Raw genomic sequence first — 53,322 nt, forward strand, 5'->3', positions numbered from 1 at the left:
TGACGCTGGAATTTACAAGAAACCTATCCGGGTTCGATGCCCAAAAGGCCTTGCTTCACATGAACAAGGTCATCTTCGACACGGGGCACTTCGACGAAGTCGACATCAAAAGCCGCGCAATTCCCATCGATTGCTTCGTGATCGGAACGTCGCCCGAAAACCGATGCTTCGTTCATGCGAAGCTGGCTGTCATGAACCACAGACCTCCAGAGGTCAGGCAGACCTTATCCACGATGCTGTTGCAGGAATTGAGCGGCCTCCTGCCCGAACGTCCAGGGCTCCATGTTCAGATTTGCGTCGAGATCCTGGAGATCGAGCGGGATACCTATTCCAAGGCTGTCCTGGACGCATCGTAGAGCAGGCTCCGGGCTCAAAGAGGGTGCCCTGAGCGCGCCGCTATCACCTCCGCCAATGCCAGAACGCGCGCCGCCATGTCGGCATGCAGCCGCTCGACCATGCGGCCGTTGAGGCTGATCGCCCCCTTGCCGGCATTCTCCGGCTGATCGAAGGCCGCCACGATGGCGCGGGCGCTGTCCACCTCCTCCAGCGACGGCGCGAAGATCTCGTTCGCCGTTGCGATCTGACCCGGGTGGATCAGGGTCTTGCCGTCGAAGCCGCAATCGCGGCCCTGTTCGCACTCGGCGCGAAAGCCCTGCGCGTCGGACAGGCTGTTGTAAACTCCGTCGAGAATGTCGATGCCGTGCGCCCGTGCGGCGGCGAGCGCCGCCATGAGCCAGGGGAGCATCGCGGCACGTCCCGGCAGCAGGCGCGCGCGGGTGTCCTTGGCGAGATCGTTCGTGCCCATGACGAGGCAATCGAGCCGCGTGTCGACATCGTGGGCCGCGCTTGCAATCGATTCCGCATTCAGGATCGCGAGCGGCGTCTCCATCATCGCCCAGACGCGGGTGCGCTCAGCAGCGCCCAACCGGCGCAGGCGCAACCCCACGGCCGCAAGCGTCTCCGCAGACGACACCTTCGGCACCAGGATCGCGTCGGGCGCTGCCGCAATGGCGGCCGCGAGGTCGGCCTCGCCCCAGGGCGTCTCAACGGCGTTGACGCGGATTACCAGTTCCCGCTTGCCGTAGCCGCCGGCCTGCACCGCCGCGCAGACCCGCTCGCGCGCCTCCGCCTTCACGTCCGGCGCCACCGCGTCCTCGAGGTCGAAGATCACTACGTCGGCGGCCAACGCCTTCGCCTTCTCGATGGCCCTGGCATTGGAGCCCGGCATGTAAAGCGCGGAACGGCGCGGGCGGATGGTGGTCATGGCGTCTTCCTCACGATGAGGATCGGTTTTAATCGTGGTCCTGCTTGAAGAACAGTGTCATTCCCGGCCGGAGCGCAGCGGAGGGGAAGGGAATCCATAGCGCCGCGTGTGTGAATGGATCCCCTTCCCGGCCTACGGCCGCCGGGGATGACAAGTAGAGCAGAAAGAATGTGGGTTGCAGGCGTCGACGGCTGCAGGGCCGGGTGGATTGCGGTGCTCATGCGGGTGGACGATCCGCAGGCCCACCGCATCGTGACGGTGCCGACGCTCGACGCCATCGCCGATGCCCTGGAGCAACCCGCCGTCATCGCCGTCGACATGCCCATCGGCCTGCCCGAGCGCACGGATGGTCCGGGGCGGCTGCCGGAGCAGCTGATCCGTCCGCTGCTTGGGCAAAGGCAATCCTCAGTCTTCGCCATCCCCTCGCGCCGTGCCGTGGAGGCTGAGGATTATGGGGAAGCCTGCGCGCTCGCGGCTGCCACGTCCGAGCCTCCGCGAAAAGTCTCGCGCCAGGGCTTTGGGATCTTTCCCAAGATCCGCGAGATCGACGCGCTGCTGCGGGCGCGGCCTGACCTGCTACCGCGCGTGTACGAAGTGCATCCGGAGCTTGCCTTCTGGGCTCTCAACGACCGCAAAGCTCTCGACCAGCCGAAGAAGGTCAAGGGCACGCCCTACGGGCCAGGCATGGCCCTGCGGCGAACCCTCCTGACCCGATCCGGCCTCCTGCCCGAAGGCCTGATCCACGCGACTCCCCCGCGCGGCGCAGCCCAGGACGACCTGCTCGATGCGCTCGCGGGGTTGACCGTGGCGCTGGATATCGCGAGAGGTGGAGGACAACCCTTTCCCGACCCGCCCGGCCGCGATGCCCACGGCCTGCCGGTCGCCATCTGGACGCTGCGCTCATGACCATCACCCGCGCCGAAATCGAAGCCGCCCATGCCCGCATCGCCCCGCATGTGCGCCGCACACCGGTCCTGAACCAGACGGGCGCCTTCGGCCATGACGGGCCGGTAAGCCTGAAGCTGGAGTTCCTGCAGCATGCGGGCTCGTTCAAGACGCGCGGCGCCTTCAACGCCCTCCTGTCGCAGGAGGTGCCGTCCGCCGGCGTCGCGGCGGCCTCCGGCGGCAATCACGGAGCGGCCGTGGCCTACGCGGCGAGCCAGCTTGGCGTGAAGGCCCGCATCTTCGTGCCGGAGATCTCGAGCCCTGCGAAGATCGCGGTCATCCGCTCGCACGGGGCCGAGGTGGTGATCGGCGGCGCGCGCTATGCGGATGCGCAGGAAGCCTGTGACCGATACGTGGCCGAATCCGGCGCCCTGCGCATCCACCCCTTCGCGGCCGAGAGCACCATGATCGGCCAGGGCACGGCGGCGCTGGAATGGGAGCAGGATGCTCCTGCCCTCGACACCGTTCTCGTGGCGGTCGGCGGCGGCGGCCTCATCAGCGGCGTGGCGAGCTGGTGGTCCGGCCGCGTGAAGGTGGTGGGCGTGGAGCCGGAGGGCTCGCGGGCGCTCCATGCGGCGCTTGAGGCCGGACGGCCGGTCGACGTGGAGGTCGATTCGGTGGCGGCCGATTCGCTCGGCGCCAAGAACACCGGCGATTTGGTCTACGAGGTCTGCCGCGAGAGCGTCGATCATGTGGCGCTCGTCACGGATCAGGCGATCCGCGATGCCCAACGGATGCTCTGGCGCGACTATCGCATCGCGTCCGAGCCCGGTGGCGCGGCGGCTCTGGCCGCGCTGATCTCCGGCGCCTATATGCCACGCTCAGGTGAAAGAATTGGCGTGCTCCTGTGCGGGGCCAATGTGGAACTCCAGAAGCTCGCCGAACTCGTGCATCCGTAATCGCAAGGACGACCCATGTTCCCGACCCGCCTGACCGAAGGATACCGCGCGTTTCTCGATGACCGCTTCCCGCGCGAGAAGAACCGCTTCGAGACGCTCGCCGAGAAGGGCCAGTCGCCGGAGGTGATGGTGATCGGCTGTTGCGACAGCCGTGTGTCGCCGGAAGTCATCTTCGATGCCAGCCCGGGCGAATTGTTCGTGGTGCGCAACGTGGCCAATCTTGTTCCACCCTATGAAACCGGCGGCGAGTTTCACGGCACGTCCGCGGCCCTCGAATTCGCCGTGCAGGCCCTGCGGGTGAAGCACATCGTGGTGCTGGGACACGCCCGCTGCGGTGGCGTGCGGGCCTTTGCGGATGACACCGCCCCTCTCTCGCCGGGCGATTTCATCGGCCGCTGGATGACCCTGATCAAGCCGGCCGGCGAACGGCTTGGGCCTCATGACGGCAACCTGGAGGAATACCTGCCGCGTCTCGAACTCGCCGCCATCGAGAACAGCCTCAAGAACCTGATGACGTTCCCCTGCGTGCGCATCCTGGTCGAGCGCGGGAAGCTGCAGCTCCACGGCGCCTATTTCGGGGTCGCAAACGGCGTGCTGCTGGTGCGCGATCCTGAGACGGGCGAGTTCAAGCAGGCCGTGGACGACATGCCCGAGCGCGTGTCGATGTTTGCCGCCCGCGAGGTGTAGGGATAGGATTCCTCGGCCGCCTCCACGATCCTTCGCCGTCCCGTCGGTTCACCGGAAACGCTCATGGCCACCATCCGCAATCCCATCCTGCCGGGCTTCAATCCGGATCCGGCTTTCTGCCGGGTCGGCGACGATTACTACATCGCGACCTCGACGTTCGAGTGGTATCCGGGCGTGCAGATCCACCACTCGCGCGATCTCGTGAACTGGCGGCTGGTGAGCCGTCCGCTTAACCGCAAGTCCCAGCTCGACATGCGGGGCAACCCCGACAGCTGCGGCGTCTGGGCGCCGGCGCTCACCTATGCGGACGGCCTGTTCTGGCTGATCTATACCGACGTGAAGCGCCGCCTCGGCAACTTCAAGGACACGCATAACTACCTCGTGACCGCGCCGTCCATCGAGGGCCCCTGGTCCGATCCCGTTTACATGAATTCCTCGGGCTTCGACCCGTCGCTCTTTCACGACGATGACGGCCGCAAGTGGTTCGTCAACATGGTCTGGGATCACCGTCGCCGCCGCTCTTCGTTCGACGGCATCCTGCTGCAGGAATACTCAACGACAGAGCAGCGCCTCGTCGGCCCCATCAAGAACATCTTCAAGGGCAGCCCGCTCGGCCTCGTCGAAGGGCCGCACCTGTGGAAGCGCAACGGCTGGTACTACCTGACCGTGGCCGAGGGCGGCACCGCCTACAACCATGCGGTCACGATGGCGCGTTCAAGAACCATTGATGGCCCCTACGAGCTTCATCCCAACATCCATCTCATCACCAGCAAGGACGCGCCCGACGCGCCGCTCCAGCGGGCAGGCCACGGCTTCTACGTGGAGACGTCCACGGGCGAGGTGTTCCACACCCATCTGTGCAGCCGCCCCCTGCCAGGAACGCGGCGCTCGCCGCTTGGCCGCGAAACGGCCATCCAGCGGGTGGTCTGGGGCGAGGATGGATGGCTCCACCTGGCTCATGGTGGGCAGGTACCAGCCCTTGAGGTAGAAGGTCCCAATCTTCTACCGCATCCCTTCCCGCCCGAGCCCGAGCGTCACGATTTCGATGAGGCCGAGCTGCCCTCCCCGTTCCAGTGGCTGCGGACGCCCGAGCCGGAGCGGATCTTCTCGCTCTCGGCGCGCCCGGGCTGTCTGCGCCTCTACGGGCGCGAGTCGATCGGCAGCTGGTTCGAACAGGCCCTGGTGGCCCGCCGCCAGACGGCCTGGATCTACTCAGCCGAAACATCGGTGGATGTCCAACCTGAGACCTATCAGCAGCTGGCCGGCCTGATCTGCTATTACGACCGCGCCCGTTTCCATTATCTCGCTGTCTCCGCCGGTGACGACGGACAGCGCGTACTGCAGGTCATCTCGTGCCTGGGCGATCACCCCGACGCGCTGATGAGCTATGCACTGGAGAGCGACCTGACCCTGCCGGACGGTCCGGTTCATCTTGGCGTCGACGTGCGTCTGGCTGAGCTTCAGTTCCGCTGGTCCACGGACGGCAAAACATGGATGCCGGTCGGCCCGGTTCTCGACGCCAGCATCCTGTCGGACGAGGCAGGTCCCGGCGCCCACGGCTCGTTCACCGGAGCCTTCGTCGGCATGGCTGCCCATGACATGACGGGCCGGGCGTTCCCGGCGGATTTCGATTTCTTCAGTTACCGCGAAGATTCGTCGGGTGCTTGATGCAAAAAGGCCGCCTCGAGGCGGCCTTTTTTATCTCGATGAGCGGTGCTGATTACGCCGCCTGCTTCTTCGCCTTCAGCAGGCCGCGATTGGCCATGGCTTCGGCGATCTGCACGGCGTTCAGCGCCGCGCCCTTGCGCAGGTTGTCGGAGACGCACCAGAACGACAGGCCGTTCTCCACCGTGATGTCCTCGCGGATGCGGGAGATGTAGGTGGCGTCCTCGCCGGCCGCCTCGTGCGGGGTGATGTAGCCGCCGGGCTCGCGCTTATCGATCACCATGATGCCGGGCGAGGAGCGCAGGATGTCGCGGGCCTCGTCGGCACTGATCGGGTTCTCGAACTCCACATTCACGGCTTCCGAATGGCCGATGAAGACCGGCACGCGCACGCAAGTCGCGGTGAGCCTGATCTTCGGGTCGAGCATCTTCTTGGTCTCGGCCACCATCTTCCACTCTTCCTTCGTGTACCCGTCCTCCATGAACACGTCGATCTGCGGGATCAGGTTGAAGGCGATGCGCTTGGGGAACTTCTTCTCCTGCACGTCCTGAAGCGAGTAGAGCGCCTTGGTCTGGCGGTCGAGCTCGTCCATGCCGTCCTTGCCGGCGCCGGAGACCGACTGGTAGGTGGCGACCACGACGCGCTTAATCGTAGCGCGGTCATGGAGCGGCTTGAGGGCCACGACGAGCTGCGCCGTGGAGCAGTTCGGGTTGGCCACGATGCCCTTCTTGATCTCGCGCAGGGCCTCGGCATTCACCTCGGGCACCACCAGCGGCACGTCGGCGTCGTAGCGCCAGGCGGAGGAGTTGTCGATCACCACCGCGCCTTGAGCGGCGATCTTGGGCGACCACTCCTTGGAGACCTCGCCACCGGCGGACATGAGGCAGATATCGACATCGGAGAAATCATAGGTGTCGAGGGTCTTCGTCTTCAGGATCTTGTCGCCGTAGGAGACTTCCGACCCCTGGCTGCGGCGGGAGGCCAGCGCCACCACCTCATCGGCCGGGAAGGCCCGCTCGGCGAGGATGCTCAGCATCTCGCGGCCAACATTGCCGGTTGCACCGACGACGGCGATCTTGAAACCCATGTGACTTCTCCTGTTGCGGCTCTCCCCGGAAAACTTGAAGACCCTGCTCGGGTGCTGCCTCTCGCCCCGTGGGAGAGAGGACCGGGGACGACGAGGCTTATTCGGCTGTTTTCACAGCCGTTGTGGCGGTTTTCGTTTTGCTCGTCGTCTGAGTGAGCAGCGCCATTGCCATCGTCCATCCAAAGCCTGGTTGCGGCTTTGATCGCGCCAGAAACACACCAAAGACACGCTTTCGTCAAGCGTTTCCTTGGGCTCCGTGCGTTCAATCGCCTGTCAGCACATCGGTCGAGAGATTGAAGCGGTAGAAGACCTTGTTCATCCGCTCGGCCCCGAGGCGCTCGTAGAACGCCTGAGCGCCCGTGTTGGTGCCATCCGTGGTGAGGTCGATGCGGGTCAGCCCCTGTGCCCGGGCATGGTCCGCCAGCCAGCGCATCAGCACTACTCCCACGGCCTGGCCCCTGGCCTGGCTCTCGACGAAGAGCTCCTTGATGAAGAGAAGCCCCGACAGCTTGAAGCCCGGCCGCAGGACGGCAAAGCAGGCAAGGCCGACCGGGCGACCGTCCCGATAGGCGAGGGCATAGCGGGTGCCCTCCTGTTCCCGCATCGAGCGCTCGACCATGGCCTGCGTGGGCTCGAGGGGCTGAGCCACCTCGGGGCCGCCATAATGCAGATCCAGGGCGCGGATCAGCGCCGCGATAGCGGCCGCGTCTTCAAGGGTGGCAAGGCGGACGACAGTCTCGGGCATTGGGGCTCGGCGCTTTAAGCTTTGGTTTACCTTGCTTAGCAAAACCTTTCGAACCCTGGCCAGTGTCACGGTAGAACATGGTGATGACGTGATCCATGGATTCGAGTGGTGGCGCGATGCCAAGGGCGGGATATGCCGAATGGGACGAGGAGGATCTCGCCGACTGGGTCGACGAGCGCCCGGCCCGTCGCCTGAAGCGCAGGCGGTCGTCCTGGCTGCGGGTGATCCTGATGTCCCTCTGCAGCATCGGGGGCCTTGCCTATCTCGCCCTGCAGCTGGAACCGGCGCGCCGCCCAACTGAGCGCGCCAAGGAGGTGCCCTCCTCCGTCCTGGTCGCGCCTGCACCGTCCTGGAAACCGGCCCCCGCCTCCCCGGCTCTTTATGCCCTTGCGGGGGCCTCAGGGCCCGTCGCCATGGAGGCGCGCCAGCACACGAACGGCGCGCGGGAAGATACGCTGATCCTCGGCCGCTTCGGCGACTTCCGCTATGCCCAGGTGTCGCTCGTGCAGGGGCAGCCTGAGAGTGCGGGCAGTTTCTACATCGACATCGTGCGCCGGGCCGCCCGCGCGGGCCTGGCCGTAGCGCATCAGGGCCAAGGCCGGACGGTGACGACGAAGTTCGGCACCCTGGAAGCTGCTCCCCTGACCCTGGCGGCCAAGGGCGAGCAGGCCTGTCAGGCCTTCCGCTTTTCCGATGGGGACGCCGATTTCAGCTTCCAGGGCTGGCTCTGCGGATCCTCCGCGCCCGACGACGCGCAGCTGGCCTGCTTCATCGACGGGATGAGTCTGGCCGGCGCCAGCAGCCCGTCGATGAAGGCCGTTTTTGCCCGCGCCGAGCGCGGCCGGACTGAAGCCTGCGGACCGGCTGCCCGCACGGCTTCCGTTGCCGTCAAGCCTCCGGCCCGACCGTAACCGCCACCCGGTGCATGACGTTGCAGCCATAGCCGTTCGGATTCCAGTTCGCGGCCCGGAAGGGCTGCGCCCGCCCTTTTGAGTCCGTGGCCCGGGCAAAGATCTCGTAGAAGCCGTCTCCGGACAGGGGCAGGGACATCTGCCAGCGCGTCCAGTCGTAGCGATTGCGCGGCGGCGTCATCGCGGCCTCGACCCAGGTCGCGCCACCATCGAGGGTCACCTCCACCCGCGCCACCGCGTCGTCTCCCGCCCAGGCCGCACCGCGAACGCTGAGCGCCCGCGTGCCCGCCGGATAGCGGACACCATCGGCCGGCGCCGTGACGATGCTGCGCACCGGCATCGTTTCGATGATGCGGGTCTCGACATTCTTGCTGTCCTCGCCCGGAGCCAGGGGGTGGACCGGCAGGCGATAGGACAGGCCCGTCATGCCCGGCCCGTCATGCTCCCGGTCGCGAACCCAGATGCGCTTGAGCCATTTCTGGCTGAGCGAACCGGGCCAGCCCGGCACGACGAGTCGCAGGGGACCGCCATGAATGAAGGGCAGCGTCTCGCCGTTCATGGCCCAGACCAGAAGCGTGTGCTCTTCCAGGGCCTTGGCAATCGGTACACCGCGGGACATGGCCTGATGCTCGAAGCTTCCGGTCTTGTCGGGATCGGCGCCGAAATGGCCGGTGAAGAGAGCGCTGCTCTTCAGGCCTGCCTCGCGCAGCACGTCGCCCAACGATACGCCCGTCCATTCCGCGCAGCCGACGCCGCCATGGGTCCAGGGATTGCCTTCGGCTTTCGGCTCAAAGAAGGAGCGGCCATTGCCGCCGCATTCGAGCACCATGCGGAAGGTCTTGTGTGGGAAGCGGCTTTTCAGGTCGGCAAGCGTCAGGTGCAGCGGGCGCTCGACCTCACCGTCGATGGAAAAGGTCCAGCCGTCCGCATCTGCCACGGGCTCCGGCAGCAGGCCGTTGTTGCGCACGAAGAAGCGCGCAACGGGCGTCGTCTCGTCGTCGAGAAACTCCTCGGGCGTCTCGGCCACGAGGGGCATATCGCCCAGAAGACTCAAGCCGTCCTTGCCTTCGAGGCCTTTTCGCCCCTCGCGCTTGTGCTGCATCGCACGTTGTCCTTCTCACCTTGCAGTGAACGCCATGACTGAACGGAACCATTTTAACGATGGTCGGCTTGTTCTGACAGTATTCAAGCGTAACAACGCCGGCGCGCCGATTGCAGAGATTGGAGCGCCCCTTCTGGAGGTTTACTCATGCGCCGCTTTGCCCTTCTGGGTCTGGCTTCCCTGGCTGCGCTCGCGACCATCCCGGTGGCGGACGCGCAGGCACAGGACCGTCCCCTCGTTCTTCGCGTGCAGCCCCGCAGCTTCCTCGATCCCGGCCCCGTAGTCGAGCCGGGCTCGCTCAACCGCTACGTCACGGCACCGATGATCTCCTCAGTGGCGAACCCGCCTTGGGGTTACCAGCGCGACCGCTTCGGCGAAGGCTCCCTGCCCGATCCGATCGGCGGGCCGTTCGTGGGCGCGCGCAACCCGTTCTCGGACATCGATTCGACCGGATCGATTCGCTGACCCCTGGCAAAAAGCCCCGGAGCGATCCGGGGCTTTTCATTATCAGGATTGAGCTTCGAGCTCCTTGACGATGGCATCGCCCACATCCTGCGTGCCCACCGCGTTCATGCCGGGGGCGGCGATGTCCTTGGTGCGGGTGCCGGAGGCCAGCACATTGGCGATGGCCCTGTCGAGACGATCCGCCTCGTCGAGAAGGCCGAAGGAATAGCGCAGCGCCATGCCGAAGGAGCCGATCATCGCGATCGGGTTGGCCAAGCCCCTGCCGGCGATGTCTGGCGCGGAGCCATGGACCGGCTCGTAGAGCGCCTTGCGCTGTCCGGTGGCCGGATCCTCGGCACCCAGCGATGCGGAGGGCAGCATGCCGAGCGAGCCTGTGAGCATGGCGGCGATATCCGACAGGATGTCGCCGAACAAATTGTCAGTGACGATCACGTCGAACTGCTTGGGATAGCGCACGAGCTGCATGGCGCAGTTGTCGGCCAGCACATGCTCGAGCTCGACGTCGGAGAACTCCGCCTTGTGGATGCGGGTGACCACCTGGCGCCAGAACACGCCGGTCTTCATCACGTTGAATTTTTCCGCCGACGAGACTTTGTTGCGGCGCTTCTTGGCGAGGTCGAAGGCGACCCGCGCGATGCGCTCGACTTCATGGGTATGATAGATCTGCGTGTCGACCGCTCGCTGGGAGCCGTCCTCCAGGGTGACGATCTCCTTCGGCTCGCCAAAATAGACGCCGCCGGTGAGCTCGCGCACGATCATGATGTCGAGGCCTTCCACCACCTCGCGCTTGAGCGAGGAGGCGTCAGCCAGTGCCGGGTAGCAGATCGCCGGGCGAAGATTCGCGAAGAGGCCGAGATCCTTGCGCAGGCGCAGGAGGCCCGCCTCAGGGCGCACCGCATAAGGCACGCTGTCCCATTTCGCGCCGCCGACCGCGCCGAAGAGCACCGCGTCGGCTCCTTGAGCCAGCTTCATGGCGTCTTCGGAAATCGACGCTCCGTGGGCGTCATAGGCCGAACCGCCGACGAGATCGGTTTCGGTCTCAAAGCCGAGGCCGCGCTTGCGGAACCAGCTCACAATCTTCTCGACCTCGCGCATGACCTCGGGGCCGATGCCGTCACCGGGGAGAAGGAGAAGCTTGTGCGTTGCCATGATCGGTATCCTTGCTCGATTTTCGCTTCGTCGTCCCCGGGCTTGTGCCGGGGATCCACGTCTTGATGGCTCTGCGTTTCAGAAGACGTGGATGGCCGGAACAAGTCCGGCCATGACGGGAGGGTTTAGGCGCGCGACCCTTGCCTTGGCAAGCATTCATCGCGTTGGTCGTTAGGCGGAGGCTTTCAAAGCCGTCACCTCGATCTCGATTTTCATCTCGGGCAGGAAAAGCGATTTGACGACCAGAAAGGATGTTGCCGGACGGATATCGCGAAGGACCTCCCCACAGATTGCAAGAATGGCCTCAGCATCGTCCGTCTCGGTCGCATAATAGGTCACGCGGACAAGATCCTTGAGGCTCGATCCCGCCTCATTGAGGAAACGCTCGATCGTCCGCCAGCAGTTGCGCGTCTGCTGCGCCACGTCGTCCGGGATCTGCATGGTGTCATAATCATAACCGGTCGTGCCGGCCATGAAGACCCAAGGATCCTGCACAACCGCGCGAGAATACCCGTAAGCCTTCTCCATGGGAGAACCGGAGGAAAGAAGCTGGCGCGTCATGAAAGATCTCCTGATGTCGTGGCAAGCGTAGCAATGGGCTTCCGTAGCCTGCAATCCTCTGCAGTCCACGCGGAAAGAAAGGCCGGTCAGCCGTTCTCTGCGCGTCTGTCCTTCGGCGTTCGCACCACCGTGACCGAGCAGGGTGCCTCCGCCACCACCTGCGATGAGACGCTGCCCAGGTAGCGCCTGAGCGCCGAGGAGGCCCGCGCGCCGATCACGATGTGGTCGACGTTGTTATGACGGGCGTAGTCGACGAGCGCTGCCGCCGGGTCGGGGGCCTCCAGCACGCTGTAGGAGATCCGCTCCGTCGGAACTCCCAGGGACGCGCCCCAGTGCTTGAGCTGGACGAGGCGCTGGACGTGGAGGCTGTTTCCCTCCGCATCCTCCAGGATGTCGACGGCGATGCGCGAGGTTTTCAGAATATTGACGCAGGCGATGCGCGCCTCGGTCTCGAGCGACAGGACACGCTGCACCATCAGGCGCAACGATTCCGCCAGATCCTCACTGCCCGGTGAGAGATCCACTGCGGCGAGCACGATGGGCGCGCGGGAGAGATGGCCGGTGATGTTGGGCATCTCCAGCGGCTGCGCCTTACGCGCCTTGAGCCAGCGCCGGAAGGTCTTCATTCCGCTGTCCCGGGCCAACCGCTCGGCGCGCTCGGTGAGCTTCACCTGGTCGGGGTTGTCCAGGTCCAGCGCCAGCTGGGCGGCCGTCGCGTAGCGGTCCTGCGGGTCGACCTCGAGGCAGCGCAGGATGATCTCCTGCAGCCAGGGCGGGCATCCGGGGGCGAGCGCCCGCGGCGGCACGGGATCGCGCCACAGGCGCTTGCGGATCTGGCCGCCGCGCGGAGTACCGAAGGGGCGCTCGCCCGTGACGAAGAAATACAGCATCACGCCGAGCGCGAAGAGGTCGCTGCGCGGGTCGGCCCGATCCTGAAGCACCTGCTCGGGCGCCATGTAGGGCGTGGTGCCGAAGGGCTCGCGGAACTCCTCGGCGAGAAGATCGGGCAATTGCTCGTGCCGGGCGAAGCCATAATCGATGAGCACGACCTCGCCGGTCTCGCGGATCATCACGTTGCTCGGCTTGATATCGAGATGGATGACCTTCTGCAGATGCAGGTCGTGCAGGGCATGGGCCACCTTCGCCCCCATAGTGACCACCTCCTCCCACGGCAACGGCACCTCGTCGAGGCGGCTTTTGAGGGACTCGCCCGGAATTCGCTCCATGACGATGTAGGGCATGGGATCGAGCGGCCCGGCAGTGACGAAGCGCGGCACATGCGGGCCGGTGAGGCGTGGCATGATCATCTGCTCGGTCTCGAAACAGACGATGGGCAGGGGATCGTCGCTGTCGAGGAGCAGCGGGAACTTCATGACCAGCGGCGTCGGATCGTCTTCTCGGGTCACGGTCCAGAGCAGCGCCATGCCGCCGGTGCTCACGTGCTCCTGCAAGGTGAAGCCATCGATCACCATGCCGGGCTCAAGACGCCAGCGCATGCGTCAGCGGCCCTGTTCGAGACGCAACGCGAGCTTTTCAGGCAAGCCTGCCTCCCGCACCTTTTGCGCAGCGGTGGCCGTGTCATAAGGCACGCGCAGGTAGCGCAGGGTCTGGCGCGCCGTGTCGAAGACGGCGTAATTCGCCGCCGCTACCCCGTCCCGCGGCTGCCCGACGGCCCCGATGACCGCAAGCCAAGTGCGGGTCGGCAGAAGCGGAATGTCGTTGTTCGCCACCGGCGAGAAGGTGCCCACCTTCGCGGTGGTGCTCATGTGATAGAGCATGGGCACATGCACATGGCCGCAGAAGGTGACGTGCGCCTCAACCCGGGAAAAATGGCGGATCGCCTCCATGGGCCCGTCCATGTAGTCCCAGTTGCGCGGGGCATAGCCGTTGGCATGAACGTAGAGGACGTTTCCTTCCTCATGGATCAGCGGAAGATCGGCCAGGAACCGGCACTGCTCGGGTCCGAGCTGGCCGCGCGTCCAGCGGATCGCCTCGCGGGCCGTGCTGTTCATATCCTCGTCGGATCCGTCGATGGCCGCATCGTGATTGCCCAGCAGCGCGATGGCGCCCTGGTCCACCAGCGTCCTGATCGTGTCGACCACCCAGGCCGGATCGGCACCATAGCCCACATAATCGCCGAGGAAGACGAAGCGGTCGACCTTGAGCAGGCGCGCATGAGCGAGGCAGGCGGAGAGCGCCTCGCGGTTGCCGTGGATGTCGGTGAGGATGGCGATGAGCATGGGAGCAGTTCAACTCCAAATGCCCCAGGGCCGCAACTGGCGAATGGCTGGCAGGCGATGAAGCGGACGAAGTGCGACGACGTCGGCCTAACGAAGGGACGGGCAGGACTTGCGGAAGGCGGTAAAGACCCGATGGGCCTGACGGTCGAGGGGCATGACAATGGAATGGCCTGGAACGCTGGCTTTCAGTGTTCGACCTTTCGAGAACAGCTGCAAAAGATGTTTGGGCTCTTGCAGAACCCCAGAAATCTGAAGATCGCCGAAACGGTCTCGAGATGCCTTTGCCATCAGCCTTGTGTGTGCCCCGTCACTTGCGAGGGTCACCGTGAGCGCATCGCCCTCTTTCATGTTCGACGTCGAAAGATCAGGGATCACCGTGATCCGGCCGCTCTTCCGAGCGCAATAGATCCACAGCAACCCAACATCGCTCTCGGGAACGGCATAGGCGATGAATGCCTGTTCCTTGTCCGCATACTTGCTCCAGGCCGGTTGATCAGTCTGGACATCCGCCCCCTGCGCGGCAGTAATCCTGAGAAATATGGCGGCAAGACAAAGGGGGACTCTCACAGCTGCCTCCGAACGCGAAGTTATTCGAACTCAATAACATCACGTTCGGGGACGAGGTTCTGTGCGCAGTCTCACGAACCACACACAAGGATGATGCAGTCAGGTCAGCCACGCAGCGCCTGCAGGACTTTGCCGCCGGGGCGGCCACGGGGCTCGAGGCCGATGCGGCGCTCCACGTCCTTGATCGCCTCGCGGGTCTTGGAGCCGATCTTGCCGTCCGGCTCGCCCACATCGTAGCCGCGGGCGGTGAGCAGGGTTTGCAGCTCACGGCGCTGGGCGCGCGACAGCGGCGGATCATCGGTGGGCCAAGCGGTCTGGATGCCGGGCAGGCCTTTTAGCCGGTCGCCGAGGAGCGCGATGGCGAGCCCGTAGGACTCGGCGGCGTTGTATGAGTAGACCGCGTCGAAGTTCTTGGTCACGATGAAGGCCGGGCCGTTCACGCCCGCCGGGATGAGAATGCCGGCGGCGTAACTGCCCTCAAGCGGCCGTCCGTCGACGCGGCGCACGCCCATGGCGGCCCAGGTGGCGAGCGGCTTCTTGTTCTTGCGCCCGGCCAGGCCGGAATTGAAGTTCTGCGGCAGGCGCACCTCGTAGCCCCAGGGCAGGCCGTTCACCCAGCCGGCTTTCTTCAGGAAGTTGGCCGTGGAGTGAACTGCATCCGGCACGGAGTTCATGATGTCGCGCCGCCCGTCGCCATCACCGTCCACTGCGAGGCGCTGGAACGTGGAGGGCATGAACTGGGTGTGGCCGAAGGCGCCGGCCCAGGAGCCGCGCAAGTTGGCCGGGTTGATGTCCCCGTCCTGCACGATCTTGAGCGTCGCCATCAGCTCGCCCTTGAAATACTCGTTGCGGCGGGGCGCATAGCACACAAGGGTCGAGAGCGACTGCACGAGGGGCCGCCCGCCGATATCCTTGCCGAAATTCGATTCGACGCCCCAGACGCCCGCGATGGCATAGCGGTCGACGCCGAAGCGCGCCTCTGCGGCAGCAAGGGCGCGGCCCGATTGCTGCATGGCGGCGCGGCCGTCCTGCACCCGCTCGTCGTCCACGAGGGCCGAGAGATAGTCCCAGATCGCCGTCTTGAACTCGGGCTGGTTGCTCATGAGGTCGAGGATCGTCAGATCCGGCGTAATGCCGCGGGTTGCAGCATCGAATGCCTGACCGGAGATTCCTTTAGCGGCAGCCTGGGATTTCAGGCCGGCAAGGCAGGAGCCGAAATCGGCCTGGGCCGCAGCCGGCGAGGCAAGGCCGAGGCCTGCGAAAACGAGGAGAGCGGGGGCAAGAAGCTTTTTCATGCCGGGCAGATTGCAGGGAATTTGGTTAATCTTGTGAAAACGGGGCCGCACCTCACGCTTTCGTCATGACAGGGCCTCGGCTCAACCGGCCTCGATCTCCGGATCGGGAAGATTGCACTGGATCCAGCGCTCGTTCACATGAACGTCTGTGGTCTCCAGCCGCCCGGGCCCGAGATTGACGAATTTGTGCGGAACATGGGCCGGGCCGAAAACAACCTGGCCCTTTTCGCATTCGAAGCGCTCGTCGCCCACGGTAAAGAGCGCCCGCCCCTCACGGATGATGAAGATCTCGTCGTAGGGGTGGACGTGCCATTTCGGCCCGTCGCCGACCTCTTCCGTGGAATAGAACAGCACGGTCGCGCCGGTGCCGAGGGTGTGCCCCTCGACATGGCCCTTCCAGAACAGGTCCGGATGGGTCGCCCAATCGGCGCGATCAAGAACCCGAGGCTTGGCTGTCGTCATCGCTCACCCCATGAGCGCAAAAGGCTTTTAAGCCCAGGCCCGCTCGCCGAGCTTCTTCTCGAAGGTATCGATGGCGGAGGCCTTCTCCATGGTGAGCCCGATGCCGTCGAGACCGTTGAGCATGCAATGCTTCTTGAACGGGTCGATGTCGAACGTGATCGAACCGCCGTCGGGACCGCGGATCTCCTGGCGCTCCAGGTCAATGGTCAGCGTGGCGTTGGCGCCGCGGCTGGCATCGTCGAAGAGCTTTTCCAAGTCTTCCGGGGAGACCTTGATCGGCAGAATGCCATTCTGGAAGCAGTTGTTATAGAAAATGTCGGCGAAGCTCGTGGAGATCACGCAGCGGATGCCGAAATCGAGCAGCGCCCAGGGGGCATGCTCGCGGGACGAGCCGCAGCCGAAATTATCGCCTGCCACCAGGATCTTGGCGTTGCGGTAGGCCGGCTGGTTCAGGACGAAATCCGGGTTCTCCGAGCCGTCCTCGCGGTAGCGCATCTCCGAGAAGAGGCCGGTGCCGAGCCCCGTGCGCTTGATCGTCTTCAGGTACTGCTTGGGGATGATCATATCGGTGTCGATATTGATGATCCGCAGCGGCGGCGCGACGCTTTCCAGCACGGTGAACTTATCCATGATCCTCAATCCTTCGGGCGGTGCCTGAGCCGCTTTTCAGGTGCCTCATACCAAAGGGTTCCGAGATCGGCTAGGGCAACGATAGCCGCATGATCACTTAGTGTCTTACAAAATGGCTGGCCAAGCTGTTCTTTAATTGCGCATAGGCCGCTTCAATGTGTTCAGGAATGTCCAGATGCGCGATGAAGCCCTTCCCTTTGGGCCCATAGCCATGGGGGTCGTCGCGCAACCGGGGGATCTCTCCCATGACGAGGGTCAGGAAGCGGTCCATCGACCACAACCCCGCAATCCCATTCAGGTCGAACTGAAGCTCCTCCTCGGCCAGGCGAACCCGAGGGGTGAATGTGGGCCAGTTGAGAATTGTCAGGTCAGGGCGATCGCTCCAGACATGCCGGAACGTGGCATCGGCCCGCCTTTGCATCGTCGGGTCTTGGATCAGCAGGATCGTTCTCACAGGCAGGCCGGCATTCTCCAGAACCTTAAGCGAGAACCGGGCGTTCTCGCCGCTGTTGGTGGAATCCGGCTCGATGAGAATGCTTGAGCGGTCGATACCCCAGAACCGCTCAGCGATGTCCGCAAGAATGTGAGCCTCAGTTCGTGCCTCCGTGACCGTGACTCGATAGGCCGGATGCATTGCAACTTTCCGGCGCAGAACCTCCGTTGCGTGACCGATGCCGCCCGTGATCAGGAGTTTAGGCCCGATGCCGCCCTTCACGGCACGAAACGCACCTTCGGCTGTCTCAAGAACGCAATTGCCTGCCAGGATGATGCAATCGACAGATCCAGTTGCCAAACCCTCCGGCAAGCCGTCAGACCCCTTAGGACCGAAATCGTCCAAAGCCAGGAAAGCAGCCACTTCGTTGAGGGCCGCTACACTCTGCGGGGTGAGCCGAAACGGGTTTTGATCCATGAGTCAGCCAGCCGCCGCCTCGATGGCTTCCATGTCCTCGTCGGAGAGGCCGAAATGGTGACCAATCTCGTGGACTAGTACGTGAGTGACGATGTGGCCCAAGGTCTCCTCGTGCTCGGCCCAGTAATCGAGAATCGGGCGGCGGTAGAGCCAGACCATGTTGGGAAACTGGCCCGTCTGCATCATGGCGCCGCCCTGGGCGAGGCCGATGCCGCGAAAGAGGCCCAAGAGATCGAAGGGTGTTTCGCAGCCCATTTCCCGCAGGGTCTCGTCATCGGGAAAATCCTCGACCCGGATCACCACACCTTCGCACAGGGCGCGGAATTCCGCCGGCAGGCGGGCGTAAGCGTCCCGCGCCAGGGCTTCCAGGTCGTCGAGGGAGGGTGCCTGGAGGGCGGCGAGATCGGTCATGATTTTAAAGAATGTCGAGCTGAACAAGGAGCCAGAAGCCGAGGATCACGACGCCGATCAGGGACAGGATGCGTCCGATGCGCCGGCCCCAGAGCTCGATCGGGTCCGTGTCGCCCTCCGGATCCATGGCGTCCTTGGCGCCGAAATGATCGCCCGCCCGCCGGCCCATGCGGGCGAGCGCCGATGATCCCAGCGTGTCCGTATCCCGCTGCACGCGCTCCAGCGCCTCGCGGGCCTCGGCGGCTTCGCGGGTCTCGCGCTCCCGATCGTTCATCGGTCCCCTCCCGGCTTAACATTGGCTTCACCATGGCGCCTGAACGGCAACTTCGCAACGGAACGCCTGCGGGGCTGAGCCGTTAACTGCCCCGGATAAACAATTCTTGAAGAGGCAACAATGCGTACGATTCTCGGTGTCCTGGCTGTAGCCGGGTTGACTTTCCTCGGCGCCGGAACGGCGTCGGCCCAAGGTGTCGATGTGCGGATCGGCCCGAACGGCGTTCGTCTGGAGCAGAACCGCCCGGACTATCGTGAGCGCGTCATCGAGCGCCGCGTGGTCCGTCCCGCTCGCACCCGCACCGTGTGCCGCACCGTGATGGAAGAGCGCGTCCGCCGGAATGGCGACATCGTCCGTCGCCCGGTCGAGCGCTGCCGCCAGGTGGTGGCCGGCCGCCGGGTTTATGTGGACTAAGGGCTAAAAGCTTTCCTAATGGAAAGAGGCCGTGACTCGCTAAGAGTCACGGCCTTTTCGTTTGTTCAAAGCAATGGGTCAGCCGAAGGTGCGGATGTCCACGAAGCGGCCCGCAATCGCCGCCGCCGCCGCCATGGCGGGCGAGACGAGGTGGGTGCGGCCCTTGAAGCCCTGACGACCCTCGAAATTGCGGTTCGAGGTCGAGGCGCAGCGCTCGCCCGGAGCGAGGCGATCTGCGTTCATGGCCAGGCACATGGAGCAGCCGGGCTCACGCCAGTCGAAGCCGGCCGCCTTGAAGATCTTGTCCAGCCCTTCGGCCTCGGCCTGCATCTTCACGATGCCGGAGCCGGGGACGATCATGGCGCTGACGCTCTCCGCCACGCGCTTGCCTTCGACCACCTTGGCCACTTCCCGCAAGTCCTCGATGCGCCCGTTGGTGCAGGAGCCGATAAACACGCGGTCGAGCGCAATGTCGGTGATCTTCATGCCGGGGGTCAGGCCCATATATTCCAGGGCGCGCCACTTGGAGCGGCGCTTGTTCTCGTCCTGGATGTCGTCCGGGTTCGGCACCACGCCCGCCACCGAGATCACGTCTTCAGGGCTCGTGCCCCAGGTGACAATGGGGGGAAGGCTTGCGGCATCGAGGCGGATCTCGGAGTCGAAGAACGCGCCCTCGTCGGTGGGCAAAGAGTCCCAGTAGCGCACGGCCGCGTCCCAGGCCTCGCCCTGGGGCGCCTTGGGCTTGCCCTTGAGGTAGGCATAGGTCTTCTCGTCGGGAGCGATCATGCCGGCGCGGGCGCCGCCCTCGATGGCCATGTTGCAGATCGTCATGCGGCCTTCCATGGACAGGGACCGGATGGCCTCGCCTGCATATTCCATGACGTGGCCGGTGCCGCCGGCGGTGCCGATCTCGCCGATGATAGCCAGGATGATGTCCTTGGCGGTGACGCCGGCGGGCAGCTGCCCGTCCACGGTCACGCGCATGTTCTTGGCCTTCTTCTGGATCAGCGTCTGGGTCGCGAGCACGTGCTCGACCTCGGATGTGCCGATGCCGTGGGCCAGCGAGCCGAAGGCGCCATGGGTCGAGGTGTGGCTGTCGCCGCACACGATGGTCATGCCCGGCAGCGTGAAGCCCTGCTCAGGGCCGACCACGTGCACGATGCCCTGACGGGTATCGAGCTCGTTGTAGTACTCGACGCCGAAATCCTTGGCGTTCTGGGCGAGAGCCGCGACCTGGGTGGCGGCTTCGGGATCCTCGATGCCATGCGAGCGGTCCGAGGTCGGCACGTTGTGATCAACCACGGCCAACGTCTTCTGCGGCTGGCGCACCTTGCGGCCGGTTATCCGCAGGCCCTCGAAGGCCTGGGGGCTCGTCACCTCATGGACGAGGTGGCGGTCGATATAGAGGAGGCACGTCCCGTCATCCTGCTGATCGACGACGTGATCGTCCCAGATCTTGTCATAGAGGGTGCGGGCTTTGGCCATGGTGCTCTTCCAACGGTCTCAATAAGGGTGACTTCAGCATATTTAGCGGTTTGCCGCTCTCCGGAGAAGATGCCCTGAGCGCACGCCGCCTTGAAACGATCGCATAGCAGACAGGATAGAACGCGCAATTATATTTTTGTCGCGCGGCCCTGTCCGCAAAGCTTGTTCCATTAGCAAAAAAGCGCGGTTTGCACCGCGCTTTCGAAAACTTTGCCTGAGAAGTGGGAGCTTTACTCAGCTGCGGCCTGGGGCTTCTTCTCGACGCGCTCGGTGATACGGGCCGACTTACCGCGACGGTCGCGCAGGTAGTACAGCTTGGCGCGACGGACGGCACCGCGGCGCACGACCTTGATCGAGTCGACGTTGGGCGAATAGATCGGGAACACGCGCTCGACGCCTTCGCCGTAGGAGATCTTGCGAACCGTGAAGCTCTCCTGGAGGCCGCCACCCGAACGGGCGATGCAGACGCCCTCGTAGGCCTGGATACGCGAACGCTCGCCTTCCTTCACCTTCACATTGACGATGACGGTGTCGCCGGGCTGGAAATCGGGAATGGTCTTGGCGAGCTTGGCGATCTGCTCTTGCTCGATCTGCTGAATGAGGTTCATGTCTGTACTCCTGCCGTTGCGCGGCCTCAGGGCAAGCCCCGAACCCGCTGGATTTCGGCGTCCTGTTTTAAGTTGAGGCCGCGCCTATACAGGAGTTCGGGTGGGTTGTCGAGCCTATGGGCGTGCGGCAGGCCTGACCTCAGCGAACAGGTACCTGTCGAACCAGTCCGGGAATGACCTTGCGAGTGCTCGCGGCCCTTCCACCGTGAGCCCCATCCGCTGCGCCTCGGCAAAGCTCGCATCACCCCGCCACCAGGCGACCAGCGCAGGCAGACGGGCGCGGACTCGAAGCGGCTCGGGAAAACCGGGGTTCTGCGTGCAGAGCGAGACCTCGGCCTCCTTCAGCAGCAGGAAGCGCGGCTGGTGCTGCCCCTCGATCTCGAAGCGGACGACGAGGGGTTCCTTCGGCAGGGCCTCTACACGCACCCGCCGCTGCATGTCGACGAGCAGGGGCTCGAGATCGAGATCTTCATCCGCAGCTTGGCGCGGCAGCCAGCGCTGACCCCAGGTGCCGAGGGCGCTGACGATGTTCATCAGCTCTCGGCCAGCCTCGGTGAGGGCATATTCCGGCCCATGCTCGCCCTCTATGCGCTGCAGGGCGCCCGCCTGCACCAGCGCCTGCAGGCGCTCGGACAGCATGGTCCGGGAGATGCGCGGGATGCCGCGGCGGATGTCGTTGAAGCGGCGGCTGCCGCACAGAAGCTCGCGCACCACGAGAAGGGTCCAGCGTCCGCCGATCACCTCATGGGCGCGGGCCACGGAACAGAACTGACCGTAATCTGCCATGGCCCAAGCGCTACCATGGCGGCCGAGGGTCGAGAAGTCCGGATTCCGGACCTGACGGGAAGCCTGTGCCGGTCTAACGAGGATGCACGTTCTTCGGACAGCAATCATGACCTCTCAATCCCGTACCATCCTCGACCGCATCGGCAACACGTCCCTGGTTGCGCTGCGTCGCATCGTGCCGTCCAACGGCGCCCGCATCCTGTTGAAGCTGGAGAGCGAGAACCCCACCGGCAGCATGAAGGACCGGATGGCGCTCGCCATGATCGAGGCGGCGGAGGCCGATGGGCGGCTTAAACCTGGCGGCTCGGTGGTCGAATATACTGGCGGCAGCACGGGGGTGTCGCTGGCGCTCGTGTGCGCCGTGAAGGGATACCCGCTCGACGTGGTGACGTCGGATGCCTTCGCACAGGAAAAGCTCGACCACATGCGGCTGCTCGGCGCGACGCTCCACATCGTGGAAAGCGATAGCGGGCGCATGACGGAGAAGCTTACCAAAGACATGATCGAGCAAGCCCGCATCATCGCGGAAGAGAAAGGCCCGTTCTGGACCGACCAGATGAAGAACCGGGATCAACTCGCCGCCTATCACCGCATGGCCGACGAGATCCGGGAGCAAACTGGCGGCCGCATCGACGCCCTCATTCAGAGCGTCGGTACGGCGGCTTCGTTGCGCGGCATTGCCGAAGGGTTGCGCCACCATCGCGACGATATTCAGATCGTTGCCGTCGAGCCCGCCGAGTCGGCGGTGTTGTCAGGCGGCCCGTCAGGTGCACACAAGATCGACGGGATCGGCGCCGGCTATGTGGTGCCGCTCTGGCACGAGAGTATCGCGACCGGCATCGAGCGCGTCTCAACCGAAGAAGCCATGGCGATGGCGTTTCGCCTCGCCCGCGAGGAAGGCCTGTTCGCCGGGACCTCCACAGGCGCCAATGTCGTCGCGGCTTTACGGCTCGCCGAGCGGCTGGAGCCGGATGCGACTATCGTCACCGTGATGTGCGATTCGGGGATGAAATACCTGAAGACCTTCGGGACAAGGCTCGCAGCGAACGCGCAATCCTGACGCCGAAGACACATCAGGGAACAGGCGGCAGACGGCGCTTCACGGGCGAAGCCTTGACGATGGAGGTGCTGGTCTGGGCGCGTTGCGCGATCCGCTCCAGGATCGGATCGAGTTCGTCGATGGAACGCAGGAGATAGCGGGCCACGAAGCAATCGTCCCCGGTCACCTTATCGCACTCGATGACCTCGGGGCTCTCAATCAGGAGCTTCTCCACATGGTGCAGCTGGCCCGGCAGGGGCCGGATGCGCACGATGGCCGTCAGGGTGTAGCCCAAGGCCTTCGGGTCGAGTTCGACCGTATAGGCACTGACCACGCCGTCCTCCTCCTCCAGCCGCCGCAGGCGTTCGGCGACGCTCGGAGGCGACAGGCCGACGCTGCGGGCGAGTTCCGCGTGCGAGAGCCTGGCATTGTCGCTCAGGAGTCCGATCAGCGCCTGATCGATCTCGTCCAGAGATGAATTCCTGATTTTAAGGTTTCTTGCTGAATTCGCCATTGCTTCGAAGGCCAAAAGTTCGAACCGGTTTCGATCCTGAAAGTACGCCCGTCCCGGCAAAAGATAAAGTTGTGCCTCGTCACAGGAGGTGCAGCCATGAAATCGCAGACGAATGTATCGGGACGGCTGGAGATGATCGCCGCGATGGCGCTGTCGGGCACCATTGGGTACTTCGTCGTCGAATCCGGCCAAGGCGTCTGGAACGTGGTGTTCTTCCGCTGCCTGTTCGGGGCTTTGAGCCTGTTCGCCTATTGCTGGGTCAAAGGGCTTCTCGCGCCATGGCCGTTCTCGACCCGCACGCTGATGCTCGCAACGTTGAGCGGCGCGGCCATCGTGCTCAACTGGGTGCTGCTGTTCTCGTCCTACGGCCATGCCTCGATCTCGATCGCGACAGCCGTCTACAACACCCAGCCGTTCTTCCTGATCCTGCTCGGGATGATCCTGTTCGGCGAGCGTCCAACGGGAGACGCGCTCGCTTTCATCGCCCTTGCCTTCGTGGGCCTTCTGATGGTCACCCAGGTCGAAGCCGGCACTCTCTCGTGGAGCAGCGGTTATGGGACAGGCCTTCTGCAGGCCTTGGGCGCAGCCTTCCTCTATGCAGTGGCGTCCATCGTCGTGAAGCAGCTCAAAGGCATTCCGCCGCACGTGATCGCGCTCGTGCAAGCCGTGCTCGGCACCCTGATGCTTCTGCCGCTGGCCGACTTCTCCAGCCTGCCGATGGAATCACTGCAATGGGGATATCTGGCGGTGCTCGGCGTGGTGCATACCGGCATCATGTACATCCTGCTCTACGCAGCCCTTCAGAAGCTGCCGACGCCGATGATTGCCGTGCTCTCGTTTACCTATCCGGCCGTGGCGATTCTCGTGGATTACCTGGCCTATGGCCGGGACCTGTCGCTCGGTCAGTGGAGCGGCATCGGACTGATCCTGCTCGGCAGTGCCGGGGTCAATCTCAAGTGGCGCCTTGGACTCGCTCGTTCCGGAATCAGTCCCGCCCGGACGTGAGCAGATCGGGCCGCCGCTCGCGGGTGATGCGCTCAGACTCTTCACGACGCCAGCGCTCGATCAGGGCGTGGTTGCCGGAGAGAAGCACGTCGGGGATGGGCCGTCCCTCCCACTCGCGGGGGCGCGTGTAGTGCGGATATTCGAGACGGTTCGACTCGAAGCTCTCCTCAGTGCCCGACGCCTCCTTGCCCATGACGCCGGGCAGAAGCCGTACGCATGAATCGAGCACGATCATCGCGGCCATCTCGCCGCCGGAGAGCACGTAGTCTCCGATGGAGACTTCCGTTAGCCCGCGGGCCTTGATCACGCGCTCGTCCACACCTTCGAACCGGCCGCAGACGATGACGACGCCGGGACCGGCGGCAAGCTCGCGCACGTAGCCTTGCGTGAGCGGTTTTCCGCGCGGGCTCATGAGCAGCTTCGGGCGTGGATCGTCGGCTGCTACATTCGCATCGATGGCGGAAGCCAGCACGTCGCAGCGGATCACCATGCCGGGACCGCCGCCGGCCGGCGTGTCGTCGACGGTGCGGTGACGGCCGAGGCCATGATCGCGGATGTTCTTGGCTTCAAGCGACCACACTCCGCGCGACAGCGCATCGCCGGAGAGCGACATCCCGAGCGGGCCTGGGAACATGTCCGGATAAAGGGTCAGGATGGTGGCGGAAAAGCTCACGCCTCGTCCTCGGGCTGAGGCTTTGCCGGCTCGAACAGGTCGTCGGGCGGTGCTGCCACGATGCGCTTTGCCGCGACATCCACCACCGGCACGAAGGCCTTGGTGAAGGGCAGAAGCGCGGTCGGACCCTTTTGCGCCGGGGCGATTTCGAGAAGGTCGCCGCCGCCGTAATTGGGCACCGCCACAACAGTGCCGATGATGTCGCCGGCTTCCGTCTGGACGGATAAGCCGATCAGGTCGGCCAACAGAAATTCGTCTTCCTCGTCGGGGGGAGGAAGCTTGTCGCGCTCGATGTAAAGCTGGACGCGGTTGAGAGCTTCCGACGCTTCGCGCGTGGTCACGCCGTCGACGACGGCGATGAGCAGATCGGGTGCGTCGCCGGGAGCGGCCCGCACGCTCTTCAGAGAATAGGTTTTGCCGTTGCTGGCAATCAGCGGCCGGTAACCGGCAATCGCCCGCGGATCGGCCGTATGAGACTTCAGCCGCACTTCGCCCTTGAGGCCATGGGCGCGACCGAACTCGCCCACGAGGACGAGGTCATCTCGGAGAACCGCCGCACCCCCTCCCCCCTTTGCGGGGGAGGGTGGCGAGCGGAGCGAGCCGGGAGAGGGGGCGTTCTTCGACTGAGCACGTCCCCTCTCCCGACCCTCGTTGACACGAGGGCCACCCTCTCCCGCAGAGGGGAGAGGGCGAAGGTCCTGCTTGTTCGAACGCCCCCGCTTCATTGGGGTGCTTACGCAGCCTCGCCTTCGGAGCCGGCGGCAGCCGCAGCGGCCTTGGCGTCGGCGCGCTCCTGGGACTTCTTGCCCGGAACGGCCTTCTCAGGGTTGTTGCGGGCCGGACGCTTCATGAGGCCGGCGGCGTCGAGGAAGCGCAGGACGCGGTCGGTCGGCTGAGCGCCCTTGGCGAGCCAGGCCTGGATCTTCTCGGTCTCGAGAACGACGCGACCGGCGTCATCCTTCGGCTTCATCGGGTCGTAGGTGCCGACCTTCTCGATGAAACGGCCATCGCGCGGGGAGCGCGAGTCGGCGACGACGATGCGGTAGTAGGGACGCTTCTTCGCACCACCACGGGTGAGACGGATCTTCAGGGACATTGCTATTCTCCTAGTGTTTAGGCTTTTCACCAAATTCGCTGATCAGGCGTTCGATAGAGGATTCATCCTCCAGGTCACCCGTGGACCGAAGCACTTCCACATTGGTCATGCCGTCCTCGAGCAGATCAATCTCCCAGTATTCACCGGGAACACGTGCGAGGACGGTAACCCCGTCCTCACGGAAGAAGCGGATCTCATTCCAGATTCCTGCATTCTCCAATTCCTTTGACAGCGTATGAGCGCGCTGGAGCAGATCAGCAGCCGTCATCTCAAAACCTATTTCTTCTTCCCGAACGGGAAGCCACCGATGCCCGGCAGGCCGGGGATCTTGCCGCTACCCAGACCGGGCAAGCCCGGCACCTCCTTCGGCATCGACGGAAGACCGCCGGCGCTACCGGGGAAGTCGGGCAGCTTGCCGCCCATCTGCTTCTGCAGGGCCTCGATCTGCTCCGGCGTCGGTTGGGGCATGCCGCCCATACCGCCGCCACCGCCGATGCCGAACATCTTGCCGAGTTGGCCGGCCATGCCTTTGCCCTTGCCGCCGCCCATCATCTTCATCATGTCGGCCATCTGGCGGTGCATCTTGAGCAGCTTGTTGATGTCCTCGACCTTCATGCCGGCACCGGCGGCGATGCGTTTTTTACGCGATGCCTTGAGGATGTCGGGGTTGCGGCGCTCGGACGGGGTCATGGAGTCGATGATGGCGCGCTGACGCTTGATGACCTTGTCGTCGAGATTGGCATTCTCGAGCTGCGACTTCATCTTGGCGATGCCGGGCAGCATGCCGAGCATCCCGCCGATGCCGCCGATCTTTTCCATCTGGGCGAGCTGATCGCGCAGATCGTCCAGATCGAACTTGCCCTTGCGCATCTTGTCGGCCATGCGCTGGGCTTTTTCGGCGTCGAAATTCTCGGCGGCCTTTTCCACGAGCGAGACGATGTCGCCCATGCCGAGAATGCGGTTGGCGACGCGCGACGGATGGAACTCCTCGAGCGCATCGACCTTCTCGCCCGTACCGATGAGCTTGATCGGCTTGCCGGTGACGGCGCGCATGGACAGAGCAGCGCCACCGCGGGCATCGCCGTCCATACGGGTCAGCACGATGCCCGTGACGCCGAGGCGCTGGTCGAAGGCGCGCGCAGTGTTGACTGCGTCCTGGCCGGTGAGCGCATCGGCGACGAGCAGAACCTCGTGCGGGCCGGTGGCGGTGCGCACTTCGGCCGCTTCCACCATCAGGGCCTCGTCGACCGTGACGCGGCCGGCGGTGTCGAGCATGACCACGTCGTAGCCGCCAAGCCGTGCTGCCTCCATGGCGCGCCGGGCGATCTGCACCGCCGATTGGCCGGCGACGATCGGCAGCGTGTCGACGCCCACCTGCTTGCCCAGCACCGCGAGCTGCTCCATGGCGGCCGGGCGGCGGGTATCGAGAGAAGCCATGAGCACCTTGCGGTTCTCGCGATCCTTCAGGCGACGGGCGATCTTGGCCGTGGTGGTCGTCTTACCCGAGCCCTGGAGGCCGACCATGAGGATGCCCACGGGCGGCACCGCGTTGAGGCTGATGACCTCCGCATCCGCGCCCAGCATCTCCACGAGCTGGTCGTGGACGATCTTGACCACCTGCTGGCCGGGCGAGACGGACTTTACGACCTCGGCGCCGACCGCGCGGGCGCGCACCTTGTCCGTGAACGAGCGCACGACCTCGAGGGCAACGTCCGCCTCGAGCAGGGCGCGGCGGACCTCACGCAGGGCCGCGTTGACATCCTCTTCCGTCAACGCGCCGCGGCGCGTCAGCCCGTTGAGGATATTGGAAAGCTTATCGGAAAGGCCTTCGAACATGATCACTCAATTCCTCTTGCGATGAGAGGTACATCGCGATCCTCGATGGCTTTTTCAAAGTGGCTTATGGCCGCCTCGAACTTGTCGCGGCATCCGGGATTGCAGAAGCCGACCACCTCGCCCCGATAAAGCGTGAGCGAGTCCGCCGCGATCGGCTTTCCCGACCACGGGCAGGTCTCGTTGATCGCGTCTTCAAGGCGCAAGGCTTTGTCCGACATCCGCTACCATCCCAACGCGAAACCCAAAAGAAAGCGCGCCCGAGGGCGCATCGCGCTGTCGGACGTTGACCTCCAGCCTCTCGGGCTGGTCGGCGGCTCAAAATGGGCTCGCTCTACAGATTTGCGGCCAGCCGATAAGGGAAAACGGCACGAGAGTCAAGGAAAAGGAAGACGATGGAAAGTATTGGGACGTCCAACCGCAGTCATCCCGGACGGAGCGCAGCGGAGATCCGGGATCGTTCGACGAGAATGGCGCTGCTTAACCTCTCCCGGTGGGAGAGGTTGGACCGGAGGTCCGGGTGAGGGGTTACAACCTTATCCGGAGAGGTCTGTAACCCCTCACCCCAACCCTCTCCCTCAGGGAGAGGGAGCACGTGCTCCATTCGGAAAGCAATCCCGGATCGGCTTCGCCATCCGGGATGATGCCAAGGTGATGAGGCCTGAACCCTTGCCGATCCGCCTCCCCATCCCCACGCTTAAGGCTTCGCCGAGGATCCCTGCACCGATGAACCGCCGCACCCTGCTTAAAGCGCTTGGCCTGCCCGTCGTCGCCACCGGGGCGCTGGGCTGGATGACCGCTGCGCGCTCGAAGAACCGCTATTACGACGGCCCGGTCAGCGACCATTTCGACGGAGTGCGGTTCTTCACGCCCGGCCAGCCGCAGGACAAGGGATTGATGGAACTGGCACGCTGGCGGCTCGGCGGTGGGCGCAAGGATTGGCCGGAGAGCTTCCCGAGCCCGTTCCGGGACAAGCCCCCGGCTGAGGTGCCCGGCCTGCGCTCGGCGCTTATCGGCCACGCGTCGTTCCTGATCCAGGTGGCCGGCCTCAACATCCTGACCGATCCGGTCTTTGCCGAGAAGGCGAGCCCCGTCTCCTTCGCCGGCCCCACCCGGGTCAATCCTCCGGGAATCACCTTCGACGACCTGCCGCCGATCCACGTGGTGCTGATCACGCATAACCATTACGACCATCTTGATACCGACACCTTGGGCCGTCTGTGGCGGCGAAATCGCCCGAAGATCGTGGCCCCTCTGGGCAACGATGCGGTGATCCGCGCCGAGCATCCGGACATCCCGGTCGAAACACGGGATTGGGGCGGCTCGGTCGATCTCGGCAACGGCGTCACGGCCCATCTCGAGCCCGCCTATCACTGGTCGGCGCGGGGCATCAACGACCGGCGCATGGCGCTCTGGTGCGCCTTCGTGCTCACGACGCCCGCGGGCGTGATCTACCACATCGGCGATACGGGCTTCGGCGACGGCAAGATCTTTCACGGCGTTCGCGAGCGTTTCGGCAAGCCGCGCCTCGCGCATCTGCCCATCGGGGCCTATGCGCCGCGCTGGTTCATGGAGCCGCAGCACATGAACCCGGAAGACGCCGTGAAGGTGCTGCGTATCATCGAGGCCGATCAGGCGCTCGGCCACCACTGGGGCACATTTCGACTGACGGATGAGGGCATCGAGGAGCCGCCGCAGGATCTGGCTGCGGCGCTGCAGATGGCCGAGATCCCGGAAGACCGATTTAGAGCGTTGCGGCCTGGCGAGGCATGGTCCCCATCCGCATGAAGATGGGCTCCACGAGGTCCTGCGGAGCATCCACCAGACAGGTAACGCCAGCATCGAGCAGTTCCTGCCGGGAGCCGTAGCCCCAGGTCACACCGATGGACGCAAGTCCATTAGCCTTGGCACCGATGGCGTCGTGCTTCCGGTCGCCGATCATGACGGCATCCATCGGGTCGAAGCGCTCCCGCTCGAGGATGTGCCGGATGAGATCGCGCTTGTCCGCGTTGCGGTTGTCGAGGTCCGAGCCGTAGATCTCGATGAAGAACCGCGACAGCTCGAAATGGTCGAGGATCCGCCGTGCGAAGGCTTGGAGCTTCGAGGTCGCTACATAGAGGCGGACATCCTTCTCCTGAAGATCCTGAAGCAAGACCGGGATGCCCGCATAGACCTCGTTCTCGTACAGGCCCACATCGCTGTAGCGCTCGCGGTAGAGGCGCACGGCCTCCTGCACCTCGTCCGCTCCGCCCAGAAGTTCCGTGAAGCCCGCAATCAGCGGCGGGCCGATCATCCAGGTGAGTTCGTCCGCGTCCGGAACAGGACGCCCCAATCTCTCCAAGGCATACTGGACCGATCGGGTGATGCCCGTTTTCGGGTTCGTCAGGGTTCCGTCGAGGTCGAAGAGCGCGATCATCGCAAGCGTTATTCCTTCGGCTGAACGTAGATGTTCACCTCGAAATTGGTGTCCTGCGAGTCCGTGAAGTCGCTCACGTATTCCTCGATGAACGCGTCCTTGGCCACGATCTCCTTGATGTCGAGATAGGCCGTGATCGTCTCGTAGGTGCCGTCGATCTCGTCATAGGCATCCTTATGCACGAAGCGGAAGGACTTGCCCTCAGGCGTCTTGCCGAACTTGATCTCGGGGGTGAGCTCGGTCTTGCCCTCCGGCACCTTGGCGATCGGCACCATGGCCTCGTATTTGAAGCCGTTGTCGTCGGTGTCGACGAAGATCGTGAGCGGCCGGCCCGCAGGCTCGATCCCGGCCTTCTTCAGCTCGTCTGCGATCTTGGTGAAGGCGTTCTTCAGGTTGTCGTAGGCCTCGTCCCAGGCGCTGATGCCGGCGAGCACCACCGTGTTCTTGGACACGAGCACGCCCTCCTCCACGCCGGTCGGATCGCTCGGGTTCGGAAACAGGGTCGCGCGGGCCGCCTCCTGCACGGGGGCCGGGCTGACGGGAGCCGTAGGGGTCGGGGTGACAGGCGCAGGCTGAGCCGCCACGGGCGCCTGGGGTTGGGCCGGAGTGTCCGAAGGAGCAGGAGCGGTTTGGGCCTGCGGCGCAGGCTGAGGCGCTGCCGGAGGAGGTGCTGCGGGCGCCGCCGGGGTTGCGGGCGCCTCGGTTGCCCCTGGTGGCGGGCTTGCCGGAGGAGGCGTCTGCGCCAGTGCCACGCCGGAGCACAGGGCCAGGATCAGGACAGGATGAGAGAAGCGCAGCCGCATGTGAAGAACGCCTTACCCGCGAATCAAGAAGGGATACCTTGCTGCACCATATGGGGGTTTGAACATTGCCGCGAGAGCATCCCCGACCCGCTGTGGAGAGACGGATTGCAGCAGGGCTGCCCAACAATTGGTCTGATTGACAGCACGATGCCCTCAGGGAAGCTGGAGCCGATGCCTTATGCTCATGCTTCGTCCTCTCGCCACCGGGCTTAACCCATGACGGAAGAGTTTCTGATATTTGCGCTGATCGGCTTCGGAGCTCAGCTCGTCGACGGGGCGCTGGGCATGGCATTCGGGGTTCTGTCCACCACGAGCCTGCTCGCTTTCGGGGTGCCGCCGGCCACCGCCAGCGCCGTCACCCATGTGACGGAGATCTTCACCACGGCGGCCTCCGGCACCTCGCACGTGCTCCACCGCAACGTGAACTGGCGCCTCGTGGCCCGGCTGGCTCCGGCTGGCATGATCGGCGGCGGCATCGGGGCGTTTATTCTCGCCAATATCGACGCCAAGACCATCCAGCCCCTGGTGTCGGCCTATCTCCTGGCAATTGGCCTCTACATCCTCTTCAAGGCCTTTCGGCCTCTCTGGCCCAGGGAGATGCGCGACTGGCTGGTGCCCTGGATCGGAGCGGGCGGCGGCCTGCTGGACGCCATGGGCGGCGGCGGATGGGGTCCCATCGTCACCAGTTCGCTGATCGGCCGGGGTCATGCGCCCCGGCAGGTGATCGGCTCGACGAACCTGACGGAATTCCTCGTCACTACGGTTATTTCCGCCACCTTCATCGTGACGCTGGGCTGGTCCGAGCTGAGCTCGGCGGCGGGCCTCATCGTCGGAGGGGTCCTGGCCGCACCGCTCGGCGGCTTCCTGGTCAGCCGCCTGCCGACCCGTCCCCTGATGGTGGGCGTCGGTCTCGTCATCATCGCCACCAGCATTCCGCGGATCCTGCAGGCGTTCTGACGTCATTGCCGCAGGGCTTCTCGACCCCTCTCGCGATTTATCGCATTTTCAGCCATATACGGCCGCATGAGTGCTCTTTCGAACAGCCGCTTCCTGAAGATGAACGGTCTCGGCAACGAGATCACCGTGCTGGACCTGCGCGGCTCCCTCCATCGCGTGAGCGCCGCGGAAGCGCGCGCCATCGCGGCTGATCCCCGCTCGCGCTTCGACCAGCTCATGGTGCTGCACGATCCCGTGACGCCGGGCACCGATGCCTATATGCGCATCTACAACACGGACGGCTCGGAATCCGGCGCCTGCGGCAACGGCACCCGCTGCGTTGCCTGGGCGATGACCGCCGACCCGATCATGAGCCGCCCCGTGGACCACGACCTGGTGCTCGAGACCAAGGCCGGGCTCCTGCCCGTGGAGCGGGTCTCGGACCGGGTCTTCACCGTCGACATGGGCCCGCCGCGACTGGCCTGGAACGAGATTCCCCTGCGCGATCCCTACCCGGACACCCGCACCATCGCGCTCGACACCCGGTTGCCCGACGCGCCAGAGCTGCAGGGGCCGTCGGCGGTGAGCATGGGCAATCCGCATGTGATCTTCTGGGTCGGGAATGCGGAAGGCTATGACCTTGCCGCCATCGGCCCGGTCTTCGAGCACGATCCGGCCCTGCCGGAGCGCGCCAACACCTCCTTTGCCCAAATCACCGGCCCCGAGCACATCGTCCTCCGCGTCTGGGAGCGCGGCGCCGGTGCGACCCGCGCCTGCGGTTCGGCCGCCTGCGCCACGCTCGTGGCGGCCGCCCGCAAAGGCCTCACTGGACGGAAGGCCGTGGTGGCGCTGCCCGGCGGCGATCTCGTGATCGAATGGCGCGAGAGCGACGACCACGTGCTCATGACCGGGCCGACCGAGCTGGAGCACGAGGGCACCCTGTCGCCTGCTCTGTTCTCGGAGGTCGCCTGATGGCCGTGGAGGTCGTCACCTTCGGCTGCCGTCTCAACATCTACGAGTCGGAGACCATGCAGCGCCACGCGGAAGGCGCGGGCCTCGGCGAGGTCGTGATCGTCAACACCTGCGCGGTCACGGGCGAGGCGACGCGTCAGGCGCGCCAGTCGATCCGCAGGATCGCCCGCGAGAAGCCGGGTGCGCGCATCATCGTGACGGGCTGCGCGGCTCAGGTGGAGCCGGAAACTTTTGCCGCCATGCCGGAGGTGTCTCAGGTTGTCGGCAACCATGAGAAAATGAAGGCCGAGACTTGGGCCGGGATGCGCGATTTCGGCATAGGCACCTCGGAGAGGATCCTCGTCAACGACATCATGGCGGTGAAGGAGACCGCCATGCATCTCATCGACGGCCTGCGCGGGCACACCCGCGCCTTCGTGCAGGTGCAGAACGGCTGCGACCACCGCTGCACCTTCTGCATCATCCCGTACGGGCGCGGCAACTCCCGCTCCGTGCCCATGGGCGCGGTGGTGGATCAGGTGCGCACATTGGTGGAGCACGGCTCCCGCGAGGTGGTGCTCACCGGCGTCGACATCACCAGCTACGGCCGGGACCTGCCGGGCGAGCCGAAGCTCGGCACCCTGGTGAAGGGCATCCTGCGTCACGTGCCGGAGCTGGAGCGCCTGCGCATCTCCTCGATCGACTCAGTCGAAGCCGACGGCGACCTGCTCGACGTGATCGCGGGCGAGCACCGCCTGATGCCGCATCTGCATCTCTCGCTGCAGGCCGGCGACGACATGGTGCTGAAGCGCATGAAGCGCCGGCATCTGCGCGGCGACGCCATCGCGTTCTGCGAGCAGGTGAAGCGCCTGCGCCCGGACATGATTTTCGGCGCCGACATCATCGCAGGCTTTCCGACCGAGACGGAAGAGATGTTTTCTCGCTCCCTCGACATCGTCGAGGAATGCGATCTCACGCATCTCCACGTCTTCCCCTTCTCGCCGCGCCCCGGCACGCCCGCAGCCCGCATGCCTCAGGTGGCGCGCGATGTGGTGAAGGACCGGGCGCGCCGTCTGCGCGGGAAAGGCGAGGCTGCTTTGCTCAAGCATCTCACCGCTGAGGTCGGCGCGCGCCGCACCGTGCTGATCGAGTTGAACCAGCTCGGCCGCACGGAAGGGTTTACGCCGGTGCGCTTCACCAGGCCGGTGACGCGGGGCGAGATCATGTCCGTCACCATTGCCGGACACGACGGCAAGGAGTTGCTGGCAGCGTAACCGCATCGTCATCCCGGACGGAGCGCCAGCGGAGATCCGGGATTGCGAGACCAGTCCAGAACTGCGTTGCGCCACTTTCTGCAGTGCTAGCGGCTATAGATTCCGGGCTCTGCTGCGCAGCCCCGGAATGACAGCGTTCTATCCTGCCACCGATCCCGGATCGGCTGCGCCGTCCGGGATGACACCACAGGCTTGCACCCGCTCGCGCATATGCGCCGGCACTGGCGCCTCCACGAGGATCGGAGGCTTCTTCGGATAGAGCGGCACGGTCACGCTTTTTGCATGCAGGTGCAGCCCCGGTCCGCCGAATCGTGGCGCCGTGCCGTAGATCGGATCGCCCAGGATCGGAAAGCCCGAGGCCTGGCAATGAACGCGCAGCTGATGGGTGCGGCCAGTGATGGGGCGCAGCTCCAACAAAGTGAACCTCTTTTCATCCTCCCCTTGAGGGGGAGGGTCGGAGCGCGCCAGCGCTCCGGGGTGGGGTGGCAGCGCAGGGTTTGGAGAGGTCGCGCTACTCACCCCCTCCCGCGCCTCCAGCGCGACCTCCTCCCTCAAGGGGGAGGTGAAGCTCCGTCCCAACACCCGCCACTGCGTCAGGGAAGGCTGGCCCTTCGGGTCCACCTTCATCCACCAGCCGCGATCCGGCGATTTCGGCGCGAGGGGGAGATCAATCGTGCCCTCGTCGGCCTCGGGTCCACCCTCAACCACCGCCCAGTAGACCTTGTCGATCTCACCCCGCTTGAACATCTCGTTCAGCTGCGCGATCGCCTTGGGATGTCGGCCGAGGATGAGGCAGCCTGAGGTGTCCTTGTCGAGGCGGTGCGCGGCTTCCGGGCGGCGCGGCAGGCCGAAGCGGAGGGCATCGAGATGATGAAACAGGGTCTCGCCGCCCTTGGGGCCGGGATGCACCGGCAGGCCGGCGGGTTTGTCGATCACGAGCATCAGGGCATCGCGATACAGCAATCGGCTTACTATCTCTTCCGCATTCATGTGGCCTCGGCTATCGAGGCGACAGCGCTAAATCAAGCACAAGAATGAAAAGGCACAGCAAAACCCATGGCCGAGACAAAGCCCGACAAGCCCGGATTTCTTTCCCGTCTGTTCGGGCGCAAGGCTGACGCACCCACGGCTCCCGAACCGGCGCCAGCAACCCCGCAGGCCGGCGGCGAGCCCGAGGCGATGCCCTCCCCGCCTACAACCGGTGCGGACGATCTCACGGCCGCTCCCTCGACCGTGACCACCGCCTCTCCCGATACGCCCGAGGAGAACAAGACGCCGCCCGAGCTGGCCGGCGCCGATCTCCAGCCCATCGAGGGTCTCGACCCGGAGGGCACCAACCCGCAGGAGCCGCTGCCGCGCATCGTCACCGAGCACGGCCCCGAGCTGCGCCTGGACATCACCGCCGCAGACTTAGGAACTCCTGAGCCTGCCCCTGCCGAAGTGCTCCCCTCCCCCGCCCCTGAAACACAGCCCGCCGCGGCTCGCGGCTGGTGGCAGCGCCTGACGGAGGGCATGCGCCGCACCTCCTCGTCGCTGTCCGACAGCGTCACCGGCCTCTTCACCAAGCGCCGGCTCGATGCGGCGACCCTGGAGGAGCTGGAGGACGCACTGGTCCAGGCCGATCTCGGCGTGCCCACCGCCATGCGGATCACGGAGGCGATCTCCGCCGGGCGCTACAACAAGGAGATCTCTCCCCAGGAGGTGAAGACGATTCTGGCCGGCGAGGTGGAGAAGACCCTTTCGCCCGTGGCCCAGCCGCTCATCGTCGACCGCTCGAATAAGCCCTTCGTCATTCTGATGATCGGCGTGAACGGGGCGGGCAAGACCACGACCATCGGCAAGCTCTCCCAGAAATTCCGCAGCCAGGGCCTGAAGGTGATGCTCGCCGCCGGCGACACCTTCCGGGCCGCCGCCATCGAGCAGCTGAAGGTATGGGGCGAGCGGGTCGGCGCCCCGGTGCTGTCCCGCGAGCAGGGGGCGGACGCGGCAGGGCTAGCCTATGACGCCCTGCAGGAGGCCAAGGCCAACGGCTCCGACGTGTTGCTCATCGACACGGCCGGCCGCCTGCAGAACAAGGCCGGGCTCATGGCCGAACTCGAGAAGATCGTGCGGGTGGTCAAGAAATTCGACCCGAGTGCGCCCCATGCCACGCTCCTTGTGCTCGATGCGACGGTCGGCCAGAATGCCATGAGCCAGGTGGAGCTGTTCCAGAAGGCCGCCGGCGTCACGGGCCTCGTGATGACCAAGCTCGACGGCACGGCCCGGGGCGGCATCCTTGTGGCGCTCGCCGAGAAGTTCCGCCTGCCGGTGCACTTCATCGGCGTCGGCGAGGGGGTGGAGGACCTGGAGCCTTTCACCGCACGGGATTTCGCCAAAGCCATTGCGGGCCTAGATTCGTGATAACCCAATGTCATTCCCGGCCGGAGCGTAGCGGAGACCGGGAATGACACCGGTGTCTCATTGCCGTGAAATGTTCTAGAAGACCCTCATGACCGACGAAAAACGCCTCCCTCCCCTCCTCAAGCTCGCCCTGGAACTCGGCCCGCTGGCCCTGTTCTTCATCGGCAACGCCTATGGCGACCGCTTCGGCTTCGCGGAAGACCAGCGCATCTTCGCCGCCACGGGGGTCTTCATCGTGGCGACGGTGATCGCGCTCGGGATCAGCTACGGGCTCACCCGCAAGCTGCCGATCATGCCCGTGGTGTCGGCCATCGTGGTGGTGATCTTCGGCGGACTGACGCTCTTCCTGCAGGACGATCTCTTCATCAAGCTCAAGCCCACCATCGTGAACACTCTGTTCGGGCTCGTGCTGCTCGGCGGGCTCTATTTCCGCAAGCCCCTGCTGCAGATCGTGCTCGACAGCGTGTTCGACCTCGACGAGGAGGGCTGGCGCAAGCTCACCTTGCGCTGGGCCCTGTTCTTCTTCGCGCTCGCCGCCATCAACGAGATCGTCTGGCGCACGCAGACCACGGATTTCTGGGTGAGCTTCAAGGTCTTCGGCATCATGCCGCTCACCATCGCGTTCGCACTCGCCCAGACACCGCTGCTGCTGAAGCACGAGATCAAGAAGGCGGAAGAGGTCTGATACCCGCAACGTCATCCCCGGACTTGTTCCGAGGATCCATGTCCTAAAACGGCTCAAAGACGTGGATGGCCGGGACAAGCCCGGCCATGACGGCGAAGTGTGCGCGAGGCGTCACCCCACCGGCTTCATCAGCACCATCCTGCGGGTGACCCCCGGCAGCGGATCGCATTCCACCTCCGTCCAGAGATTCTCCTCGCCGGCCGCCATGACAGTCTCCTGCGAAGCGAGAAGCTCGCAATCGGCAGCTTTCGTCGCCTGCTCGATGCGGGACGCGATGTTGACGGTCTCGCCGACGACGGTGAACTCAAGCCGGCTCTCGTCGCCCACTACGCCGCAGAACACGTCGCCCGTATGGATGCCGATGCCGAGGCGCACCGGCGGGTCGAAGCGGCGCTTGGCGTTCCAGCGTTCGATCAGCGTCAAAAGGGTGCGCCCGCAGGCGAGCGCACGGCTGGCGTCGCCGTCCTGCGCACCCGGCACGCCGAAGAGGATGAGCGCCCCATCGCCGGTGAACTTGTCGATGACGCCGCCATGCCGGGAGGCCGCGCGCAGCACACGGCGGCGGAAGGATGTGATGAACACAGCAAGCTGCGCCGGCTCCATGGTCTCGCCGAAGGTGGTCGAGGCGCGGATGTCGACGAACATCACGGTCACCGGAATGCGCCGCCCCTGGCGCAAGGACGCGAAGGCCTGATCGGTCAGGATGGGGGCGAACTCGCTCGGCAGGTAACGGGTGAGATTGACCCGCAGGGTGGTTTCGCGCACGGCCCGCTCCAGCATCAGCCGCCCCTGGCGCGCCACGAGGATCAGGATCAGGCCGGCGGCAAAAACCATGACGATGCGCACCATGTTGGTCTGCATGGAGAACAGGCCCGCGATGGCGGCAAGATCCTGCTGCCGCTCCTCGATGCTCATGAACCCGCCGCTGAAGGCGATGAGCGTCAGGCCGACCACATAGATGGCGGCCACGAAGGCCTGAAGCCGCGGCTGATAGTGGATCGCCGCCGCCGCCATGGTGATCGGCACCACCCAGGACACCGGAAACGCCGAAAATAGACTTCCCGGAATGCCCAAGCCCCAATGGCTATAGGCGAGATTGCCGAGAACCAGGAAGGCATCCGTCATGGCCGTGACCACCGGCAGCTGCGCAATGGCCATCCGCTTCGAGGCAAGCCACGCGCCGACCCATCCCGAGGCGCCGAACAGGGCTAGGGTGAGCTCCGCCGCGGCGATCTGCTTGCGCGCCACGGGGCTGTCGAGTTCGACGCCTGCCGTGGCGATCACGACGGCGAGCAGCAGCAGACCCGCCGTGACCATGCGGGCCATGCCGGCCCGCTGCAGCGCCCCGGTGTCGGCCTCGCGAATCAGCCGGTGGGTGGCATCGCTCAAGGCTGGCGTCGTGCGGAGGTTGTTGAGCAGGCCCAGGGCGGCGCGGGTGCGGGATCGAGGGGTCACGGGCTTCCTTTTGCTCGCCGATGGTTGATGCACTATGTCACTGGACTGCCCCAGCGCCCATTACGGATCCGTTACGCTAGCATGAACTGCCGTCTGACCGCGGCAGCAGCCTCATCTCACAGGAATATATGGTTCATGAGCGAGACCAGCCAAGCGATCACCGTCTATGTGGATGCGGATGCCTGCCCGGTGAAGAGTGAAATCTACAAGGTCGCCGGGCGCCACGGCGTGAAGGTGTTCGTGGTGTCGAACTCGTTCCTGCAGGTGCCGGCCGATCCGTTGATCGAGCGCGTGGTGGTGAGTTCAGGGTTCGACGCAGCCGACGACTGGATCGCCGAGCGCGCCCGGCGCGGCGCCATCGTGATCACCGCCGACATCCCGCTCGCCCACCGCTGCGTGACGGCCGGTGCCGACGTGATCGGCCCGACGGGTAGGCCCTTCACGCAAGCCTCCATCGGCATGGCGCTCGCCACCCGCAACCTCATGGAGGACCTGCGCGCCATGGGCGACGTGACCGGCGGGCCGAAGCCGTTTTCGGCAAAAGATCGCTCGGCGTTCCTGTCGGCGCTGGACGTGTCGATCAACCGGCTCAAGCGCGCGGGATTTGGCGCAGGCGCTCCTTGAATGCCCCAAGATTCTCCGGCGTCAGAGGCCCGATATGCTTGTGGCGGATGGTGCCGTCGGGGCCGACGATGAAGGTTTCCGGCACGCCGTAGACGCCCCAGTCGATGGAGGTGCGGCCGTTGGGGTCGACACCCACGGCGGCATAGGGGTTGCCGAGGCTGCCGAGGAAGCGGCGGGCGTTGTCCGTGTTGTCGCGCTGGTTGATGCCGACCACGCGGATCGACGGGTCCTTGGCGAGATCGACGAGCAGCGGGTGCTCCTGGCGGCAGGGGCCGCACCAGGATGCCCAGACATTCACCACCGTGACGCGGCCCTTCAGGTCCTCGTTCGACAAACCCGGCACGGCCTGTCCATTGGCCACAAGGCCGTCCAGCGGCGCGAGGTTGAAGGTTGGCACGGGCTTGTTGATCAGCACCGAGGGCAGCTCGGCCGGGTTGCGGCCGGAGAACAGCTGCACGGCGAAAAGACCAGCCAGGGCGAGAAAGACCAGCCCCGGCAGGATGAAGATCAGGCGCGACCGGGGGCGCTCGGTTGCCTCAGCCACGGCGGGATCTCCGGCCGACGCCACGGGATTCAAGGTCGGCGAGCGCGCGCAGCTGAATGCGGTGGTCGATCACGGCGCGCAGGATCAGACCTGCGACCACAAGGGCAGTCACGATGTAGGAAAAGGCGATGAAGAACGTGTGCGACATGGCTTAAGCCGCCTGTGCGTCGAGGCGCTCGGCCTCGAGAATGGTCAGGGTGCGCACACGACGGCGCAGGATCTCGGTGCGCATGCCGGAGAGATGCAGCGCCACGCCCAGGAGCGAGAAGGCCACGGCCATGATCAGGAGCGGCACGAGCATGGAGGGATGGATGGTCGGCCCGTCGATGCGGAACACCGAGGCCGGCTGGTGAAGGGTGTTCCACCAATCGACGGAGAATTTGACGATCGGCACGTTCACTGCGCCGACAAGCGTGAGGATCGACACGGCCCGGGCCGCGCGGTTCGGCTCCTCGATGGCGCGCCAGAGGGCCAGGATCCCGAGATAGATCAGCAGCATCACCAGCATGGAGGTGAGCCGGGCATCCCACTGCCAGTAGGTGCCCCACATGGGCTTGCCCCAGAGCGAGCCGGTGACGAGGCAGATCAGCGTGAACGCAGCCCCGATGGGGGCGGCCGCCTTCTGCGACACGTCGGCGAGCGGATGGCGCCAGACCAGCGTGCCGAGCGCGGAACTTGCCATGATCATGTAGAAGAACAGGGACAGCCAGGCCGCCGGCACATGGAGATACATGATCTTGACCGTCTCGCCCTGCTGGTAATCGGCGGGCGCAGCGAACCAGACCATGTAGAGCCCGACACCCAACAGGATCGCGGCAAGCCCCCCTACCCACGGCAGCAGCGTGCCGCTGAGGCTCATGAAGCGGGTCGGGTTGGCAAGCTCTCGGATCATGGGTTCGATGTAGCGGTCTTAAGAAGCGCCTGCAACGCGGAGATCGCCGCAAGGCGAATAACGTTTTCGCCAGAGATGGGGTTTGTAGAGGTTCCGGAAGCGATTTGGCATTCCGGAAATGTGCGTAGAATCTTGGCTTTATCATGTGATGACCTGTCCCCGCGTCATCACCAGCCTTGTGCCGGTGATCCACGTCTTTGCGGCGGTTCAAGACGTGGATGGCCGGAACAAGTCCGGCCATGACGAGGAGAGTGTCATCCCCGGCGTGCGTCAGCGAGGGAAGGGGATCCATTCACACACGCGGCGCTATGGATTCCCTTCCCCTCCGCTGCGCTCCGGCCGGGAATGACACTGGGGCATGAAACCTTCCCGCCTTTCATTCGCCATTCGAACTGGCCTATAGTTTCGCATCTCTGTTGCGGAGCGATCATGCGCCTCGGATTGCCTAGTCTCCTCGGCCTCACCCTGCTCACGCTTCCGGCTTTAGCGCAGGACATCACCTTGCGCCTGCCGGTCGCCTGCGAGATCGGGCGCACCTGCTTCATCCAGAACTATCTGGACCGTGACCCCTCCCCGGCCGTGAGCGACTACCAATGCGGCACCCTGACCTATGAGGACCACGACGGCACCGACATCCGCATTCCGAACATGCTGGCGCAGCAGGCCGGTGTCGATGTGGTTGCCGCTGCCGATGGCAAAGTCGCGAACACGCGCGAAGGCGTTCCTGACACTGCCGTCACCGAGCAGACCCGTGAAAAGATCAGCCAGATCGGCTGCGGCAACGCCGTGGTGATCGATCACGGCAACGGCTGGCGCACAGCCTATTGCCATATGGCGAAGGGCAGCGTCACCGTGCGATCCGGCCGCGAAGTGAAGGCCGGTGACAAGATCGGCCAGATCGGGCTGTCGGGACTGACCGAATATCCCCATCTGCACTTCACGCTTCTCAAGGACGGCAAGCCCGTCGATCCCTTCGCCTATGGGGCGCCGGAAAAGTCCTGCGGTGGCGGCAAGTCCCTGTGGGAGGCGTCCCTCCAGCGGACGCTCGCCTATCAGGCAGGCGCCGTGCTTAACAAGGGTTTTGCCGGCGGCCCCGTGACCATGGAGGCGATCGAATCGGGCGCGGCCGAGCGGGAGACGCCGACCACGAAGTCTCCCGCTCTCGTGGCCTTCGTGCGCGCCATCGGCCTCAAAGGCGGCGACGTTCAGACCCTCACCCTGTTCGATCCGGACGGCAAGCCGCTCGCCCAGAACAAGGCGCCACCGCTTGATCGCGCCAAGGCGCAGTGGATGGCCTTTTCCGGCGTCAAACAGCCTGAAGGAGGCTTCCGCCCCGGCCTCTACCGGGCGATCTACCGGGTCGAGCGGGACGGCAAGCCGGCCATCGAGCAGGCCTTCGGCATCAGCCTTCGTCCGTGACGCCTTCATGCGCCGTTCGGCTGTCCGCCGGCGCCTCGTCGCGTTCATTGAGACCGTAGTCGCGGAGCACGCTCGCGACCCGCAGGCGGTAATCGCGAAACACGCCGTCACGGCCCGCCCCTTGCGTGGTGCGGTGGGAGGGCAGGTTGCGCCAGGCCCGCACTGCCTCCTCGTCGCGCCAGAACGACAGCGATAAAAGCTTGCCGGGCTCGGAGAGGCTCTGGAAGCGCTCGATGGAGATGAATCCGTCCATCGCCATGAGGTCGGAGCGGAGCGCCGCAGCGAGACCGAGATAATCCCGCTTGCCCACATCCCCGGCCAGCCAGACTTCGAAGATTACCGCGATCATGGCTTGATCAGCTCCGCATAAGGGCCTGAGGCAAGTCGCAGGAAGGTCCGGTCCTCCCGGCGGATGAACTGCTCCCGCTTGGCGAATTCGTAATTGGCGCGGCCTGCAGGATCGTTCCTCAGGCGCTCGCGATAGGCCTCGTATTCGGAGAGGTTCTTGATGTTGTACACGCCGTAAGCCAATGTGCTCGAGCCCTCGTGGGGAGCATAATAGCCGATCAGATCCGCGCCGCAGCGGGGAATCGCCTGGCCCCAGTTGCGGGCATATTCATTGAAGGCCTCGACCTTGAAGGGGTCGATTTCGTAGCGGATGAAGCACGTGATCATCGATAGCATCCTTTGACTAAGACAGTTCGGTCTTAGCCGATGGATCGGCGCTGATGCTTCGGCTATGATCGAAGTATGAAGGAAGGTCCCGTCATCGCATCTGTTGCCGCGCTCCTGGGTGATCCGGCCCGCGCCAACATCCTCACCGCCCTCATGGACGGGCGGGCGCTCACCGTCAGCGAGTTGGCGGAGGCGGCCGGCGTTACGCTCCAGACGGCGAGCGGGCACTTGGCCAAGCTCGATGCGGCCAATCTGCTGACAGCCGAAAAGCAGGGACGCCATCGCTATTTCCGGCTGTCCGGCCCCGACGTCGCCCAGGTGCTGGAGGCCCTGATGGGCCTTGCCCAGCGCACAGGCGCCACCCGGGTGCGCACCGGCCCCAGGGATGCGGCGCTGCGATCCGCCCGGATCTGTTACGACCATCTCGCCGGCGAGCGCGGCGTCGCCCTGCTGAAAGCGGCGCGGCAGCAGGGCCTCATCGATGGCGACAGGGACTTGGCTCTCACGACCAAGGGCCGCGCCTTCTTTGCCGATTTCGGCATCGATCTGGCAGCCCTCGAAAAAGGCCGCCGTCCCGTCTGCCGCGCCTGCCTCGATTGGAGCGAGCGCCACAGCCATCTCGGCGGCGCGCTCGGCGCCGCTCTCCTGTCCCGCATGATCGACCGGGGCTGGATGCGGCGGGACACCGGACGCGTGCTCACCTTCACCTGTGAGGGCGTGGAGGGTTTCGAGGCAGCCTTTGCGCCACCGGGAGAAGGCGCTTCGCAGGCGGCCTGAACCTCAGGCGAGCTTGTAGGACTCGACCTCCTCGAACCCATGAGACCGGTAGAGCCGCAACGCACCGGACGGATTATCCGAATGGACCTTCAGATCGATGAAGGCCGCCCCCCTCTGCCGGAAGGCGTGGAGCACCTGATGCAGCAGCGCTGAGCCCAGGCCCTGTCGGCGCATGACTGGAGCAACGGCGAGATCCTTCACGAAGCCGCTCGTCCAGCATTGCGCTACGCCGGCGATTTCATCGTGCTGATCAGCAGCGAGGAAGACCAGGGCCGGATCGTAGTCCGCATCATCCCGCAGGCTCGGCCACCAGACCGCGAAGGGCTCGACGTAGCCGCCACCGCGTGAATAGGCCTGCACGAGCAGCGCATGGACCGTTTGTGCATGCCGGTCGGGATCGAACGAAATCAGCCGAATGCCAGCGGGCCAGGCAGGCTCAGGCGCGGGATCGGTCAGGGGACGTCGCATGCGAATGACGAGGCGTTCGGTCGTTGGTTCTGTCATGGGGTTTGTCTATTCTCCGGACCGCAGGGCTGCGGCGGCGCCTACGGTGCCGACCACCGCGGCGATCAGCGACAGAGCGACGAGCACCAGGAACGGTGTAGCGAACGGGATGGTCCCACCGACCGCCGCATTGGCGGCCGAGACCCCGAAGATCAGGGTCGGGATCATGAAGGGCAGCACCAGAATCGCCAGGATCAGCCCGCCGCGCCGCAGCGACGATGTGAGCGCCGCCCCGACCGCCCCGATGAAGGTGAGCGCGGGCGTGCCCACCAGGAGGGTCGCCACCATGGCGAGCATGGCCTCGGGCGAGAGCGCCACGAGAAAGCCTAAGAACGGCGCCGCGAGGGCGAGCGGCAGGCCAGTCACGAGCCAATAGGCGATGACCTTGGCCAGCACCACGATCTCCATCGGCGTGTGCGACAGGCGCAGCAGGTCGAGGGACCCATCCTCCTGGTCGGCCTGGAACAGCCGGTCGAGACCGATGAGCGTGGCGAGCAGGGCCGCGATCCAGAGGATCGCCGGACCGATGCGCGAAAGCAGGTTCAAATCGGGCCCGAGCGCGAAGGGGATCAGCGTCACGATCATCAGGAAGAAGATGAGCCCCATGACGCCCGAGCCGCCTACGCGGGCGGCGAGCTTGAGGTCGCGGACGAGGAGGGCATTGAAGGATTTCAGCATTAGCCCTCTCCCGCAGAGGGGGGAGGGATTTTGGTGCGCTCGAGCTGGATCTCCTTGGCGTCCTTGAGAAACAGCGGTGAATGAGTCGAAGCCGCGATCATGCCGCCGTTTTCCCGGTGGCGTTCGAGAATCAGGCGCAGGGTTTCCTGCGAGGCCGTATCGAGGGCCGATGTCGGCTCATCCAGAAGCCAGAAGGGCCGATGCGCCACGAGCAGCCGGGCCAGCGCCACCCGGCGGCGCTGGCCGGCCGAGAGATAGGCCACCGGCAGACGGGCGGCATGGGCGAGGCCCACCGCCTCCAGTGCCTCGCGGGGTTTCAGGGCCGGGTTTCCGAGGAAATCGCGGGCGAAGGTGAGATTTTCCTCTGCCGTCAGCGCCGCCTTGAGAGCATCGCGATGGCCCACATAGTGCAGGCACTCGGCCAGGGTTCGCTCGCCGGCCTCGTCCAGCAGAATCGCTCCGCCCGCAGGGTGCAGGCGCCCGGCTAGGATGTCGAGGAGAGAGGACTTGCCGGCCCCGTTGCGGCCGGTGATCACCAGGGCCTCGCCCGCTGAGAGCGTGAAGGAGACGCCCTCGAAGATGCGCCGCTCCCCCCGCTCGCAGGCCAAATTGTTAACACTCAGACGCAAACCCGGTACCCCTGCCCTCTTTGCACCCCAGAACCGTTCTAAACCGTGTAGCGGGATGGTTGGAAATGATCTATAGCACCCGTGGCTGCGCCGCGCGCCAAGGCGTCCAATCCGCCTCGCGCGCTTACTCCCCTGTCCGGGCACCCCCGGAGCGGCGCGCGCTTATCGCGCTTTCGGCCGAACACATGTTCGTAACCCAAATGCACGCGAGGATTCGCCGTGACGCTCAACAACAGCTTCAATGCCCGCCAGACCCTCCAGGTCGGTGACAAGACCTACACCTATTACTCCCTCGTCGAGGCCGAGAAGAACGGCCTCAAGGGCGCCTCGAAGCTGCCCTTCTCCATGAAGGTGCTGCTCGAGAATCTGCTGCGCTACGAGGACGGCCGCACGGTCACCAAGGCCGATATCGAGGCCGTGGCCGCCTGGCTCGACAACAAGGGCAAGGCCGAGAAGGAAATCGCCTACCGCCCCGCCCGCGTCCTGATGCAGGACTTCACCGGCGTTCCGGCCGTGGTGGATCTCGCCGCCATGCGCGACGCTATGAAGAACCTCGGCGGCGACCCGCGCAAGATCAACCCGCTCGTGCCCGTCGACCTCGTGATCGACCACTCGGTGATCGTGGACGAGTTCGGCACGCCCAAGGCCTTCGACCGCAACGTGGAGCTGGAATACCAGCGCAACGGCGAGCGCTACCGCTTCCTCAAGTGGGGCCAGACCGCGTTCGAGAACTTCTCCGTCGTGCCCCCGGGCACCGGCATCTGCCACCAGGTGAACCTGGAGTTCCTGTCCCAGACCGTCTGGACCCGCAAGGACACGGCGACCGGCGAGGAAACCGCCTATCCCGACACCCTGGTCGGCACCGATTCGCACACCACCATGGTCAACGGCCTTGCCGTTCTCGGCTGGGGCGTCGGCGGCATCGAGGCGGAGGCCGCCATGCTCGGCCAGCCGGTCTCCATGCTCATCCCCGAGGTGATCGGCTTCAAGCTCACCGGCAAGCTCCGTGAGGGCGTGACCGCCACCGACCTCGTGCTCACCGTCACCCAGATGCTGCGCAAGAAGGGCGTGGTCGGCAAGTTCGTGGAATTCTACGGCCCCGGCCTCACCGACATGTCGGTGGCCGACCGCTCCACCATCGGCAACATGGCTCCCGAATACGGCGCCACCTGCGGGTTCTTCCCGATCGACGTCAAGACCATCGACTACCTGCGCACCACCAGCCGCACGGACGAGCGCGTGGCTCTCGTCGAAGCCTATGCCAAGGCGCAGGGCATGTGGCTCACCCCGGACATGGCCGACCCGGTGTTCACCGACACCCTTGAGCTCGACCTCGGCGACGTGGTTCCCTCGCTCGCCGGCCCCAAGCGCCCGCAGGACCGCGTGACCCTCGACACCGCCAAGCCCTCCTTCGAGGGCGCGATGGAAACCGAGTTCCGCAAGGCCGCCGAGATCGGCAAGCGCGTGAAGGTGGACGAGGCGAACTTCGACATCGGCCACGGCGACGTGGTGATCGCGGCGATCACCTCGTGCACCAACACCTCGAACCCGAGCGTGATGATCGGCGCAGGCCTTCTCGCCCGCAACGCCGTCGCCAAGGGTCTCACGTCCAAGCCGTGGGTGAAGACCTCGCTGGCGCCCGGATCGCAGATCGTCGAGGAATACTTCAAGAAGGCGGGCCTTCAGGGCGACCTGGACAAGCTCGGCTTCAACATCGTCGGCTTCGGCTGCACCACCTGCATCGGCAACTCGGGCCCGCTGCCGGAGAACATCTCGAAGGCGATCAACGACAACGACCTCGTGGCCGTGTCGGTGCTCTCCGGCAACCGCAACTTCGAGGGCCGCGTGAACCCGGACGTGCGCGCGAACTACCTCGCGTCGCCTCCGCTCGTTGTCGCTTACGCGCTCGCCGGCTCCATGCTGATCGATCTGGCGAAGGATCCGCTTGGGCTGGGCTCGGACGGAAAGCCGGTATATTTGAAGGACATCTGGCCTTCGTCCGCGGAGGTGCAGGACTTCATCGACCGCACGATCACGAGCGAGCTGTTCAAGAGCCGCTACGCCGACGTGTTCTCGGGCGATGCCAACTGGAAGAAGGTCACCTTCGAGCCGGGCCTCACTTATGAGTGGGACATGGGTTCCACCTATGTGCAGAACCCGCCCTATTTCGAAGGCATGACCAAGGAGCCGAAGCCCGTTGAGGACATCCTGAACGCGCGGATTCTCGGCCTCTTCCAGGACTCGATCACCACCGACCACATCTCGCCCGCAGGCAACATTCGCGCAGCGTCGCCTGCCGGTGAATACCTGCAGTCGCATCAGGTGCGGGTGGCCGACTTCAACCAGTATGGCACCCGTCGCGGCAACCACGAGGTGATGATGCGCGGCACCTTCGCCAATATCCGCATCAAGAACCAGATGGTTCGGGACGAAAGCGGACACGTGGTCGAGGGCGGCTACACCATCCATCACCCGTCGGGCGAGCGGATGTTCATCTACGACGCCGCCATGCGCTACAAGGCCGAGGGCGTTCCGCTCATCGTCCTCGCGGGCAAGGAATACGGCACCGGCTCGTCCCGCGACTGGGCGGCCAAGGGCACGAACCTGCTCGGCGTGCGTGCCGTGGTCGCCGAGAGCTTCGAGCGCATCCACCGCTCGAACCTCGTCGGCATGGGCGTGGCCCCCTTCGTGTTCGAGCAGGGCACGTCCTGGGAGACGCTGGGGCTGAAGGGTGACGAGACCATCACCATCAAGGGCCTGGCCGGCGACCTGAAGCCGCGCATGCGCATGGAAATGGAAGTCACCTCCGCCGACGGCTCGGTGAAGCGCGTTCCCGTGCTCTGCCGCATCGATACGCTGGAGGAAGTCGAGTACTTCCGCAACGGCGGCATCCTGCACTACGTCCTGCGCCAGCTTGCGGCCTAAGGCCTGCAGAATAAGAACGCCCGCTCCTTCGCGTGAGGAGCGGGCGCTGACGAACATGAGGGGCGCTTCAGCGATGGGGCGCCCTGTTTTTCGTTGGCTCAGATGACGAAGTAGTTGTAGTCGGTGTTTTTAGCCTTGCTCGTGAGCGCGGAGATCTTGATCTCTACAATTTGCTGCTCAACGCACGCCTGATCTGGTTGAGGGCTCGCGCGGCTGGTCGTAAAAGCTGAAGAGTTCGGGCAACTAGGGATTGTCCGGTCGCAAGTTGCACATAGGCATTCGCCAGACGATACGCACGTGATGTACCAAGCGTCTTCTGTGCTTTCTGAAGCGCTCTTAGCTGCGCCCTGGTAGACGCCAGCTTCACATTGAGTCGTTGTGCATTATCCTTCAAATGTTGGGATGAAGCTCTGAGACGCTCTATGTCTCCCATCAGACGTTCCTGCTCTTCCGCATAAGCTTTGATTGTTGGTTCCTGCTGCAGAAGACGCATCTCGAGAGCGGCTCGTTCGAGAGAGGCAATCCGCCGGATCTCACGAGCCCGTTCCTCGGCAAGCTGCGCGAGCGTCTTGTAGTACTCGATCTCAGAATTTTCCGGCTGCATTCGTGGAACATCGGATCTCTTATGCATACTGGAAATGCCTTTGTTCAAATTCGAATAGCTCAGCCACACGCTTCGTATGCGATTTTGGAGAATGATGTTCTTCGACGAATGCTCTCGCCTTAGATCCGAGTCTCGTGATCAGATCGGGGTCACCTGCGAACCTCATTAGCGCCTGAACGTATGACTCTGCCATGGTTTCATCATCTGGCAGAGATGGTAATAGGATTCCTGTTTCACCGTCGATGACGATCTCTGAAATGCCGCCGACATCGGGTGCCACGACAGCAAGGCCGTAGCTCATGGCCTCAAGAATTACATTCGGTATCCCGTCCTCCAAGCTCGTAGAGAGGAAGATTGAATACTTCGACAGCGGGAGTGCTTCGAAGCCTTCGTAAAGATCATGACACCGAAGATTCGACAGCCCCTCCAAGTGGGTGCGCTCAAACTCGTTGAAGACGGATTCACGGAACATATCAATGCTGGCAGCGGGTATAAGGCTTTCAAGTTTGGTAGCTACCAAGGGAACGATCGACGGCCTTTTCTCAACATTGAGATGGGAGGCCCAAAGGATGCGGCTGTGTGCATCACTGTCTCTGGCGGGCAAAATGGACGGCATCTCAACCGGTGCATGAAGACACTGCCATTTATGGCTTTGCACGCCAAGCCGGTGATGGTCCTTCCTGATTGTCGTGTTGCTGTCACAGACGATCTTTGAAAGGTAATCGATGTTATCGGCGATGAGTCCGATCTGAGAGGCGACGATTGTCGCATGACCGCTCTCCACACGTTCTACATCGGCAAAGCGATAGTAGACGCATTCCCGCTCTTGTAGGACGATACCGTAGAGCGACAGCAGGCGATCTGCAAAAGCGGACTGCAGCATGTGAATGCGCGTGTCGGGACAAGATACTTCGACGATCTTCAAAGCAAGTACGCACCGCTGATCGATCGAAAGCGAGGGGCAATGCAAAGCCATATCGACAATGGCAGCATTGGGCGGCAGACGATGCAGCCACTGCACTCCCTTGAACTCCTCACCGAGTAGAACGAGGAAGTTCTTGAACGGATCAAGCCTGTACATCGCCTCTATCAATGACAGGATGTACTTCTCTCTACTGCCTCGTGAAAGGAATGGAATGATGAAGATGTCGCTGAAGGGCTTATCCTGGAGGATATCGCACAAAGTGTAGTAGGCGGTGCCAAGTGGAGGAACTCCTCTGTGGTTTCCCATAACAGGAACGCCTCGATACCTCTCCAAGTAAACAGCTGGTTCTATAGCATTGGCGAACTGGATCTTGGTTTGTATATGCTTATTATTCAAGATGTCTGTTTGTGTTGTGTAAGACTCTTTGGATACAGGACCTTCTGCAAAAAAGCGCTCATAATAAGGTCTTGAAATCTCAAGATAGTTCGGAGGTTTGAACAGGTGTGTCGGTGGGATCTGACGGATCGAGAGAGCATCCGCGGATTTCAAGAGACTCCCGGGCCTCTGACGATAGAACAAAATCGTATCTTCGACTGTATGAACGTTGAGCCCAGCGCCAACGGCCTCAGCATTGAAGTGCCAATCTTCGTAAGCATAGCCTTTTGAAAGTCGAACATCTTTATATTGGATTCTGCGAAAGATTGCCCGATGGGCACAAACGCGAGAGATGTAGGGCTGCATATCGACGAATGTCATCGGACTGACTTCATCAAGGCCGGAACACCGACAGATGCCAGCGCTTTCTCCAAAGACGAATACATATCTTGGAAAGTAGAGCGCCTCGGGACCGAGCCTCTCTGCCGCTTGATAGATATCGTAGAAGTAATTGTCGGAGACCAGATCGTCGGCATCTGCGGTAAATATATATTCACCACGCGCTCGCTCGATGCCGGCATTGCGGGAAAGGCCGAGCGCGCCATGGTCAACGTCGATGATCTGCACATCCTGGTAGCTGCCAAGGTTGAAAGAGAATAAGACCTCACGGGTGGCCTCGTCGGTTAGATCCAGCACAGCCACCAGCTCCAGAGCCAGACCCTTTGATCTCGCAAACCGTACCGCCTCGTCGAGAGACAGGAGCGTGCGCCGCAAGAAGACAGCTTCGCGATGAATGTTTAGGATGACCGAAGCATGAAAGTGATTGTCGACCATCGATCCGGCTCTGATATCCAGTTCCGCTAATGGCGGAGCACTATGCAATGTTCTTAAATGTCATTTTGAGCCGTAACACAATTTTATAGCGTGTCTATACTCTGTTTCTCCAATAGAGCGAGTTTGTCGTCGGCCCGGAAGGCAGCGAACACTAACTGCATATATTCCTGGACAACCTAGGGGTTGCCAAGCCAAGGGTGCCACTCAGTTTATTGCAGCGTTTCAGTCCGTCCCGAAGGACACGGTTTCGCCTAAAAGGCTACGCTTTCCTTGAGCCGGCTGCCGGGTTGTTAAGGCCCCATTAACCCTTTCACGCGGAAACTGAATTCATTGCTTCTCTTACCCGTTTTGCCAAAGCCATGAGCGACCTTCTCGTCAGTATCCGTCATGCGAAGCCCGACGATGCGGCTTTTCTGTCGAAGGTGTTCGATGCCGCTTGGCGAGAGGCGTATTCCGGCATCATTCCGGGCGTGACCCTTGAGAAGATGTTCTCCCGGCGCAGCGAGCATTGGTGGCGCTCCACCGTGTCCCGCGGGCGTCCCCTGGTGGTGCTCGATCTCGGAAAAGGCGCCGTAGGCTATGCTTCCTATGGCCGCTGCCGCGACCGGTCGCTGCCGGCGAACGGCGAGATCGACGAGCTCTACCTCCTGCCGGAATACCAGGGCATCGGCTTCGGGCGGCGCCTGTTCAAGGCGGTGCGCAACGACCTGCGGCACCGGGAGCTCGACAAAACCGTGGTCTGGGCCCTGGAGGACAACACCCGCGCCTGTGACTTTTACGAAGGCATGGGCGGGCAGAGCGTCGCCCGCGTCGAGGAGCGCATCGGCGGTACGCCGCTGGCCAAGGTGGCCTATCTCTTCCGCTGACGCTGGCTTGCCTCGGGCAGGGCCCCGGTCCGGCCAAAACCTCAAAAAATTCAACCTCCGGTCCTTGTTGCCGGAGCCTGCTCCGGCTAGTGAAGCGTCCAAGCTTCCGGGGCGGCCGTCCGACAATCGGGCTCAAACCGCTCCAAGTCCAGCTTCTGCCGCATTTTCACCGGTGTCACGGCGTCCCCTTTCCGCATGGGATGCCTCGCCTTTGAGGATGCTCAGGCTTTGTTCCGGAGAACAGCTCTATGCGCCTTGACGCGTTAAAGATTGGAAAGAACCCGCCGGACGACGTGAACGTCGTCATCGAAGTGCCGATCGGCGGCGAGCCCATCAAGTACGAGATGGACAAGGAATCGGGCGCCCTGGTGGTGGACCGCTTCCTCTATACCGCCATGCGGTATCCCGGAAATTACGGCTTCATCCCCCATACCCTGTCGGGCGACGGCGACCCCTGCGACGTACTGGTGGCCAACACCCGCGCCATCGCGCCCGGCGCCGTCATCAATGTGCGCCCCGTGGGCGTTCTGGTGATGGAGGACGACGGCGGCCAGGACGAGAAGATCATCGCGGTCCCGTCGAGCAAGCTGACCCAGCGCTATGACCGGGTGGCGAACTACACGGACCTGCCCGAGATCACCATCAAGCAGATCGAGCACTTTTTCGAGCACTACAAGGATCTTGAGCCCGGCAAATGGGCCAAGATCATCCGCTGGGGCGACGCCCAGGAGGCCCGCCGCCTGATCGTCGAGGCGATTGAGCGCGCCAAGAAGTAAGGCTCGTACCACCCCTGAAATGATGAAGGCCAAGCATGTGCCTGGCCTTTTTCTTGTCACTCCGCCGGAATCGGGGTCCTCGTGCCGGCGCTGCGGTACTCCGCCCAGGCCTGACGCAGGATCTGCACCGCCGATGACAGGAACAGGCCGGCCATGAGGCCCGCGACGATTAGGTCCGGCCAGGCGCTGGCCGTCCACCAGACGGCGCCCGCCGCCCCGGTGACGACCACGTTGCCGATGGCGTCGTTGCGCGAGCACAGCCAGACCGAGCGCACATTGGCGTCGCCGTCCTTGTAGCGCATCACCAGGAGCACGCTGGCGACGTTTGCCGCCAGCGCCAGGATCCCGACGCCGCCCATGATCTCAGCCCGTGGCAGGCCGAGGACCAGCACATGGTAGAGGGTCGAGCCCAGCACCCAAGCGCCCATCAGCGACAGGCTCACCCCCTTGAACAGGGCAGCGGTCGCGCGGGTGCGCAGGGACGCGCCGATCACCGCGAGGCTCAGGCCGTAGGTGACCGTGTCGCCGAGAAAGTCGAGGGCATCGGCCTGAAGGGCCTGCGAGCGGGCCAGGTGGCCGGCCACGACCTCGGTCATGAACATCGCGGCATTGATGGCGATCACAGTCCAGAGC

Annotated in this window: 62 protein-coding genes (2 of these 62 cut by a window edge); 22 read left to right on the forward strand and 40 right to left on the reverse strand. The window is 64.3% G+C overall.

Annotated elements, in window-relative coordinates:
• Nucleotides 1–356 carry the 3' portion of a 5-carboxymethyl-2-hydroxymuconate Delta-isomerase gene (locus JKL45_RS14575; protein WP_201862031.1) on the forward strand. The gene continues 10 nt to the left of window position 1, outside the view, so only the last 356 of its 366 coding nucleotides appear in the window; the start codon falls outside the window, past its left edge; the stop codon is at nucleotides 354–356.
• Nucleotides 357–370: 14 nt separating this feature from the next.
• Here JKL45_RS14575 and JKL45_RS14580 read toward each other — a convergent pair whose 3' ends face one another.
• Nucleotides 371–1,264: an HpcH/HpaI aldolase/citrate lyase family protein gene (locus JKL45_RS14580; RefSeq protein ID WP_201862033.1), complete on the reverse strand. Its 894-nt coding sequence runs from the start codon at nucleotides 1,262–1,264 to the stop codon at nucleotides 371–373.
• A 168-nt stretch (nucleotides 1,265–1,432) separates the two neighbouring features.
• On the opposite strand from JKL45_RS14580, the gene JKL45_RS14585 reads away from it, so the two are divergent.
• The 4 genes from JKL45_RS14585 (at nucleotide 1,433) to JKL45_RS14600 (ending at nucleotide 5,463) form a co-directional block, all read left to right on the forward strand.
• A complete protein-coding gene (locus JKL45_RS14585) occupies nucleotides 1,433–2,170 on the forward strand; it encodes a DUF429 domain-containing protein (protein ID WP_201862035.1) in 738 nt (245 codons plus the stop codon).
• Entirely contained in the window at nucleotides 2,167–3,108 is a 942-nt protein-coding gene (locus JKL45_RS14590) for a threonine/serine dehydratase (RefSeq protein WP_201862037.1), read from the forward strand. Before JKL45_RS14585 ends, JKL45_RS14590 begins: the two co-directional genes overlap by 4 nt.
• Before the next feature lie 15 nt (nucleotides 3,109–3,123).
• Nucleotides 3,124–3,795, forward strand: a complete 672-nt coding sequence (locus tag JKL45_RS14595) for a carbonic anhydrase (protein ID WP_201862039.1) — start codon at nucleotides 3,124–3,126, stop codon at nucleotides 3,793–3,795.
• 63 nt (nucleotides 3,796–3,858) lie between these two features.
• Complete coding sequence (locus tag JKL45_RS14600) at nucleotides 3,859–5,463, forward strand: glycoside hydrolase family 43 protein (protein WP_201862041.1); 1,605 nt, start codon at nucleotides 3,859–3,861, stop codon at nucleotides 5,461–5,463.
• A gap of 52 nt (nucleotides 5,464–5,515) precedes the next feature.
• Here JKL45_RS14600 and JKL45_RS14605 read toward each other — a convergent pair whose 3' ends face one another.
• Together JKL45_RS14605 and JKL45_RS14610 are read right to left on the reverse strand one after the other, a co-directional pair.
• A complete protein-coding gene (locus JKL45_RS14605) occupies nucleotides 5,516–6,547 on the reverse strand; it encodes an aspartate-semialdehyde dehydrogenase (protein ID WP_201862045.1) in 1,032 nt (343 codons plus the stop codon).
• Between the two features lie 262 nt (nucleotides 6,548–6,809).
• Entirely contained in the window at nucleotides 6,810–7,292 is a 483-nt protein-coding gene (locus tag JKL45_RS14610; RefSeq protein ID WP_201862047.1) for a GNAT family N-acetyltransferase, read from the reverse strand.
• Nucleotides 7,293–7,387: 95 nt separating this feature from the next.
• Between JKL45_RS14610 and JKL45_RS14615 the strand changes: the two genes are divergently transcribed.
• Nucleotides 7,388–8,203: a hypothetical protein gene (locus JKL45_RS14615; protein ID WP_201862048.1), complete on the forward strand. Its 816-nt coding sequence runs from the start codon at nucleotides 7,388–7,390 to the stop codon at nucleotides 8,201–8,203.
• On the opposite strand, the gene JKL45_RS14620 is transcribed toward JKL45_RS14615, so the two are convergent.
• Nucleotides 8,181–9,305, reverse strand: a complete 1,125-nt coding sequence (locus JKL45_RS14620; RefSeq protein ID WP_201862049.1) for a sulfite oxidase — start codon at nucleotides 9,303–9,305, stop codon at nucleotides 8,181–8,183. The genes JKL45_RS14615 and JKL45_RS14620 overlap by 23 nt on opposite strands.
• Nucleotides 9,306–9,452: 147 nt before the next feature.
• Between JKL45_RS14620 and JKL45_RS14625 the strand changes: the two genes are divergently transcribed.
• Complete coding sequence (locus JKL45_RS14625) at nucleotides 9,453–9,770, forward strand: hypothetical protein (RefSeq protein ID WP_201862050.1); 318 nt, start codon at nucleotides 9,453–9,455, stop codon at nucleotides 9,768–9,770.
• Nucleotides 9,771–9,812: 42 nt separating this feature from the next.
• Here JKL45_RS14625 and leuB read toward each other — a convergent pair whose 3' ends face one another.
• The 11 genes from leuB to JKL45_RS14680 all read right to left on the reverse strand — a co-directional run bounded on the left by leuB (nucleotide 9,813) and on the right by JKL45_RS14680 (nucleotide 18,269).
• Entirely contained in the window at nucleotides 9,813–10,919 is a 1,107-nt protein-coding gene (gene leuB / locus JKL45_RS14630) for a 3-isopropylmalate dehydrogenase (RefSeq protein WP_201862051.1), read from the reverse strand.
• A 171-nt stretch (nucleotides 10,920–11,090) separates the two neighbouring features.
• Nucleotides 11,091–11,480: a RidA family protein gene (locus JKL45_RS14635; RefSeq protein ID WP_201862053.1), complete on the reverse strand. Its 390-nt coding sequence runs from the start codon at nucleotides 11,478–11,480 to the stop codon at nucleotides 11,091–11,093.
• Nucleotides 11,481–11,566: 86 nt separating this feature from the next.
• Complete coding sequence (locus JKL45_RS14640) at nucleotides 11,567–12,976, reverse strand: serine/threonine protein kinase (RefSeq protein ID WP_201862059.1); 1,410 nt, start codon at nucleotides 12,974–12,976, stop codon at nucleotides 11,567–11,569.
• 3 nt (nucleotides 12,977–12,979) lie between these two features.
• Nucleotides 12,980–13,720 carry a metallophosphoesterase family protein gene (locus tag JKL45_RS14645; RefSeq protein ID WP_201862061.1) on the reverse strand — a complete coding sequence of 247 codons (741 nt, stop codon included), beginning with the start codon at nucleotides 13,718–13,720 and terminating at the stop codon, nucleotides 12,980–12,982.
• Between the two features lie 87 nt (nucleotides 13,721–13,807).
• Complete coding sequence (locus JKL45_RS14650; RefSeq protein ID WP_201862063.1) at nucleotides 13,808–14,287, reverse strand: hypothetical protein; 480 nt, start codon at nucleotides 14,285–14,287, stop codon at nucleotides 13,808–13,810.
• A gap of 104 nt (nucleotides 14,288–14,391) precedes the next feature.
• Nucleotides 14,392–15,582, reverse strand: a complete 1,191-nt coding sequence (locus JKL45_RS14655) for a lytic murein transglycosylase (protein WP_201862065.1) — start codon at nucleotides 15,580–15,582, stop codon at nucleotides 14,392–14,394.
• Between the two features lie 81 nt (nucleotides 15,583–15,663).
• A complete protein-coding gene (locus JKL45_RS14660) occupies nucleotides 15,664–16,044 on the reverse strand; it encodes a cupin domain-containing protein (protein WP_201862069.1) in 381 nt (126 codons plus the stop codon).
• A 27-nt stretch (nucleotides 16,045–16,071) separates the two neighbouring features.
• The gene (gene leuD, locus JKL45_RS14665) at nucleotides 16,072–16,674 is read right to left on the reverse strand and encodes a 3-isopropylmalate dehydratase small subunit (RefSeq protein WP_201862072.1); all 603 of its coding nucleotides are present in this window, start codon (nucleotides 16,672–16,674) and stop codon (nucleotides 16,072–16,074) included.
• A gap of 97 nt (nucleotides 16,675–16,771) precedes the next feature.
• Nucleotides 16,772–17,584: a YdcF family protein gene (locus tag JKL45_RS14670; protein ID WP_201862074.1), complete on the reverse strand. Its 813-nt coding sequence runs from the start codon at nucleotides 17,582–17,584 to the stop codon at nucleotides 16,772–16,774.
• 3 nt (nucleotides 17,585–17,587) lie between these two features.
• A complete protein-coding gene (locus tag JKL45_RS14675) occupies nucleotides 17,588–17,995 on the reverse strand; it encodes a metallopeptidase family protein (protein ID WP_201862075.1) in 408 nt (135 codons plus the stop codon).
• Between the two features lie 4 nt (nucleotides 17,996–17,999).
• On the reverse strand, nucleotides 18,000–18,269 hold the full coding sequence (locus tag JKL45_RS14680; RefSeq protein ID WP_201862076.1) for a hypothetical protein: 270 nt from the start codon (nucleotides 18,267–18,269) through the stop codon (nucleotides 18,000–18,002).
• A gap of 120 nt (nucleotides 18,270–18,389) precedes the next feature.
• Between JKL45_RS14680 and JKL45_RS14685 the strand changes: the two genes are divergently transcribed.
• Nucleotides 18,390–18,683, forward strand: a complete 294-nt coding sequence (locus tag JKL45_RS14685) for a hypothetical protein (RefSeq protein ID WP_201862078.1) — start codon at nucleotides 18,390–18,392, stop codon at nucleotides 18,681–18,683.
• A 78-nt stretch (nucleotides 18,684–18,761) separates the two neighbouring features.
• Here JKL45_RS14685 and leuC read toward each other — a convergent pair whose 3' ends face one another.
• From leuC to JKL45_RS14700, 3 genes are all read right to left on the reverse strand, one after another.
• Nucleotides 18,762–20,168 carry a 3-isopropylmalate dehydratase large subunit gene (leuC, locus tag JKL45_RS14690; RefSeq protein WP_201862080.1) on the reverse strand — a complete coding sequence of 469 codons (1,407 nt, stop codon included), beginning with the start codon at nucleotides 20,166–20,168 and terminating at the stop codon, nucleotides 18,762–18,764.
• 230 nt (nucleotides 20,169–20,398) lie between these two features.
• A complete protein-coding gene (gene rplS / locus JKL45_RS14695; protein ID WP_201862082.1) occupies nucleotides 20,399–20,776 on the reverse strand; it encodes a 50S ribosomal protein L19 in 378 nt (125 codons plus the stop codon).
• A 114-nt stretch (nucleotides 20,777–20,890) separates the two neighbouring features.
• Nucleotides 20,891–21,562 (reverse strand): winged helix-turn-helix transcriptional regulator, encoded by a 672-nt coding sequence (locus JKL45_RS14700; protein ID WP_201862084.1) that lies wholly within the window; start codon nucleotides 21,560–21,562, stop codon nucleotides 20,891–20,893.
• 106 nt (nucleotides 21,563–21,668) lie between these two features.
• On the opposite strand from JKL45_RS14700, the gene JKL45_RS14705 reads away from it, so the two are divergent.
• Nucleotides 21,669–22,622, forward strand: coding sequence for a PLP-dependent cysteine synthase family protein (locus tag JKL45_RS14705; RefSeq protein WP_201862087.1), 954 nt, complete (start codon nucleotides 21,669–21,671; stop codon nucleotides 22,620–22,622).
• 13 nt (nucleotides 22,623–22,635) lie between these two features.
• Here the strand turns inward: JKL45_RS14705 and JKL45_RS14710 are convergent, their stop codons facing one another.
• Entirely contained in the window at nucleotides 22,636–23,115 is a 480-nt protein-coding gene (locus JKL45_RS14710; protein ID WP_201862089.1) for an Lrp/AsnC family transcriptional regulator, read from the reverse strand.
• A gap of 96 nt (nucleotides 23,116–23,211) precedes the next feature.
• Between JKL45_RS14710 and JKL45_RS14715 the strand changes: the two genes are divergently transcribed.
• Entirely contained in the window at nucleotides 23,212–24,120 is a 909-nt protein-coding gene (locus JKL45_RS14715) for a DMT family transporter (RefSeq protein ID WP_201862091.1), read from the forward strand.
• Here the strand turns inward: JKL45_RS14715 and trmD are convergent.
• The 6 genes from trmD to JKL45_RS14745 are packed head-to-tail and all read right to left on the reverse strand — an operon-like array spanning nucleotide 24,101 to nucleotide 27,943.
• Nucleotides 24,101–24,793 (reverse strand): tRNA (guanosine(37)-N1)-methyltransferase TrmD, encoded by a 693-nt coding sequence (gene trmD, locus JKL45_RS14720; protein WP_201862093.1) that lies wholly within the window; start codon nucleotides 24,791–24,793, stop codon nucleotides 24,101–24,103. The two genes, JKL45_RS14715 and trmD, sit on opposite strands and share 20 nt — an antisense overlap.
• Nucleotides 24,790–25,518, reverse strand: coding sequence for a ribosome maturation factor RimM (rimM, locus tag JKL45_RS14725; RefSeq protein ID WP_210345774.1), 729 nt, complete (start codon nucleotides 25,516–25,518; stop codon nucleotides 24,790–24,792). The genes trmD and rimM overlap by 4 nt, the downstream gene beginning before the upstream one ends.
• Before the next feature lie 8 nt (nucleotides 25,519–25,526).
• On the reverse strand, nucleotides 25,527–25,889 hold the full coding sequence (gene rpsP / locus JKL45_RS14730; RefSeq protein WP_201862098.1) for a 30S ribosomal protein S16: 363 nt from the start codon (nucleotides 25,887–25,889) through the stop codon (nucleotides 25,527–25,529).
• 10 nt (nucleotides 25,890–25,899) lie between these two features.
• Entirely contained in the window at nucleotides 25,900–26,157 is a 258-nt protein-coding gene (locus JKL45_RS14735) for a hypothetical protein (protein ID WP_201862100.1), read from the reverse strand.
• A gap of 8 nt (nucleotides 26,158–26,165) precedes the next feature.
• The gene (ffh, locus tag JKL45_RS14740) at nucleotides 26,166–27,725 is read right to left on the reverse strand and encodes a signal recognition particle protein (RefSeq protein ID WP_201862189.1); all 1,560 of its coding nucleotides are present in this window, start codon (nucleotides 27,723–27,725) and stop codon (nucleotides 26,166–26,168) included.
• A gap of 2 nt (nucleotides 27,726–27,727) precedes the next feature.
• Nucleotides 27,728–27,943, reverse strand: coding sequence for a glutathione S-transferase (locus JKL45_RS14745; protein ID WP_201862102.1), 216 nt, complete (start codon nucleotides 27,941–27,943; stop codon nucleotides 27,728–27,730).
• Nucleotides 27,944–28,448: 505 nt separating this feature from the next.
• Here JKL45_RS14745 and JKL45_RS14750 point away from each other — a divergent pair.
• Nucleotides 28,449–29,510, forward strand: a complete 1,062-nt coding sequence (locus tag JKL45_RS14750) for an MBL fold metallo-hydrolase (protein ID WP_201862106.1) — start codon at nucleotides 28,449–28,451, stop codon at nucleotides 29,508–29,510.
• Here the strand turns inward: JKL45_RS14750 and JKL45_RS14755 are convergent.
• Together JKL45_RS14755 and JKL45_RS14760 are read right to left on the reverse strand one after the other, a co-directional pair.
• Nucleotides 29,467–30,138, reverse strand: a complete 672-nt coding sequence (locus JKL45_RS14755) for an HAD family hydrolase (protein ID WP_201862109.1) — start codon at nucleotides 30,136–30,138, stop codon at nucleotides 29,467–29,469. The genes JKL45_RS14750 and JKL45_RS14755 overlap by 44 nt on opposite strands.
• Before the next feature lie 8 nt (nucleotides 30,139–30,146).
• On the reverse strand, nucleotides 30,147–30,941 hold the full coding sequence (locus JKL45_RS14760; protein ID WP_201862117.1) for a GyrI-like domain-containing protein: 795 nt from the start codon (nucleotides 30,939–30,941) through the stop codon (nucleotides 30,147–30,149).
• Between the two features lie 216 nt (nucleotides 30,942–31,157).
• Between JKL45_RS14760 and JKL45_RS14765 the strand changes: the two genes are divergently transcribed.
• From JKL45_RS14765 to mtaB, 3 genes are all read left to right on the forward strand, one after another.
• Nucleotides 31,158–31,898 carry a sulfite exporter TauE/SafE family protein gene (locus JKL45_RS14765; RefSeq protein ID WP_201862119.1) on the forward strand — a complete coding sequence of 247 codons (741 nt, stop codon included), beginning with the start codon at nucleotides 31,158–31,160 and terminating at the stop codon, nucleotides 31,896–31,898.
• A gap of 66 nt (nucleotides 31,899–31,964) precedes the next feature.
• Complete coding sequence (gene dapF / locus JKL45_RS14770; RefSeq protein ID WP_201862121.1) at nucleotides 31,965–32,849, forward strand: diaminopimelate epimerase; 885 nt, start codon at nucleotides 31,965–31,967, stop codon at nucleotides 32,847–32,849.
• Entirely contained in the window at nucleotides 32,849–34,102 is a 1,254-nt protein-coding gene (gene mtaB / locus JKL45_RS14775; RefSeq protein ID WP_201862125.1) for a tRNA (N(6)-L-threonylcarbamoyladenosine(37)-C(2))-methylthiotransferase MtaB, read from the forward strand. The genes dapF and mtaB overlap by 1 nt, the downstream gene beginning before the upstream one ends.
• Before the next feature lie 138 nt (nucleotides 34,103–34,240).
• Here mtaB and JKL45_RS14780 read toward each other — a convergent pair whose 3' ends face one another.
• Nucleotides 34,241–35,092 (reverse strand): RluA family pseudouridine synthase, encoded by an 852-nt coding sequence (locus tag JKL45_RS14780; protein WP_201862127.1) that lies wholly within the window; start codon nucleotides 35,090–35,092, stop codon nucleotides 34,241–34,243.
• Nucleotides 35,093–35,158: 66 nt separating this feature from the next.
• On the opposite strand from JKL45_RS14780, the gene ftsY reads away from it, so the two are divergent.
• Nucleotides 35,159–36,502 carry a signal recognition particle-docking protein FtsY gene (gene ftsY, locus JKL45_RS14785; RefSeq protein WP_201862129.1) on the forward strand — a complete coding sequence of 448 codons (1,344 nt, stop codon included), beginning with the start codon at nucleotides 35,159–35,161 and terminating at the stop codon, nucleotides 36,500–36,502.
• An 88-nt stretch (nucleotides 36,503–36,590) separates the two neighbouring features.
• Nucleotides 36,591–37,187, forward strand: a complete 597-nt coding sequence (locus JKL45_RS14790; protein WP_201862131.1) for a septation protein A — start codon at nucleotides 36,591–36,593, stop codon at nucleotides 37,185–37,187.
• A gap of 111 nt (nucleotides 37,188–37,298) precedes the next feature.
• On the opposite strand, the gene JKL45_RS30670 is transcribed toward JKL45_RS14790, so the two are convergent.
• Nucleotides 37,299–38,642 carry an adenylate/guanylate cyclase domain-containing protein gene (locus JKL45_RS30670; RefSeq protein WP_201862134.1) on the reverse strand — a complete coding sequence of 448 codons (1,344 nt, stop codon included), beginning with the start codon at nucleotides 38,640–38,642 and terminating at the stop codon, nucleotides 37,299–37,301.
• A 135-nt stretch (nucleotides 38,643–38,777) separates the two neighbouring features.
• Here JKL45_RS30670 and JKL45_RS14800 point away from each other — a divergent pair, with 135 nt between their 5' ends.
• The gene (locus JKL45_RS14800) at nucleotides 38,778–39,266 is read left to right on the forward strand and encodes a YaiI/YqxD family protein (RefSeq protein ID WP_201862136.1); all 489 of its coding nucleotides are present in this window, start codon (nucleotides 38,778–38,780) and stop codon (nucleotides 39,264–39,266) included.
• Here the strand turns inward: JKL45_RS14800 and JKL45_RS14805 are convergent.
• From JKL45_RS14805 to JKL45_RS14815, 3 genes are read right to left on the reverse strand one after another with little or no spacing between them, the layout of a single operon-like run.
• Complete coding sequence (locus JKL45_RS14805; RefSeq protein WP_201862138.1) at nucleotides 39,232–39,810, reverse strand: DsbE family thiol:disulfide interchange protein; 579 nt, start codon at nucleotides 39,808–39,810, stop codon at nucleotides 39,232–39,234. The two genes, JKL45_RS14800 and JKL45_RS14805, sit on opposite strands and share 35 nt — an antisense overlap.
• The gene (gene ccmD / locus JKL45_RS14810; RefSeq protein ID WP_201862140.1) at nucleotides 39,803–39,958 is read right to left on the reverse strand and encodes a heme exporter protein CcmD; all 156 of its coding nucleotides are present in this window, start codon (nucleotides 39,956–39,958) and stop codon (nucleotides 39,803–39,805) included. Before ccmD ends, JKL45_RS14805 begins: the two co-directional genes overlap by 8 nt.
• Before the next feature lie 3 nt (nucleotides 39,959–39,961).
• A complete protein-coding gene (locus JKL45_RS14815; RefSeq protein ID WP_201862141.1) occupies nucleotides 39,962–40,702 on the reverse strand; it encodes a heme ABC transporter permease in 741 nt (246 codons plus the stop codon).
• A 429-nt stretch (nucleotides 40,703–41,131) separates the two neighbouring features.
• Here JKL45_RS14815 and JKL45_RS14820 point away from each other — a divergent pair, with 429 nt between their 5' ends.
• A complete protein-coding gene (locus JKL45_RS14820; protein ID WP_201862142.1) occupies nucleotides 41,132–42,121 on the forward strand; it encodes a M23 family metallopeptidase in 990 nt (329 codons plus the stop codon).
• On the opposite strand, the gene JKL45_RS14825 is transcribed toward JKL45_RS14820, so the two are convergent.
• Entirely contained in the window at nucleotides 42,105–42,470 is a 366-nt protein-coding gene (locus JKL45_RS14825; protein ID WP_201862143.1) for an antibiotic biosynthesis monooxygenase family protein, read from the reverse strand. The genes JKL45_RS14820 and JKL45_RS14825 overlap by 17 nt on opposite strands.
• Nucleotides 42,467–42,796 (reverse strand): NIPSNAP family protein, encoded by a 330-nt coding sequence (locus JKL45_RS14830; RefSeq protein ID WP_201862144.1) that lies wholly within the window; start codon nucleotides 42,794–42,796, stop codon nucleotides 42,467–42,469. Before JKL45_RS14830 ends, JKL45_RS14825 begins: the two co-directional genes overlap by 4 nt.
• A 75-nt stretch (nucleotides 42,797–42,871) precedes the next feature.
• Here JKL45_RS14830 and JKL45_RS14835 point away from each other — a divergent pair, with 75 nt between their 5' ends.
• Entirely contained in the window at nucleotides 42,872–43,573 is a 702-nt protein-coding gene (locus JKL45_RS14835) for an ArsR/SmtB family transcription factor (RefSeq protein WP_201862145.1), read from the forward strand.
• A gap of 3 nt (nucleotides 43,574–43,576) precedes the next feature.
• On the opposite strand, the gene JKL45_RS14840 is transcribed toward JKL45_RS14835, so the two are convergent.
• From JKL45_RS14840 to ccmA, 3 genes are read right to left on the reverse strand one after another with little or no spacing between them, the layout of a single operon-like run.
• Entirely contained in the window at nucleotides 43,577–44,077 is a 501-nt protein-coding gene (locus JKL45_RS14840) for a GNAT family N-acetyltransferase (protein WP_201862146.1), read from the reverse strand.
• A 9-nt stretch (nucleotides 44,078–44,086) separates the two neighbouring features.
• Entirely contained in the window at nucleotides 44,087–44,755 is a 669-nt protein-coding gene (gene ccmB / locus JKL45_RS14845) for a heme exporter protein CcmB (RefSeq protein ID WP_201862148.1), read from the reverse strand.
• Nucleotides 44,755–45,384: a heme ABC exporter ATP-binding protein CcmA gene (ccmA, locus tag JKL45_RS14850; protein ID WP_201862150.1), complete on the reverse strand. Its 630-nt coding sequence runs from the start codon at nucleotides 45,382–45,384 to the stop codon at nucleotides 44,755–44,757. Before ccmA ends, ccmB begins: the two co-directional genes overlap by 1 nt.
• A gap of 219 nt (nucleotides 45,385–45,603) precedes the next feature.
• Between ccmA and acnA the strand changes: the two genes are divergently transcribed.
• Nucleotides 45,604–48,309, forward strand: coding sequence for an aconitate hydratase AcnA (acnA, locus tag JKL45_RS14855; RefSeq protein WP_201862151.1), 2,706 nt, complete (start codon nucleotides 45,604–45,606; stop codon nucleotides 48,307–48,309).
• Between the two features lie 163 nt (nucleotides 48,310–48,472).
• Here the strand turns inward: acnA and JKL45_RS14860 are convergent, their stop codons facing one another.
• Both JKL45_RS14860 and JKL45_RS14865 read right to left on the reverse strand, forming a co-directional pair.
• Nucleotides 48,473–48,913 (reverse strand): hypothetical protein, encoded by a 441-nt coding sequence (locus JKL45_RS14860; RefSeq protein WP_201862152.1) that lies wholly within the window; start codon nucleotides 48,911–48,913, stop codon nucleotides 48,473–48,475.
• A 19-nt stretch (nucleotides 48,914–48,932) separates the two neighbouring features.
• A complete protein-coding gene (locus tag JKL45_RS14865) occupies nucleotides 48,933–51,047 on the reverse strand; it encodes a glycosyltransferase (protein ID WP_201862153.1) in 2,115 nt (704 codons plus the stop codon).
• Nucleotides 51,048–51,406: 359 nt separating this feature from the next.
• On the opposite strand from JKL45_RS14865, the gene JKL45_RS14870 reads away from it, so the two are divergent.
• On the forward strand, nucleotides 51,407–51,913 hold the full coding sequence (locus JKL45_RS14870; RefSeq protein WP_201862155.1) for a GNAT family N-acetyltransferase: 507 nt from the start codon (nucleotides 51,407–51,409) through the stop codon (nucleotides 51,911–51,913).
• Between the two features lie 248 nt (nucleotides 51,914–52,161).
• The gene (ppa, locus tag JKL45_RS14875; protein WP_201862156.1) at nucleotides 52,162–52,689 is read left to right on the forward strand and encodes an inorganic diphosphatase; all 528 of its coding nucleotides are present in this window, start codon (nucleotides 52,162–52,164) and stop codon (nucleotides 52,687–52,689) included.
• Between the two features lie 56 nt (nucleotides 52,690–52,745).
• Here the strand turns inward: ppa and JKL45_RS14880 are convergent, their stop codons facing one another.
• Nucleotides 52,746–53,322 carry the 3' portion of a cation efflux transmembrane domain-containing protein gene (locus JKL45_RS14880; RefSeq protein WP_201862159.1) on the reverse strand. It continues 164 nt past the right edge of the window, so only the last 577 of its 741 coding nucleotides appear in the window; its start codon lies off the right edge, out of view — the gene reads right to left on this strand; it ends in the stop codon at nucleotides 52,746–52,748.

It is taken from the genome of Microvirga soli, assembly GCF_016734765.1.
Taxonomy (GTDB): Bacteria; Pseudomonadota; Alphaproteobacteria; order Rhizobiales; family Beijerinckiaceae; genus Microvirga; species Microvirga soli.

Bases quoted from the DNA above. Each gene is read 5' to 3' on its own strand.
- JKL45_RS14580 (WP_201862033.1), bottom strand. From the start codon at position 1,264: ATGACCACCATCCGCCCGCGCCGTTCCGCGCTTTACATGCCGGGCTCC.
- JKL45_RS14585 (WP_201862035.1), top strand. From the start codon at position 1,433: ATGTGGGTTGCAGGCGTCGACGGCTGCAGGGCCGGGTGGATTGCGGTG.
- JKL45_RS14590 (WP_201862037.1), top strand. From the start codon at position 2,167: ATGACCATCACCCGCGCCGAAATCGAAGCCGCCCATGCCCGCATCGCC.
- JKL45_RS14595 (WP_201862039.1), top strand. From the start codon at position 3,124: ATGTTCCCGACCCGCCTGACCGAAGGATACCGCGCGTTTCTCGATGAC.
- JKL45_RS14600 (WP_201862041.1), top strand. From the start codon at position 3,859: ATGGCCACCATCCGCAATCCCATCCTGCCGGGCTTCAATCCGGATCCG.
- JKL45_RS14605 (WP_201862045.1), bottom strand. From the start codon at position 6,547: ATGGGTTTCAAGATCGCCGTCGTCGGTGCAACCGGCAATGTTGGCCGC.
- JKL45_RS14610 (WP_201862047.1), bottom strand. From the start codon at position 7,292: ATGCCCGAGACTGTCGTCCGCCTTGCCACCCTTGAAGACGCGGCCGCT.
- JKL45_RS14615 (WP_201862048.1), top strand. From the start codon at position 7,388: ATGGATTCGAGTGGTGGCGCGATGCCAAGGGCGGGATATGCCGAATGG.
- JKL45_RS14620 (WP_201862049.1), bottom strand. From the start codon at position 9,305: ATGCAGCACAAGCGCGAGGGGCGAAAAGGCCTCGAAGGCAAGGACGGC.
- JKL45_RS14625 (WP_201862050.1), top strand. From the start codon at position 9,453: ATGCGCCGCTTTGCCCTTCTGGGTCTGGCTTCCCTGGCTGCGCTCGCG.
- leuB (WP_201862051.1), bottom strand. From the start codon at position 10,919: ATGGCAACGCACAAGCTTCTCCTTCTCCCCGGTGACGGCATCGGCCCC.
- JKL45_RS14635 (WP_201862053.1), bottom strand. From the start codon at position 11,480: ATGACGCGCCAGCTTCTTTCCTCCGGTTCTCCCATGGAGAAGGCTTAC.
- JKL45_RS14640 (WP_201862059.1), bottom strand. From the start codon at position 12,976: ATGCGCTGGCGTCTTGAGCCCGGCATGGTGATCGATGGCTTCACCTTG.
- JKL45_RS14645 (WP_201862061.1), bottom strand. From the start codon at position 13,720: ATGCTCATCGCCATCCTCACCGACATCCACGGCAACCGCGAGGCGCTC.
- JKL45_RS14655 (WP_201862065.1), bottom strand. From the start codon at position 15,582: ATGAAAAAGCTTCTTGCCCCCGCTCTCCTCGTTTTCGCAGGCCTCGGC.
- JKL45_RS14660 (WP_201862069.1), bottom strand. From the start codon at position 16,044: ATGACGACAGCCAAGCCTCGGGTTCTTGATCGCGCCGATTGGGCGACC.
- leuD (WP_201862072.1), bottom strand. From the start codon at position 16,674: ATGGATAAGTTCACCGTGCTGGAAAGCGTCGCGCCGCCGCTGCGGATC.
- JKL45_RS14670 (WP_201862074.1), bottom strand. From the start codon at position 17,584: ATGGATCAAAACCCGTTTCGGCTCACCCCGCAGAGTGTAGCGGCCCTC.
- JKL45_RS14675 (WP_201862075.1), bottom strand. From the start codon at position 17,995: ATGACCGATCTCGCCGCCCTCCAGGCACCCTCCCTCGACGACCTGGAA.
- JKL45_RS14680 (WP_201862076.1), bottom strand. From the start codon at position 18,269: ATGAACGATCGGGAGCGCGAGACCCGCGAAGCCGCCGAGGCCCGCGAG.
- JKL45_RS14685 (WP_201862078.1), top strand. From the start codon at position 18,390: ATGCGTACGATTCTCGGTGTCCTGGCTGTAGCCGGGTTGACTTTCCTC.
- leuC (WP_201862080.1), bottom strand. From the start codon at position 20,168: ATGGCCAAAGCCCGCACCCTCTATGACAAGATCTGGGACGATCACGTC.
- rplS (WP_201862082.1), bottom strand. From the start codon at position 20,776: ATGAACCTCATTCAGCAGATCGAGCAAGAGCAGATCGCCAAGCTCGCC.
- JKL45_RS14700 (WP_201862084.1), bottom strand. From the start codon at position 21,562: ATGGCAGATTACGGTCAGTTCTGTTCCGTGGCCCGCGCCCATGAGGTG.
- JKL45_RS14705 (WP_201862087.1), top strand. From the start codon at position 21,669: ATGACCTCTCAATCCCGTACCATCCTCGACCGCATCGGCAACACGTCC.
- JKL45_RS14710 (WP_201862089.1), bottom strand. From the start codon at position 23,115: ATGGCGAATTCAGCAAGAAACCTTAAAATCAGGAATTCATCTCTGGAC.
- JKL45_RS14715 (WP_201862091.1), top strand. From the start codon at position 23,212: ATGAAATCGCAGACGAATGTATCGGGACGGCTGGAGATGATCGCCGCG.
- rimM (WP_210345774.1), bottom strand. From the start codon at position 25,518: ATGAAGCGGGGGCGTTCGAACAAGCAGGACCTTCGCCCTCTCCCCTCT.
- rpsP (WP_201862098.1), bottom strand. From the start codon at position 25,889: ATGTCCCTGAAGATCCGTCTCACCCGTGGTGGTGCGAAGAAGCGTCCC.
- JKL45_RS14735 (WP_201862100.1), bottom strand. From the start codon at position 26,157: ATGACGGCTGCTGATCTGCTCCAGCGCGCTCATACGCTGTCAAAGGAA.
- ffh (WP_201862189.1), bottom strand. From the start codon at position 27,725: ATGTTCGAAGGCCTTTCCGATAAGCTTTCCAATATCCTCAACGGGCTG.
- JKL45_RS14745 (WP_201862102.1), bottom strand. From the start codon at position 27,943: ATGTCGGACAAAGCCTTGCGCCTTGAAGACGCGATCAACGAGACCTGC.
- JKL45_RS14750 (WP_201862106.1), top strand. From the start codon at position 28,449: ATGAACCGCCGCACCCTGCTTAAAGCGCTTGGCCTGCCCGTCGTCGCC.
- JKL45_RS14755 (WP_201862109.1), bottom strand. From the start codon at position 30,138: ATGATCGCGCTCTTCGACCTCGACGGAACCCTGACGAACCCGAAAACG.
- JKL45_RS14760 (WP_201862117.1), bottom strand. From the start codon at position 30,941: ATGCGGCTGCGCTTCTCTCATCCTGTCCTGATCCTGGCCCTGTGCTCC.
- JKL45_RS14765 (WP_201862119.1), top strand. From the start codon at position 31,158: ATGACGGAAGAGTTTCTGATATTTGCGCTGATCGGCTTCGGAGCTCAG.
- dapF (WP_201862121.1), top strand. From the start codon at position 31,965: ATGAGTGCTCTTTCGAACAGCCGCTTCCTGAAGATGAACGGTCTCGGC.
- mtaB (WP_201862125.1), top strand. From the start codon at position 32,849: ATGGCCGTGGAGGTCGTCACCTTCGGCTGCCGTCTCAACATCTACGAG.
- JKL45_RS14780 (WP_201862127.1), bottom strand. From the start codon at position 35,092: ATGAATGCGGAAGAGATAGTAAGCCGATTGCTGTATCGCGATGCCCTG.
- ftsY (WP_201862129.1), top strand. From the start codon at position 35,159: ATGGCCGAGACAAAGCCCGACAAGCCCGGATTTCTTTCCCGTCTGTTC.
- JKL45_RS14790 (WP_201862131.1), top strand. From the start codon at position 36,591: ATGACCGACGAAAAACGCCTCCCTCCCCTCCTCAAGCTCGCCCTGGAA.
- JKL45_RS14800 (WP_201862136.1), top strand. From the start codon at position 38,778: ATGAGCGAGACCAGCCAAGCGATCACCGTCTATGTGGATGCGGATGCC.
- ccmD (WP_201862140.1), bottom strand. From the start codon at position 39,958: ATGTCGCACACGTTCTTCATCGCCTTTTCCTACATCGTGACTGCCCTT.
- JKL45_RS14815 (WP_201862141.1), bottom strand. From the start codon at position 40,702: ATGATCCGAGAGCTTGCCAACCCGACCCGCTTCATGAGCCTCAGCGGC.
- JKL45_RS14820 (WP_201862142.1), top strand. From the start codon at position 41,132: ATGCGCCTCGGATTGCCTAGTCTCCTCGGCCTCACCCTGCTCACGCTT.
- JKL45_RS14825 (WP_201862143.1), bottom strand. From the start codon at position 42,470: ATGATCGCGGTAATCTTCGAAGTCTGGCTGGCCGGGGATGTGGGCAAG.
- JKL45_RS14830 (WP_201862144.1), bottom strand. From the start codon at position 42,796: ATGATCACGTGCTTCATCCGCTACGAAATCGACCCCTTCAAGGTCGAG.
- JKL45_RS14835 (WP_201862145.1), top strand. From the start codon at position 42,872: ATGAAGGAAGGTCCCGTCATCGCATCTGTTGCCGCGCTCCTGGGTGAT.
- JKL45_RS14840 (WP_201862146.1), bottom strand. From the start codon at position 44,077: ATGACAGAACCAACGACCGAACGCCTCGTCATTCGCATGCGACGTCCC.
- ccmB (WP_201862148.1), bottom strand. From the start codon at position 44,755: ATGCTGAAATCCTTCAATGCCCTCCTCGTCCGCGACCTCAAGCTCGCC.
- JKL45_RS14860 (WP_201862152.1), bottom strand. From the start codon at position 48,913: ATGCAGCCGGAAAATTCTGAGATCGAGTACTACAAGACGCTCGCGCAG.
- JKL45_RS14865 (WP_201862153.1), bottom strand. From the start codon at position 51,047: ATGGTCGACAATCACTTTCATGCTTCGGTCATCCTAAACATTCATCGC.
- JKL45_RS14870 (WP_201862155.1), top strand. From the start codon at position 51,407: ATGAGCGACCTTCTCGTCAGTATCCGTCATGCGAAGCCCGACGATGCG.
- ppa (WP_201862156.1), top strand. From the start codon at position 52,162: ATGCGCCTTGACGCGTTAAAGATTGGAAAGAACCCGCCGGACGACGTG.